The following is a 56,083-nucleotide window of genomic DNA, read 5'->3' on the forward strand; positions in this document are numbered from 1 at the left end:
GCAGTCGACTTCATCTTGCTCAGGATGGCGTTGATTTCGGTTTGGATCTTGCCGCGATCGACGTTCGGCGACATCGCCGCCGTCAGCTTGGCCTGGATCGACTTCATGTCTTCAATGGTGTTGTTCATGCCGTTGAAGGCTGTATCGACAGAAGCTGCGCCGAGGCCGAGCGCGTCCTTCACCGCACCGAGCGAGCCGTTGTCGGCGCGGATCGTCGTGGCGATCGACCAGTAAGCGGCGTTGTCGGCAGCGTTCGACACTTTCAAGCCAGTCGAGATACGGCTGCTGGTCTGATCAAGTTGCCCGGCGATGCTCTTCAGCGTCGTCAAGGCAGTCATCGCGGAGGTATTGGTGAGCAGGCTAGACATGTTTTGCTGTCCCTAGAATGAGTAAATCGGGACATACCGGGCTTCCACCGGTATGGCAGTGCGGCGTCATGCCTTCGAATGGGGCCTCATCGAGCGTGCCATTCAATCTGCCATATGTGTCATACTGACCGCATGAACTTGCGCGAAGCTTTGCTCATGGTCAAGTCAGAAAGACATCGTTCGACGAACTAAGCATCTCATCTCTTACAAGATCGTTAACGGAGATGCCGTCCTCGCCACATGCTACAGCGTTACTTCACGTCTAAGTCTTAGAAATAGGATTTGACCAATCCGCTGATCAAAATATTCCAGCCGTCGATCAGAACGAAGAACAATATTTTGAACGGCAAGGAAATGACCGTTGGCGGCATCATCATCATGCCCATGGACATGACCAATGTCGCGACGATCATGTCTATGACGAGAAACGGGAGTGCAATCAGAAAACCGATTTCGAACCCACGCCGCAATTCCGAAATCATGAAAGCGGGGATGATGATTCGCAGATCGATCTTCGCGTCGTCCTGCGCTTTCGGAAAATTGGTCGCCGCCAGGTCGCTGAAGGTCTGCAAATCTTTCGGCCGCACATGCGTCAGCATGAAGTCGCGAAACGGATCCGTCACCTTCACGAATGCTTCCACCTCGGAAATTCTGTTTTCCGTGAGCGGTTTGACACCCTCTTGCCAAGCGCGGTCGAAGGTCGGCGCCATGACGTAGAATGTCATGAACAGGGATAGGCTGATCAAGAACAGGTTGGCTGGCGTGCTTTGCAAGCCGAGACCTGAGCGGAGGAACGACAAAGCGACGACGAAGCGGGTGAAGCTTGTCGTCATGATGAGAAGTCCCGGTGCGACGGAGAGAACGGTCAACAGCGCAACAAGCTGGATGATTTTTCCGCTGGCGGCTCCGTTTCCTTCGGGGATCAGCGACTCGAGGCCCGGAACCTGGGCACTCGCTGTCGTAGCGACAAAAGAAAAAAGAAGAACGGGGAGGAAACGAAGCATCATGAACCGATGGGGTTATATCGCGGGAAAATCCCGCATCGCGCGCGAATCATTGAATGATTAAGGTTTCGACGATCAACTCACGCACTAGCCCTTTCGACCGCAGGCCCGCACGTTCGCTCAGGTCCTCGCGCAGGTGCTGAAGCCCGCTCGCGCCCTGGATTTGCGATACGGTGAGGGTGCGCAAATAGGCAAGCATGTCCTGCCGAATTTCCGCCGCAACCACGTCCGGATTCTGGACATTGCCATTGTTGAATACGATAGAAGATTCAACGCGAACCCAGGTATCGCCCGAATTGGCGAGATTGGTGACGACGGGAGCGAGCGTCTTCAAGACAACATCACCCGAATAGATCAGAGCATGCGATGTTTTTTCCTGCTCTCCCTTTTTGCGCTCGTCAACGGCTCTCTCGACGGCTGAAACGATATACATGCCGAACGCTCCGCCCATCGCGACGGCGAGAACCGTCAAAACGGCGAGCGTGATGAGCCAGCTCTTGCCGCCTTTTGTTGAGGGGTCTGAAGATGATGGATTTGAAGACCGCTTACGTGCCATGCGTTGAGGCTTCTTCACCACGGCGACAGCAGATCGTAAATCTGCTGTCCTACGGCCGGCTGCTGAACTTCCGTCATACGCCCGCGGCCGCCGTAAGAAATACGCGCCTCCGCAATCTTGTCATATGAAATCGTGTTCCGGCGGGAGATATCCCCTGAACGGGCGATGCCCGCGATATTGAGGACGCGAACTTCAAAATTGACGCGGACTTCTTGCGAACCGCTGATGAGCAAGTTTCCATTCGGCAGGACTTCCGTCACGACCGCGGCAACGGAAAGTCTCAATTTCTCGGAGCGATCGATGGAGCCCTTCCCCTCGCTTGAAGTCCCGGACCGAATATCCCCTTCCGCAGCATAGGAGCCCTTGGTTCCATTGAACCCATAGCCCGCATTGAATCCGAGAAGCGACTTTGAGTTCCGCGAGCGGTCCGATGCGTTGTCGAACTGGGCCTTGTCATCGATTTGAATGTTGATCGTGACCACATCGCCGACTTTCTTGGCGCGTGGATCTTGAAAAAGATCGGCCGCGCTTTGATCCCAGAGTGAATTATAGGAGCTTCTGCTCTTAGCCGGATACGCGGTAGGCATCGGTTCATAGGCGACGTTCAGCCCATGGCCAACGGAGGTCATCCGTGGTTCGCGGCCGATATCGTTGGGATCGGTCGCACACGCGGCGAGGCCCAGGAAAAGGGCTATCGTTGAAAGGCGCTTCATTATCCAGCCTTCCCGTTATCCTGCGACCGCTTCGGCGTGTCGTTGATGGTGTTACTGAGCTGGGCTGCGCGCGCCGGCTCCATTTCGTTCAGGACGGCGCTTGCGCTTCTCGCGCCAAGTTTGGCCAAGATCGCGGCGGCAGTGTCGTCCTGCATATTCGCGAGCTGCAGCGCCGCCGCTTCCGGACGCATCCGCGCATAAATAGCGACGACGGATTCGTCAGCCTTGGCCAGGAACTCGTTGCGCCGACGAAACCACTCCTCGTACTCCGCGCGCTTCTCTTCAAGAACCTTGATACGACCCTCGATCTCTTTTTCGAGATTCGTGAGTGTTTCCTTCTGCCATTCGAACCGCGCGTCGGCGGCGGCATTCGCGATATTGGCGCAATACTGACTATTCTTGGGATCGCTTGCGGCCTCGACCGGCTTAGCCGGGCCGGAGCTACGAGCGTCCGGCGCCTTTTGTTGTGCGAGCCCCACACCGGGTATCAGCACAAGAAAAGAAGCACCAAGGAGGCAGACGAAACGGAACGTTGTTTGAGAATTTCGCGAGATCATGGCTTCGAACCGACTTTCGACGATAGCAAGGTCACGGCGAGAAAAGTCACTGAACCACCAATTCGGCTTGGAGAGCTCCGGCTGTCTTAACAGCCTGGAGAATGGCGATGATATCGGTTGGCTTCAATCCGATCTGATTCAATCCTTTGACGAGAGTCTGAAGATCGGAACCACCGATGATCGCCAAATGCCCATCTTGCTCGTTGGCTTGAATCTGCGTGCGCGGAACGACCACCGTTCTGCCTTGCGAGAACGGCTCGGGCTGAGACACTTGCGGGGCTTCTGTGACGCGAACGGTAAGATTTCCATGTGTCATCGCGACCGTTGAGATCTGCACATTCCTGCCGATCACAACCGTCCCGGTTCGTTGATCGACAACGACGCGGGCGGGAGTATCGGGCTGGACCAGCAGATCACCGATCTCCGCGATAAACCGCGTTGATCCGATATCGCTCGGCTTCTGAAGGACGATGCTGCGATAATTACGCGGCGTCGCGACACGTTTGCCGTAACGCCTCATGGAATAGGCGTTGATCGCATCCGTCATGAGCGTCGCGGTTTTGAAGTCCGGGTTCTTCAACTCGAGCACGAGCGACGGCATTTCACGAAATCCGCCAGCGACTTCGCGTTCGATCAAAGCGCCATTCGGAATGCGGCCCGCCGTTGCTACACCTTGCGTCAGCGTCTCAGCCTGTCCTGTCGCGGAAAAACCAGAGACGGCAATCGGCCCTTGAGCTGCCGCATAGACTTGCCCATCCGCCCCCAAAAGCGCGGTCAGCATCAGCGACCCGCCTTTCAGCGAAGTTGCATCGCCCATGGAGGTGACAGTCACGTCGATACGCGAACCCGCTCCGACGAATGCCGGCAAGTCGGCGGTAACGATGACGGCCGCCACGTTGCGCGTGCGAAGTGTCAGGTCGCGCACATTGACGCCCATGCGGTCCAGCATGGATTGCAGCGAGTGTTCCGTGAACTGGGCATTGCGCAACGTATCGCCCGTGCCCTGAAGGCCCATGACGAGGCCGTAACCAATAAGCTGGTTATCGCGAATACCCTGAACGGTGGCGATATCCTTGATGCGTGTCGCAGCCTCCACAGCATTTGCCGTGAACATCGCAAAAAGGAAAAGCATGATCCGCCCGATCATCGTTCACCTATGCGGATACGCCCGTCCGCCTGCACGATGCCCATGATGATACGCCCCGTATCCATGTTACGGACGCGGATCTGTTCTCCAAGGCCGCCAGATTGCAACGGCGCTCCCATGGCCGTGATCGAAAGGCCACCCTCCTCGAAGACGATCTGCGTCGGCGCACCGCGCGTGACGATCTTGGGGTCGTCTACGGCGTTCGCCGGGATGGCTTCACCGGGGAGAAGCGTGCGGCGCGCGGTTTTTCCGATAACGGCGAGCGGCGTTTCGATGACGGCTCCCCGCGCCTGATATCCGGCAGGAAAATTGCGTTCGCGCAGCATCGGCGCCTTAATCTCATCGCCAGGGTAGATCGTGACGGTCGGAACGGGCAGCCGCAACTCTTGTGCGATTGCGGCCTGCGCGCCAGCCGCCATCATGGCCGCCACGACGAAGAGGCATTTGAGCGGGTTTTCCAGCGCCAATTCCATCACCGATCAGTCGCCGCCTTAGCGAATGCCCTTGGAGACCGTTCCAGCCATGTCGTCCGCCGCTTGGATCACTTTGGAGTTCATCTCGAAGGCGCGTTGGGCGGAGATCAGATTGGTAATCTCTTTCACCGGATCGACGTTCGAAGCTTCGAGATAGCCCTGGTGAATCTTACCGAATCCGGGATCGCCCGCGACACCGGTCACCGGCTGCCCGGAGGCTGGCGTCTCACGGTAGAAATTATTGCCGATGGGTTCCAAGCCGGAATCGTTCGCGAAGTTCGCGATGGCGAGTTGGCCGAGATTTTGCGGCAAGGCCTGGCCGTCGATCTTCGCGAAAACTTCGCCGGATTCGTTGATCGTCACATCCACCGTATTCGGCGGGATGATGATGGCGGGATCCAGAGTATAGCCGTCGATGGTCACAAGCTGCCCGTCGCCATTCTTGTTGAACGAACCCGCGCGCGTATAGATCGTTTCGCCGTTCGGGCTGTTGACCTGGAACCAACCACGGCCGTTCAGGGCAAGATCGAACTGGTTCGATGTGTTGGTGAGTGGGCCCTGGCGATGCAGATTGCGGATGGCAGCGGTGCGAACGCCGAGACCGAGCATCGCGCCTTCGGGGATTGGCCGTTCCCCGGCTTGATTGGGAATGCCTTGCAAGCGTTCGGCTTGATAGAGAAGGTCTGTGAATTCCGCCCGCGCACCTTTGAAGGCCGTGGTGTTCACGTTCGAGATGTTGTTGGCGATAACTTCGACGTTGAGCTGCTGGGCGTTCATGCCGGTTGCAGCGATAGCGAGCGCTCTCATGATCGTCTCCTTAAATCGCCATCCGCGAAATTTCCTGATAGGCCGCGACGACTTTGTCCCGGATCGCGATAGCCGTCTGAAGGGCCTGTTCGGCGGACATGACCGCCTCGACAACCTGCTGCACCGAGGCTTTGCCCTTGATGCCGGAAATGGCCGCCGCTTCGCCGACCTTCAACGTATCGGCCGCGTTTGATGCGACCTGAACCATCATCTCGCCGAAGCCGATCTGATGACTCGGTCCAGCGGACGCCGCCGCTTTCTGAACGGACGAAAGCTGCGATGAGGAAACACCGCCTGATCGTTCGACAAAAGATGAGATCGCCGAAATCGCGTCGAGCATCAGGTTCCCCTCAACAAATCGATCATTCCCGAAATCATGGAGCGCGCCTGCTTGATCATTTGCAGGTTGGCTTCGTAGGAGCGGTTGGCCTCACGCATGTCGGCCATCTCGATCAGCACGTTCACGTTCGGCATCTTGACGAACCCCTTCTCATCCGCAGCCGGATTGCCGGGGTCGTATTCAACCTGAAAGGGAGCCTGATCGACTCCGACATCCTTGACGCGCACCGTCGCCGCGCCAAGCGCGCGATCAAGCTCGCTCTTGAAGGTCAAGGTCTTGCGTGCGTAAGGCTCTGAACCCGCCGTCTTGCCGGTCGATTGGGCGTTCGCGATGTTCTCTGACACGATGCGCAGGCGCATGGACTGCGCCTCGAGACCAGCGCCAGCAAGACGTGAGGAAGCCTGAAGCGGATCGATCATTGCCCACCTTTCGCAGCCGAAAGCACCATGCGATGGAAGGCCTTGACGATTCCGGTGTTGAGCGAGTGCGCCCTGTTCACTTCATCCGCCTTGGCCATCTCCTGCTCAAGGCTGACAGAATTGCCGGAATGCAGGATGTCCCAGCTATCGGCCTTCTTGATCTTCGCGGAGCGGACTTGGGCAGTGTCGTAGCCGATGTGGCCACTCTCCGTCGCCACCATCTTCAACTGCGTCTTGTCGAGCGCATCCGCGAAGGATTCCACCTCAAGGGCCTTGAAGCCCGGCGTATTGGCATTCGCGATGTTGCCCGAGATGGTCGCCTGGCGAACGGAGAGCCATTGCGCCTGTCGCGAGGCAACATCGAAAAGGTAGACCGATCCCACACGGACCTCCAAGGCGGCATCTTCTCCGACGGGTCTACGCCGGCTATCTTGCGTGAAGCTGACCTAAGGCGGCTCCCTTCTTCAGACCTTCTTAAGATTCAAGGTCCACCATGCTTTTCGGTGCGATCTGGTGGGGGCCTGTCGACACCGGTTTCAAATTTCGGTTTGTAAGAGGCGTAGGTTGTGATCGTGCGATGGCGCAGACACGGCAATTGGCCCAGTTGCGCACAAAGCGCAATTGCCAGAGGTCCCGCTGAACATTTACTTTTCTGCGAACGATCGTTCGTGGCTCGAGCCTCCATGTGATGACTAGGATGCTACTCCCGCGTGACGATATCCTCGGCGTGTACGACTCTCCCGGGCGAGAAACGCTTCAGCTTCTGAACGGACCGCCGGGGTCCGATTCCGCCCCTACCTCTACCCGGAACGAGAGGCCAGCGCGCGCGCGCAAGACCGCTGAAAGCAATGGCCAGAGTGGAGAAGAGGCTCGGTCACAGGCGATGTCGAAAGACTCCGCCGCTCGTCGCGCTATCGCCAACCGGCTTTGGGAAGCCACGCATAACGATGCTCTCACCGGCCTGTGCAATCGTCAGCATTTCCAGGATTTATTCCGGAAAGCCCTTACGCAAGCGCATTATGCGGGTAGACGGCTCGCCTTTCTCCTGATGGATCTCGATAATTTCAAGGATGTGAACAGCACACTCGGACATCAAGCCGGGGACGCCATTCTCATCGAAACCGCAGAGAATATTCGAACGCTGTTGAGCGCCAACGACACGATCAGCCGGTTCGGGGGCGATGAGTTTGCTCTGCTCCTCTCGGATCATACCCGCGAAGATGAGATCAAGCTTGTTGCGGACCAATTGCTCAGCGTCGCAGCGGCCTCGGTACCGCGTCTTAGCCCGAAGCTGCGCTCGAGCGCGAGCCTCGGCGTCAGCCTCTTCCCAGATCATGGCTCGGACGTCGGGGAATTGATTCAGAACGCCGAGCTGGCGCTTTATCGCGCCAAAGCCGGTGGGCGGGGTCGTGCCGAAGTTTTCAAACCTCAGATGCGCGCTGCCGTCACAGAGCGGCTCAATCAGATGTCGACTTTCCGAGCCCTTCTGGAAACTGGAAGCATCACACCTTACTACCAACCGCAAGTCCGTTTGACCGACAGACGCTCGCATGGCTTCGAAGCCCTCGCACGCTGGATTCTACCCAATGGCGACGTTCTTTTGCCGGGCGATTTTCGGGCCGCGCTGGAAGATCCCGATGCGGCGATCCTGCTCGGAGAGCATATGTTGCGGTGCGTGACCGATGACCTTCGCCGGTGGCGAGAAACAGGCATGCCCGCCTGTAAGGTGTCGATCAACGCAACCGCTCCGGAACTCAAGCGGGGGGATTATCCTGAAAAAATCGCCAGCGTCCTTTCCCGCAAAGGCGTGCCGCCTCGGCTGCTGACAATCGAGATCACGGAAACGGTACTTCTCGATGAAGACGTTTTGCAGCTCGAGAAAACGCTACGCGATCTGAAGGATCTCGGCGTCTCGATTGCGCTCGACGATTTCGGAACCGGGTTCGCAACATTGACACATTTGCGAAGTCATCCGATCGATCAGATCAAGATCGACCGCTCCTTCATCTCGGAACTCACCTCGAACGACGACGATAACGCCATTGTCCGAGCCATGCTCAGTCTCGCCCGCAGCCTCGGAATCGAGACCGTGGCGGAAGGGCTCGAGAACGAGGCGCAACTCAGGTGTCTGCAGATGCTGGGATGTGAATACGCACAAGGCTTCTATTTCGGTCGCGCAATTCCTGCCGATGAAGCCGAGGCGTATTTCCGTGCTCACCGGGCCTACAGGAAAGCTAATCTCGCGCACTTCCGTATCGGGGCGGCCTAGAGTTTGATCGATCGTGTCTCTTTGAAACACGGTCAAACTCTCGATTCCTTATTGCCGCGTGATCCGGGCGAACAACCGGTTTCCACTTGTTCGATCATGCTCAATTCCTATCGGCGAGTGCCGTTTCAAGAAACCGGTCGATCCCCTGCCGCAGATGGCGAAGCTGATGGTCGAGCGTGTGCTTGGCTTTGATCACATCTTGCGCGGCCTCGGCGGCCGAAGTCGCCGATCCGTTCAGAGTCTCGATGCTGCTCACCACGATCTGCGTATGGCCTGTCGTCTGCTGCACATTCGTCGCGATCTCCGAGGTCACGGCGGATTGCTCCTCGACCGCTGCGGCAATCGCCGTGGCGATCCGGCTCACCTCTTCGATGATGCGAGCGATGTCTTCTATCTCGGTTGCACTCTTGTCAGTTGCCTGTTGAATGGCGCCGATGCGCGAGCCGATCTCGGTCGTCGCCTGCGCCGTCTGTGTGGCGAGCGTCTTGACCTCCTGCGCCACCACCGCGAAGCCCTTACCCGCCTCGCCGGCATGGGCCGCTTCGATGGTTGCGTTCAGTGCCAATAGATTTGTCTGACTCGCGATCTGATCGATCAGATCTACCACATCGCCGATCTGCCGCGCCTGCCGGGCGAGCCCAACGACGAAATCCTTCGTGCGTTGGGCGCTCTCGAAAGCCTGCCGCGCCACGTCCGCCGAACGGGTCGCCTGCTGGCCGATCTCCCTTACGGAGACGGCGAGTTGTTCGGTCGCCGCTGCACCCGACTGCATGTTCGAGGCGGTTCTCTCGGACGTGCTCGCGACTTCACTTGCAAGAGCACGCGCCTCGGCGGTTGCCATGTCGAGCACCGCGGCGCTTTCCTCAAGGGCGTCACTCGCCTGGCGCGAGATCAGCAAAGTCGTCTGCACCTCATCGGAGAAGTGCGCGACCGCGTCGGCGAGTTCCTTCCCCCGTCTTTGGCGCTCTTCGACCAGTGCCTCCTGATAGGTCGAGATGGCATAATCCATATCGAGCATGACGGCCTTGTTCATCGCAACGATCTTGCGTGCAAGCGAGGCGCCGCTGAACCGGTGCTTCGTTGAAAGCGACTGTAGTAACTCGTTCAAGACAAAAGCGTACCCGCCAATATACCAGCGTGGCTCCAGGCCGATCTTGTTATGAACGAGACCAATACGCCGAATGCTGTCGACATACGTCGCGTCGAACTTACCGCTGAAAAGACAAGCCCAGTGTCGGGATTGCGCCTCGATAAGGTGCGGCTGCCTTGAGCCGATCATGGCACTCAGCATCGGCATGCGGTGCACATGCGCGTAAAAGCGCTCAAGTATCTTGGGCAACGCCGGTTCGACGATCGGCCACAAGGATTGCAGTTCCCGGCAGACCTCCTCATCGATGCCGAGAAAGGAGAGCCGCTCCGCAAGCGCCGCTTTATTCTGCATGGTTGTGCCCCACCTTATTTCAAGAACGAGGCATGTATGATGAGAAGATTGGCTCAGGCTTGCACCACCGCGCCGCGGCACTGCCAACAGGTGTCTTCGCGTACTAAATGAAAAAAGAGCCACCCGGTGGGATGGCTCTTTCGAAGCGTCGGATGCGAGAAGAAGTGCCGATCAGCCGGCCATCCCAAGCGCCTGCATATAGAGTTCGAGGATCGCTTCCTCTTCCTGGCGCTCGGCGTAGTCGCGTTTGCGCATGGCGATGATCTTGCGCAGGACCTTGGTGTCGAAGCCGTTGCCCTTGGCTTCGGCGTAGACGTCCTTGATATCGCCCGCGATACCGGCCTTTTCCTCTTCGAGGCGCTCGATGCGCTCGATGAAGGCCTTTAGCTGATCGGCCGCGACGGATTCGGTTTGAAAAGATGCGTCGTCCATGAATGTGTTCCGTGATCTTTGGTTTCAGGTGAAGGGTGGATGCCTCTGATGGAGGCCGTCTTAATGGGAAGGCTTCGACTTCTCAAATCGCGCCAGTTGGTCCGGATCGGCTTCGCTTTGGTAGCGCGCCTTCCAGTCCGCGTATGGCATCCCGTAGACGAGCTCGCGGCTGTCGTCCTTGGACAGTGTCACGCCCCGGCTGTCTGCGGCTTCCTTGAGCCAGTTCGAAAGGCAGTTGCGGCAGAAGCCCGCGAGATTCATGAGATCGATATTCTGCACGTCGTGACGGACGCGCAAATGCTCCACGAGCCGACGGAAGGCCGCGGCTTCGAGTTCGGTCTGGAGCGTTTTATCGATCTCGCTCATGGTTTCCCTTCAATGACGGCGCAGTCGCTCACGCGTCCGCGTCGCATGGAGTTTCGGAATTCGCCGGTCCGCCTGCGCGGCGAGCGGCTTCAGAAGCGTCGCGAAACGCTTGGCCCATTCTTCCGCGCCTTCGTCCGTGGCGATCAGATCCTGCCGGATTTCGACGAGGGCGTTGGCAAGCCCTAGTACGGTCGCGTGACGGTCGATGGTATCGCCCGCCAGCGCCCCGTCATAGGGCTCGTTGTCACCCACCACCAAGCTGTCCTCGGCGGCAAGCCCGTCGAGAAGCGGCCGAGCGAATCGGTCGTCCACGTCCCAGAGGATGCCCACATGCCAGGGGCGCGGCCAACCCCGCCACAGGGGTGTGAAGCTGTGGATTGTGACGATAACCGGCGGATTTCCAGTCCCTATGGCATTCTCGACCGCAGCTTGGATGGCCGCGTCATACGGATCGTAGAAGCGCGCGATCCGGCGCTGGACCTCCGCTTCGTCCACTTTGGCGTTTCCGGGGACAACCGCCCCATCCGAGAGGCGCATGACGAGAGTCGGGTCGTCGCGGCCGCGATTGGGATCGATCACGAGACGGGAGAATCGGGTCAGGATCGCCGGTGCGCCGAGGCGCTTCGCAAGAGAACGGGTCACCGCCGCAGCGCCGATGTCGTAGGCGATGTGCCGCTCGAACTCCGCCAGTGGCAGACCGAGATCCCCATAATCCTCCGGCACGGCGTTGGATGCGTGATCGCACAGGATCAGGACGCCGGACTCGAGCGAGCCCGCGATGGTTTCGACAGGATGAGGAGTGGAAGAGGACACGTCGAGGATGCGCGCGGCGGAGGCTGACATTCGAAAATCTAGCAAAAGTTGATGCCAACTCGCTTAAACTGCCATAGGAGCCTTGGCAACGCGCGCCTTCACACGCACCAACTCCGATGAGTCATGACCTCGACACCTGCCGCAACCCGCCACGACACCGGATTCGTCACCGCTTTTCTGGCCCTTTGCGCCGGAGCCGTGGCCATGGGCGCCTCGCCGATCTTCGTGCGCTTTGCTTCCGCCGATGTGGGGCCATTCGCCAGCGCATTCTGGCGCGTCGCGCTCTCGCTGCCGGTGCTTTACGTCTGGATGCGGATCGAGGAATTGAAAGCGTCCGGCCCTCCGCGCGTCAAATTCAGCAAGGCATCGATCCTCGCAGGGCTTGCGTTTACGGGAGACTTGTTTTTCTGGCATCTGTCGATCCTGAGCACGACCGTCGCCAATGCGACATTCTTCGCGACGACGGCCCCCCTCTTCGTCATCCTGATCGTCTGGCTCGTCCTCAAGCAGAAGATCTCGCGCGGCACCATTATCGGCCTTGTGTGCTGCCTTCTGGGCGGGGCCGCCCTGATCGGCCAGAGCCTGAATGTCGATCCGGCGCGGATACGCGGCGATCTCTACGGCATCGCCACGGCGTTTTTCTTCGGCCTGTATTTCCTGACTATCGAGCGGGCGAGAAAGACGGCGGGCGCTGCTCGGGTCACCTTCGAGGCCGGAATCGTGACCTCGGCCTGTCTTTTCGTCATCGCGCTCACCCTCGATACCCGCGTCGTCCCCCAGACCCTGCAAGGGATCGCAGCATTAACCGCCCTGGCGTTCATCAGCCAGGCGGGCGGCATCGGTCTTCTGGCGGTCGCTCTCGGTCGTTTGCCTTCCGTCTTCTCATCGCTCGTCATCTTCCTCGAAGCGGTAGCAGCGGCGGCTTTCGGCTGGATCATTCTCGGCGAGGCGCTGACGCTGCCTCAAATTCTCGGCGGGGCGCTCATTTTCATCGGGATCTGGGCCGCCCGGCCGAAACCGAAGGCAGTAGCCGGCTAATCTTCCACACGCATTTCCGTGTGATAATTTTGTATTGTGATCATCTTAAGCCGATGGGGTCTTGAAGCTCTGCCTGTTCTGGTCGACAACGATTCGGCATACTTGTTTGAAAATTGGCCGCTCCTTTTTGACGGATCGCACCAAATTCCATGATTGGACTTGAAACCTCATTCGCACGAAACGGGCGGCGAAGCCTTTGGCTTGCGGCGCTCATCGGCGTCGGCTCGCTTTTCGCCGCCGCCCCTGCGCGGGCCGATTTGCGCCTGTGCAACATGACGCCGAGCCGCGTCGGGATCGCGCTGGGGTATCGCGACAATCAGGGATGGATCACCGAAGGGTGGTGGAACTTGAACTCGCGCTCCTGTGAAACCCTGCTCAAAGGGCAACTCGCCGGACGCTTCTATTATGTCTACGCGATCGATTACGACCGCGGCGGCGACTGGAGCGGACGGTCCTTCATGTGCACGCGGGAGCGGGAATTCACCATTCGCGGGACCGAGGATTGCCTCGCCCGCGGCTTTGACCGAAGCGGCTTCTTCGAGGTCGATACAGGCGAGCAACAAAGCTGGACGATCCAGCTCACAGACACGAACCGCCCAGGGGGGCAATAGAATATGCGCCGTGCACGACGCACTAAAATCCTCGCAACACTCGGTCCGGCTTCTGAGAATCCGGAGATGATCGAGCGGCTTTTCAAGGCCGGAGCGGACGTCTTCCGCCTCAATATGAGCCATCTGGCCCGTGAAAAACTGCCTGAGCGCGTGGAGATGATCCGCAGCGTCGAGGCCAAGTGCAAGCGTCCCATCGCGATCCTGGCCGATCTTCAAGGGCCGAAGCTGCGCGTCGGCGTTTTCGAGACCGACAGCGCGATGCTGGTGAAGGGTCAAACCTTCATTCTCGATGCGGACAACACGCCGGGCAACGAAAAGCGCGTTCACCTCCCGCATCCGGAAATCCTGTCCTCGCTGGAGCCGGGACATACGGTTCTGATCGATGACGGTAAGCTCCGGCTGCGCGTGAAATCGGTCAAGAACGGCTCAGCCACCACCGAAGTCGAGATCGCCGGCAAGATTTCGAATCGGAAGGGCGTGAGCCTGCCCGATACGACGATCCCCGTCGCCGCCATGACTGACAAGGATCGTTCCGACCTCGAAGCGGCGCTTGCCGCAGGCGTGGACTGGATCGCCCTGTCCTTCGTGCAGCGCCCTGAAGACGTGGCCGAAGTGAAGAAGGTCGCTCAGGGCCGCGCGCTCGTGATGTCCAAGCTCGAAAAGCCGCAGGCCATCGCCCGTCTCGACGAGATCGTCGAAATCTCGGACGCGGTCATGGTCGCCCGTGGCGATCTGGGCGTGGAAATGCCGCTCGAAAAGGTTCCCGGGATCCAGAAGCTGATCGTGCGCACCGCGCGCAAGCTCGGTAAACCCGTCGTCGTCGCGACGCAGATGCTCGAATCGATGATCACGGCCCCTGTCCCGACCCGTGCGGAAGTGTCGGACGTCGCCACCGCCGTTTATGACGGCGCTGATGCGGTGATGCTCTCGGCGGAGAGCGCCTCCGGCCAGTACCCCATCGAGGCCGTCGCGACCATGAACCGGATCGCGGAAGAGGTGGAGCAGGATCACGCTTATTGGTCGATCCTGCAGGCCCAGCGCACGGAGCCGGAAGCGACCGGTTCGGATGCGATTGCCGCCGGCGCGCACCAAATCGCCGACACTCTTCACCTGAAATCCATCGCTGCCTGGACCTCCTCGGGCTCGACCGCCTTCCGCATCGCCCGTGAACGCCCGAACTCGACCGTTCTGGCCTTGACGCCGAACATCGACACCGCCCGCCGCTTGGCTCTGGTGTGGGGCGTCCACGCCATCCGGACGAAGGATGCGAGCGATATCGATGACATGGCGGCCCGCGCCTGCAAGTTCGCGGTGCGCGAAGGTCTCTCGGACATCAACGACCGCATCATCATCGTCGCGGGCGTGCCGTTCGGAACGCCGGGGGCCACCAACATGGTGCGCATCGCCTTCATTACGCAGGAACACGCGTCGCGGGCCTAAGAGCCCGCCTTGCCTCCTCCGGGAGACGACGGGTCAGAGATCCTGCCCGTCGATTTCCGGGGCGAGATGGTCGACGATTTTTTTGAGCATCGGAAATTGCGGATTGAGCGCCAGCGCCCGGCGATAGGCATTCAACGCCCGCGCTTTGTCATCCGACGACATATAAATATGGCCAAGCCCCGCCCAGGCGTTGAACTGGCGTGGCTCGAGCTTCAGCGTCTGCCGCAGATCGGCCATGGCGCTCACCGGATCGTCCAGGAGATAGAACACCGTCGCGCGCTGGCTCCAGGCCTCGGCCCAGTTCGGCTGGAGCGTAATGACCCGATCGAGTAATTCGATGGCGAGCGGATAGTCCTTTGCCTCCACGGCTGCGGCAGCCCGGGCATAAAGCAGGTCGGTCGTATCGGACCCGGAACGCTCCCAGCGTTTCTCGATCTGCGCGGCGATACCCTTTGCCTCGGCCTCGTCCTGCGCCTTTGAAAGACGCTCGAACAGGCTGTCGAGGGTGATCGGACGACGCGGCTGCGGGCGTGGCTGCTCCTGCGAAGCTGGCGGACGCACATTCTGTTGCGCCTGAACCGGAAGAACCGGCAGGCTTACCGAAATGACAATCATGAACGCAAAAAGCCGCATGCCGGAACCATGTAGGATTCCGGCATGCGGCGTCAATTCAGTTTTGGCGCGGCATCGCCGCACCATTGAAGAGCTTAGCCCTGACGAGCCTTGTAGCGCTTCTGCGTCTTGTTGATGATGTAGACGCGGCCCTTGCGACGAACGAGCTGGTTGTCGCGGTGACGGCCGCGGATCGACTTCAACGAGTTACGGATCTTCATATCCGGATCTCCCGTGGCCTCTCGGGAAGGCCGAATGAAAAGAATGGTGGGCGCGGCTGGGATCGAACCAGCGACCCCTACGATGTCAACGTAGTGCTCTCCCGCTGAGCTACGCGCCCCAGAAGCGGCGGTTCTTGCGAGCCCCGCTTCGTGTGTGGAGGGCGATATACCGGCAAGCAGTCAGGGACGCAAGCCGTGTCGGCGAACCTTTTTGAGCATCATCAGGAAAAAGTGAAATCCGCTTTTTCCCGAGACCCTGCAAACCTTACGCCGCCATCAGTTTGTCGACTTCATTCACCAGATCGCGCAGGTGGAAGGGCTTCGAGAGGACCTTCGCGTCCCGGGGGGCCTGTGAATCCGGGTTCAGGGCGACAGCGGCAAAGCCTGTGATGAACATGACCTTGATCTCAGGGTCGAGCTCGGTCGCCCGACGGGCAAGCTCGATTCCGTCCATCTCCGGCATGACGATATCCGTCAAAAGAAGCTCGAAAGGCTCTTCCCGCAGCCGGTCGTAAGCCGTGAGGCCGTTGTCGAACGAGGCCACCTCGTAGCCCGCGTTTTCCAGCGCCTTCACCAGAAAGCGCCGCATATCGTTGTCGTCTTCGGCCAGAATGATCTTCATTTTCGCCCCAGTCCCCGCGAAGTCTTGGCCTCGTTCATGGGGCGTGGTGGGTAAACAAGCGGTGAAAACGGGGGCCAACCCATCAAGATTTGTGCATGGACAGATCCCGAAGCCGCCGTCAGACTAACCAGAATGTAAATTTTCACCCTTCTCGAGGCAGTTCCGAATCTGATGCGGCCCACTTTCGAAGAGGACTTCGAACCTCCCTTCATCGTCATCGAGCCCTCGCAACAGACGACCGCCTTCGTCTTCAACGTGCCTCACGCAGGGGCCGTCTATCCCGAATCGTTCCTTGCCTCCTCGCGTCTGGATCCTCTGGCCTTGCGGCGCTCGGAGGACGCATTCGTCGACGAATTGTTCCTGAACGTCGTCGAAATGGGCGCTCCGCTCATGACCGCTCGGTTCCCGCGCGCCTTCCTTGACCTGAACCGTGAGCCCTACGAACTCGACTCGCGGATGTTCGACGGACGATTGCCGCCCTACGCCAATACGCGCTCCATGCGGGTCGCGGGCGGGCTCGGCACCATCCCGCGTGTGGTGGCCGACGGACAGGAGATCTACCGCTCCCGCCTCCCCATCGAGGAAGCGCTCCGGCGCATCGACTGGCTCTACAAGCCCTATCACCGAACACTTCGACATCTCATCGGTCGCACCGCGCAGACCTTTGGCCATGCCATTCTAATCGATGGCCATTCCATGCCCTCGAGCTTTGGCGGCCGCGACGAGGCGAAAGCCGACATCGTTCTCGGGGACCGCTACGGGACAAGCTGCACCGGAGCCTTGACGGATATTGTCGAGGCTGTGTTTCGCGAGCTCGGCTACACGGTCATGCGCAACAAGCCCTATGCGGGCGGGTTCATCACCGAGCATTACGGAGAGCCGGCGCTGGATCGCCACGCCCTCCAGATCGAGATCAACCGCGCTCTCTATATGGATGAGCGCACACTTCGAAGGCGGGCGGATTTCGAAATACTCGCCAACGACCTGGCGGAAGCCTTCGGGGCGATTATCCAGGCTATCGATGAGGATTGGTCTCCACGCAGCGTTGCAGCGGAGTAAACGCCAACGCTTCAGGCAAGGAAACGCTTCAGGCAAGGACACGCTTCGGGCGAGAAAAAAGGCCGCTGTCGCCAGCGGCCCGAAGTTTAGGGAGGAAACGCCCAAGAAGGGCAGCGATAGAGCGACGCCAATCGCCATATCGCACTGCAAAATATACACCGCATCGCACAATTCGCAACGGTAAATCGTCCTTGGAGTCATGCGCATGTCGCATAGCGGATCCTATAGTGATTGAAGCCATAGCCCAGCGTCTGCCATCGCCACGGGTGGCCAAATCCCTGCGTCCTGACCGCAGATAGATCGAAGCCCTCTCTTGCCGCCTCGGCAGCGCTTGATAAAAGCTCAGAGCCACTGGCTCTCAGACAGGGCCCGACAGAGGATTCCCAGCGCATGGCGCTCATCGACTTCACGCATTTCGTCAACGACCTCGCGACCTCGTCCGGCCAAGCGATCCTTCCCTTCTTTCGGACCGCCATCGCCGCGGAGGACAAATCGCGCGGCGGCGCGTTCGACCCCGTGACCGAGGCGGATCGGGCGAGCGAAGCGACCATGCGCCAGCTCATCCGCCGCACGTTCCCGACACATGGGATCATCGGCGAGGAATTCGGGCCCGAGAATACGGATGCGGAATATGTCTGGGTCCTCGACCCCATCGACGGGACGCGGGCCTTCATCGCCGGTCTTCCCACCTGGGGAACGCTGATCGGCCTCAACCGCAACGGACGGCCCGCTTTCGGCATGATGCATCAGCCCTTCACCGGCGAGCGGTTTTTCGGCGATTGCGGCAGCGCGACCTATCGCGGCCCCGGTGGCGAGCGCAAGCTGATGACACGGCGCTGCGCGTCGTTGAAAGACGCGATAATTTCAACCACCAGCCCCAAGCTTTTCACAGGCGAAGATTTGCGGGCCTATGACCGGGTCGAAAGCGTGGCCAAACTCGCCCGCTACGGCTGCGATTGCTATGCCTATTGCATGCTGGCCTCCGGCCATATCGATCTCGTCGTCGAATCCGGCTTGAAACCCTACGACATCGTCGCTCTGATCCCGATCATCGAGGGCGCAGGTGGCGTTGTGACGGCGTGGGATGGGGGCTCAGCGGCGAATGGTGGCCGGATTGTCGCCGCCGGCGACCGCCGTCTCCACGCGGCTGCTGTCGAGCTCCTCAGCCGCTGAGACCTTCACCGGTTCCGGATGCGCATCGAACACATCGGGCGATCCTGGAATGAAGGCATCGAAGGCGGCCCAGAACTGTTCGCGGATGACATCCGCCTCCATCATGATCTCGTGCCGCGCCCCTGGAATGACGATGGCGTGGCCGGATTTCAGCCGCGAGGCGAACCGCTCGATAGTGGGCGTGTCGCAAACCGGGTCTTCGCCCGCCGCGATGACGAGCGTCGGTATGCGGATTTTCAGGGCATAGCGCGGATCGTTAAAGCGTCCCATGAAGCGAAACGCGGCATCGAGCCAGGACACCGTCGGCGATCCGATGGCTCCGTCTCCCACCGCCACCGCAGCCTCCGCATTGCGGGCGTAGCGGCGGGGGTCTGATGTCAACCGGTTTCTCTTGAAGGGCTTAGTCGAGATCGAGGTCGCTCCGCCGCCCGGCACAAAGGCCTTGCCGAGGCCAAACCACTTGAGAATGCCAGCGAGAATTCTGACACTGCGCTGATGCTTGATCATGCTGATCCCGACCATCGGGGTCATCGCCACAAGCCGGCGGAACGGGAGCCAGCCTTCATAGGCCGCATTCAAGACAATCGCCGCCCCCATGGAATGGGCGAGCGCGAAATGCGGCTCGGGCATCTGGGACAGCACGTCATCGCAGATAGCCTCGAGGTCGAACCGGTAATCGCCGAAGCGCCGGACGTGGCCTTTGCGGGCGTTCTTCACCTGCCTGCCCGAAAGCCCCTGCCCGCGCCAGTCGAAAGCAACCACCGCGAACCCGCGCGACAGCAATTCGCCGACGACTTCGAAGTACTTTTCGATGAACTCAGCGCGCCCTTGGATGAGACAGACGGTGCCCCTGGTCTTTCCGGTTTCGGGCAACCAGTGGACGGCGCGAAGGCTCAACCCATCCGCCGTCACCACCCTCATGAGTGTCGGAGAAGCGGGAACGGGATTATCGGGGGTGGAGATGAGTTGCACGGCGGTCCCGGAAAGATCGTTCGTTCTCATAGAGGGTATCTCGATTGAATGATGATCTTGTGGAACTTGGAATTAAAGCGCTCCGCGGCTTTCGGGGGAGTGCATCCGTGAGAGGAAAGGGCCTCCTGTCCCTCCACGCGAGGATAACAGGTACCGAGACGAATGGCCGGGAGTGACATCGCCGTCCGTGCTTTCTCTGTTCGCGCACAATCCCTTGAACATATGACACGCCCAGGCTGCCTTGGTCGAGGGCAGCCCCCTTGCAAACACCGTATCTATTCCCACATCGAAGTCGTGCCGGCCATGACGGCGGCACGAACCCTGATCCAGCCTGTCACGGTGGATCGACAGCATGTTGCTCACAGGAGGATATGCCATGCGTCAATTCGATCTTTCGCCCCTTTACCGCAACACGGTCGGTTTCGACCGTCTTTTCTCGATGCTCGACCAGTTCGGCGGCGTCGAAACGGCTTCGGCCTATCCGCCCTACAACATCGAGCGCACGGGCGAGAACGCCTACCGCATCTCGATTGCGGTCGCCGGCTTCACGGACAAGGATCTTTCCATCGAAGTGAAAGAAAACAGCCTCGCCGTCCGAGGCGACAAGCAGGCTTCCGAAGAGCGTAAGTCCGACGTGCTCCATCAAGGCATCGCATCGCGCGCTTTCGAGCGCCGCTTCCAGCTCGCCGATGGTGTCCAGGTCACGGGCGCAGGTCTCGAGAACGGACTGCTTCACATCGATCTCGTGCGGGAGATTCCGGAAGCCAAGAAACCGAAACTGATTCCGATTTCGACAACGGGCGCACAGACGATCGAGGCCAAGAGAGCAGCCTGATCGCGGTGCTGCACAATTCACGAATGAGAGCCTGAATGCAAAGCGCCCCGGAAAAACCGGGGCGCTTTTTATTGTAGTCTTTTTGGAAGTCCTGGTCTCAGCGGAGCCGGGAGGGAGGCTCCGCCCGTAGAGGTCTCTCAAGCTTCAATCGACGGCGAATGCGGCACGGTTAAGGCGAAACTCATTCGGCGGCTCGCTGGGAGATCGCGGATCTCGCAATTTCGACAACCCGGTCGATATGCGCCTCCTCGGTCGAGAACGACACCACAAGGCGCACCAGCGCTTCGTCCGCACCCACGGTCTCGTTGGGTGCCAAGCTCAGTGCGGTCCACGGATGATATTGAACACCGGCCGCGCGCAAGGCCTGATCGACTGCCTGAGGTAAAATCGGAAACACCTCGTTGGCGTCGACCGACCAGGCAAGGCGCACTCCCGGCAACCGACCCAGCCCCTCGGCCAGTTTCCGCGCGAGCCTGTTGGCGTAGCGGGCGTTATCGTACCAGTGATCGTTCGCCAGATAGCCTTCGAACTGCGCAGCAATCAGGCGGCCCTTGGAAATAATCTGACCTGCCCGCTTGCAGCGATAATCCAACCCTTCCGTCAGGGTCTCGTTGAACACGACAATGGCCTCGGCCATCAGGCAGCCGTTTTTGGTTGCGCCGAAGGAGAGGATGTCCACGCCCTGCTTCCAGGTCATCTCTGCCGGCGTGCAACCGAGACTCACGAGGGCATTGGCAAAGCGGGCGCCATCCATGTGGAGGGCCAGACCATGCTCCCGGCAGACGCGGCCGAGCGCCGCAATTTCGTCCTGCTGGTAGATGGTGCCGCACTCGGTTGCCTGCGAAATCGAAAGCGCCTTGGGCGGCATCTGTTTCACGGCTCTCGGCAGCCCTTTCAAATAGGCCGCGAGCGCCTGCGGATCGAGCTTAGCCGCAACGCCCGGCAGGCCCACGAGCTTTGCACCGTGCATGAAAAACTCCGGCGCGCCGCATTCATCATCGATCACGTGCGCCTCACGATGGCAGACACCGAGACCCCAGGGCGGCACGGCGGAGGCGAGTGCAAGCGCGTTGGCTGCTGTTCCCGTGGTTACGAAGAACACTGAGACGTCACGCTCGAAAATCTCGGAGAAACGGGCTTTGACCCGCTTCGTGATATCGTCGCCGCCATAAGCGGCCAGCGCCCCGCCATTGGCCTTGACCAGAGCCTCCAGCACAGGAGCGCTCGCCCCCACGATATTGTCGCTCGCGAAATTCATTGTCGTCTCCTAAGGCGCGCGATCCGCAAAATCTGAAATCGGGTTACACCTCACCGAGCTCTAAACCGTTGAATTCGCGCATGATCTTATCGCCGAGCTGTTACCACCTCGGCGGATCGTGCGCTAGCGGATCCGAGGCCATATTAAGGCGGCCAATCATGTCAAGATCATTGACCCATCGGCTAAGGCTTGCGCCTTTATGCGACTAAAGGTGAGTTTATTACGCCTCGAATGGCGCCCTTGAAATTTTTGTCTAAAATTTTTCCAAAATGCTCTTGTGCGTTGAAACGAACTCTGGCAACTTCGCAAGCATTAGGACAGCCATGCTGTCCCATCGAGCGCGCCAACCGGCGCGTTTTTAGCCCCTGAGGTCGTCTTGATGCTTCGCTCGACGCGAACGAAACGAGATACGACGAAAACCGCCCGCAAAACGTGGGCGGAATGGGCGATCTTCGGCTGAATTCAGCCAGAGAGATGCCCGCGAGGTGCGGGCTCTCGAAACGGACCCAAGCCTCCAAAAAACGCCAGAAGCGGTGGGCATCCGGAAAATTCTTTCATCCGGAGGCCTGAAAACCGCCTCACAGAACAACGATGACGTTCGAAGCGGATGCGAGGATTGCAATGAGCGACGAGGCCAAGACGAAGCTGGGATCCAAGGTTCTGAGCCGTACGTTCGGCAAAACGAACGCGTCTCTCACCGTCCGCGACCCCGCCTTTCCCGCAGCCCAGGGGCTCTATAATCCTGCGAACGAGAAAGATTCCTGCGGGGTCGGCTTCATCGCCGACATGAAGAACCGCAAGTCGCATTCCATCGTCGAGCAGGGTCTCGCCATCCTCAAGAACCTCGACCATCGCGGTGCGGTCGGCGCCGACCCAAAAATGGGCGACGGTTGCGGCATTCTCGTCCAGATCCCGCACAAATTCTTCGCCGCCGAGAGCGCCAAGGATGGAAACTGGCTGCCGGAAGAAGGTGAATACGGCGTCGGCCATCTGTTCATGCCGCGCGACCCGGAGGGCTTCAAGCTCGTCGAGGACATCGTCACGAAGGCGATTGCCGACGAGGGCCTGCAGGTTCTCGGCTGGCGCGATGTGCCGGTCGATTCGAGTGATCTCGGCGAGAGCGTGAAGGCGACCGAACCCCTGCATCGGCAGATTTTCATCGGCAAAGGAAAGAGCGGCGGCGATCAGGAGACTTTCGAGCGCCGCCTGTTCCTGGCGCGCAAAGTCATCTCCAACGCCGTCTACGACATGAAGGATCCGCGCACGGCGGGCTACTATCCCGTGTGCCTGTCCTCGCGCACCATCGTCTATAAAGGCATGGTGCTCGTGGGCCAACTCGGCGGGTATTACAAGGACCTTCAGGACCCGCGGTTCGAGAGCGCCATCGCGCTCGTCCACCAGCGCTTCGCCACGAACACCTTCCCGACCTGGCAGTTGGCGCACCCCTACCGCATGGTCGCCCATAACGGCGAGATCAACACGCTGCGCGGCAACGTCAACTGGATGGCGGCGCGTCAGGCTTCGGTCGATTCAGATCTCTTCGGCAACGACATCTCGAAGCTCTGGCCGATCTCGTACGAGGGCCAGTCCGACACCGCCTGTTTCGACAACGCGCTCGAATTCCTGGTGCGCGGCGGCTACTCGCTGACCCACGCCATGATGATGTTGATCCCCGAAGCCTGGGCGGGCAATCCGCTCATGAGCGAGGACCGCCGCGCGTTCTATGAATATCACGCCGCGCTCATGGAGCCGTGGGACGGCCCTGCCGCCGTGTGCTTCACCGACGGCCGCCAGATCGGCGCGACGCTCGACCGCAACGGACTTCGCCCCGCGCGTTATCTTGTAACCGATGACGGGCTCGTCGTGCTCGCTTCCGAGATGGGCGTGCTGCCGATTCCGGAGGAAAAGATCGTCGAGAAGTGGCGTCTGCAGCCGGGCAAGATGCTGCTCATCGATCTGGAACAGGGCCGCATCGTCGCGGACGACGAGATCAAACAGCAGCTCTTCGAGGCTCACCCCTATCAGGATTGGCTGAAGCGCACGCAGATCGTGCTGGAAGATTTAAAGCCCGTGCAGGCGCGCGAGTCGCGCACCGACGTGTCGCTGCTCGACCGTCAGCAAGCCTTCGGTTACACGCAGGAAGACTTGAAGCTTCTCATGCAGCCCATGGCCATCACCGGCCAGGAAGCGGTCGGCTCCATGGGATCGGACACGCCGATCTCCGCGCTCTCCGACAAGGCGAAGCTGCTCTACACCTATTTCAAGCAGAACTTCGCACAGGTGACGAACCCGCCGATCGATCCGATCCGCGAAGAGCTTGTCATGAGCCTCGTGTCGTTCATCGGCCCGCGCCCGAACATTCTCGATCTCGAAGGCACCTCGCGCCGCAAGCGTCTGGAAGTGCGCCAGCCGATCCTCACCAATGAGGATCTGGAGAAGATCCGCTGCATCGGCCATTTCGAGGATCGTTTCGACACGAAGACGCTCGACATCACCTACCCCGCCGAACTCGGCGCTGCCGCCCTCGACGGCGCGCTCGACCGGCTGTGCGACCGCGCGGAAGCCGCGGTCCATGGCGGCTACAACATCATCATTCTCTCCGACCGCATGGTCGGGCCGGATCGTATTCCGATTCCAGCGCTACTCGCGACCGCCGCGGTTCACAACTACCTGATCCGCAAGGGCTTGCGCACTTCGGTCGGGCTCGTTGTCGAGTCAGGCGAGCCGCGCGAGATCCATCACTTCGCGTGCCTTGCAGGCTACGGCGCGGAGGCAATCAACCCCTATCTCGCTTTCGAGACGCTTCTTGCCATGAAGGATGAGATGCCGCCGGAAGTAGACGAGGAAGAGATCGTCTATCGATACATCAAGGCCATCGACAAAGGTCTGCTCAAGGTCATGTCGAAGATGGGCATCTCGACCTATCAATCCTATTGCGGCGCGCAGATCTTCGACGCTGTCGGCCTGAAGTCCGAATTCGTGAATCGCGACTTCTTCGGCACGGCGACGATGATCGAGGGCATCGGCATGGATGAGGTGGCCGAAGAAAATGTGCGCCGCCATCGCGACGCTTTCGGCGACGCTCCGATCTATCGCAACTCGCTCGATGTGGGCGGTGAATACGCCTATCGTCTGCGCGGCGAGGAGCATGCCTGGACACCGGATACGGTTGCGACCCTCCAACACGCGGTTCGTCTCGACTCGCAGGAGCGTTACCGCGAGTTCGCGAAGCTCGTGAACGAGCAGGACACGAACCTGAAGACGATGCGCGGCATGTTCCGCATCAAGCTGGCGGAAGAAAACGGGCGCGCCCCGGTTCCGCTCGACGAGGTCGAATCCGCAAAGGACATCGTGAAGCGCTTTTCCACAGGCGCCATGTCCTTCGGCTCGATTTCGCGCGAGGCTCATGAGACGCTGGCGCTTGCCATGAACGCCATCGGCGGCAGATCGAACACCGGCGAAGGCGGCGAGGAGCCTGAGCGTTTCAAGCCCCTGCCCGACGGACGTTCCAAGCGTTCCGCCATCAAGCAGGTAGCTTCCGGCCGCTTCGGCGTGACGACGGAATATCTCGTCAATGCGGACATGATGCAGATCAAGGTGGCGCAGGGTGCGAAGCCCGGCGAGGGCGGTCAGCTTCCCGGCCACAAGGTCGATGCGAAGATCGCGCGCGTGCGTCACTCGACGCCCGGTGTCGGCCTGATCTCGCCGCCGCCGCACCACGACATCTATTCCATCGAGGATCTGGCGCAGCTCATCTTCGATCTGAAGAATGTGAACCCGAGTGCGGATGTCTCCGTGAAGCTCGTCTCGGAAGTCGGTGTCGGAACGGTCGCGGCGGGTGTCGCGAAGGCGCGCGCCGATCACATTACGATCTCAGGTTTCGAAGGCGGCACGGGCGCTTCTCCCCTCACCTCGCTCAAGCATGCGGGTTCGCCGTGGGAAATCGGCTTGGCTGAGACGCAACAGACCCTTGTTCTCAACCGCCTGCGCGGCCGCGTCGCCATTCAAGCGGATGGCGGATTGCGCACGGGACGCGATGTGGTGATCGCAGCGCTTCTCGGCGCGGATGAGTACGGGTTCTCGACGGCCCCGTTGATCGCGGCGGGCTGCATCATGATGCGCAAGTGCCATCTCAACACCTGCCCGGTTGGGGTCGCAACGCAGGACCCCGTGTTGCGCAAGCGCTTCAAGGGTCTGCCGGAGCATGTCGTCAACTACTTCTTCTTCGTCGCCGAAGAAGTCCGCGAGCTGATGGCAGCCATGGGCTTCCGCACCATCAATGAGATCATCGGCTGGTCCGATCTGCTCGACAAGAACAACGCCATCGATCACTGGAAAGCGAAAGGTCTCGACTTCACCAAGATCTTCCACAAGCCGATGCCCCGCGCAGGGGTCGCCATTCGCCATCAGGAACGGCAAGTCCATCCCATCGCGGATGTGCTCGATCGCGATCTGATCGAGAAGGCGGGCCGGGCTCTCGAAAAAGGCGAGCCTGTAACGATCAATGCAACGGTTCGCAGCGCAGACCGCACGGTGGGCGCGATGCTCTCCGGCGAAGTTGCGAAGCGCTATGGTCATGAGGGCCTGCCCGACGACACCATCACGGTGAAGTTGAAGGGCACCGCCGGCCAGAGCTTCGGCGGCTGGCTCGCGGCCGGCGTCACTCTTATCCTCGAAGGCGAGGCGAACGACTATGTCGGCAAGGGGCTTTCGGGCGGCAAGCTGATCATCTCGCCGTCACGCGCGTCGCAAGCGGTGCCCGAAAACTCGATCGTCGTCGGCAACACTGTGATGTATGGAGCGATCGCGGGCGAAGCCTATTTCCACGGTGTCGCGGGCGAACGCTTCGCCGTGCGCAATTCCGGCGCCATCGCGGTCGTCGAAGGCACTGGCGATCATGGCTGCGAATACATGACCGGCGGCCTCGTCGTCGTGCTCGGTCAGACCGGGCGCAACTTCGCGGCGGGCATGTCCGGCGGTATCGCCTATGTGCTCGACGAGGACGGTACATTCACCAAGCGCTGCAATCTCTCCATGGTCGATCTCGAACCCGTCGAGGAGGAAGAGGATCTGATGCAGCGCCTTCACCATCACGGCGGCGATCTGGAGACCAAGGGGCGCATCGACATCCTGGCCAATATGTCGGGCTCAGACGAAGAGCGCCTGCTGCAACTCATCTCCAATCATCACACCTATACCGGCTCTGCCCGCGCGAAGGAGATTCTCGACCACTGGCCGACCTACCGCACGAAGTTCGTGAAGGTGATGCCGGTGGAATATCGCCGCGCGCTTCAGGAAATGGACCGGCTGCGCACCCTGCAGGCAGCGGAGTGACGCCATGAAGATTTTTGGCGATCTCAAATCCGGCAATTGCCTGAAAGTGAAGTACACCGCCGACCATCTGGGCATCCCCTATGAATGGATGCCGGTCGACATCACGAAGGGCGAGAGCAGGACGAACGACTTCCTGAGCAAGTCCCCGATGGGACAGGTCCCGCTGGTCGAGCTGGCGGATGGACGTCGTATCGCACAGTCGAACGCGATCATTCGCTTTCTCGCGAACGGAACGTCGCTCTTGCCTGAAGATCGCTACCAACAGGCGAAAGTCGACGAGCTTTTGTTCTGGGAACAGTACAGCCACGAGCCCTACATCGCCGTGTGCCGGTTTCACATGCTTTATCTGGGGCGGGCCGCCGAAGAGCGGGAATCTCAGCGCGTCGAACGCGGCGAGGCGGCGCTCGACCTGATGGAGCGACTCGTTCAGGGACGTGAATGGTTCGTCGGCGACGCTGTGTCGATCGCGGACATCGCGCTCCTGGCCTATACCCGCGTTGCGCATGAAGGCGGATTTGATCTCTCGTCGCGACCGAGCGTCCGGTCCTGGATCAAGCGCTGCGAAACAACCCTCAACCTTTCATCCGTTCACTGAGATCTCACGCAGGGCTACCATGGGCAAGGTCACAGGCTTTCTCGAATATGACCGGCAGGAGCAGAAGTATCAGCTCGCCGGCGACCGCATTCGCCATTTCCGCGAATTCACGCTGCCGCTCGATGACAGCGATCTGAAAAAGCAGGCCGCGCGCTGCATGGATTGCGGCATTCCGTTCTGCCATGGGCCGACGGGCTGTCCGGTACACAACCAGATTCCCGACTGGAACGATCTCGTCTTCCAGGGCGATTGGGAGGATGCGGCGCGTAACCTGCATTCCACCAACAACTTCCCGGAATTCACAGGTCGTATCTGCCCGGCGCCGTGCGAAGAGGCCTGCACGCTCAACCTGGAAAACCAGCCGGTCGCCATCAAGACCATCGAGCAAGCCATTGCCGACAAGGCGTGGGAGATGGGGTGGATCAAGCCAGAACCGGCGGAGGTCACGACCGGCAAGCGCGTCGCCGTCATCGGCGCTGGCCCCGCAGGCCTTGCCGCCGCGCAGCAGCTCGCACGCGCCGGTCATGACGTGCATGTGTTCGAACGCCAAGTGAAGCCCGGCGGATTGCTGCGTTACGGCATTCCCGATTTCAAGATGGAGAAGTATCACATCGACCGCCGCGTGAAGCAGATGGAAGCCGAAGGCGTGGTGTTCCATTGCGGCGTCAATATCGGCGTGACCCGCTCCTTCGCGTCGCTGCACAACGAGTTCGATGCGGTGCTGTTCGCCGGCGGCGCGGAGGATCCGCGCGACCCGAAGCTTCCGGGGCAGGATCTCGCAGGCGTCCACTACGCCATGCCGTACCTCACTCAGTCGAACCAGCGCGTCGGTGCGGAGGACGTGACCGGAGAGCCCCTTCTTGCAAACGGCAAGCACGTGGTCGTCATCGGTGGCGGCGACACGGCGTCGGATTGTGTCGGCACCGCGTTCCGCCAGGGCGCACTCTCCGTCACGCAGCTCGACATCCGTCAGCGTCCGCCGGAGCGTGAGGACAAGTTGACCGTGTGGCCCTATTGGCCGACGAAGATGCGGACCTCTTCCAGTCAAGCGGAAGGCGCGGAGCGCGAATTCCAGGCCGCGACACTCGGCGTCGAAGGAAAGAACGGACGCGCCATCGGCGTGAAATGTGCCCGCGTCGACGAGAAGCGCCAGCCCATCGCAGGCTCGGAATTCATCCTGAAAGCCGATCTCGTCTTCCTCGCCATCGGCTTTGCCGGTTCGGTGAAGGAGGGGCTTCTCGATGAATCCGGCGTCGCGCTCGACCGTCGCGGGAACGTGGTCGCGAACGATGCGGATTACCGCACGTCGAGTGACAAGGTGTTCGTGGCGGGCGATATGCGTCGCGGACAATCGCTCGTCGTGTGGGCGATCCGTGAAGGCCGTCAGGCGGCGCGCGCCATCGACGAGTTTCTGATGGGATCGAGCCTATTGCCGCGCTGAGTTAGAACGTTGTCCGTCCCTAGAGCTTGATCATGTCTTTTTAAAACACGATCAAGCTCTCATTCCTTATTGCCGCATGATCCGGGCGAACAACCGGTTTCCACTTGTTCTGATCATGCTCTAGGAGGGCGGCCAGCGGAAATCGTCGGCCCGCCCTGGCGGCGGATTGGACGGTGCGCCGTCGCGCAAGGACCGCTGGATCGGATAGGCGCGATCTCCCTGCATGCGCGGCGGGCTCGATACAAGCGTCCCGCCCTGGGACAGATCCGGCCGCGTCAAAGGCAGCACCGGTCCGACCAAGGGCTTTACCGGCAGGACGGGAAGATCCGCTTTTTCCGGGAGTGCCGGAAGTGCGGATTCAATCGACGGCGCAGAGCCATCGGGATGCGACGCCTCAAGGATATTTTTGATCTCCACATCCGCGAAGTGGGCGAGCTTGCGCGCGCCGGCGCTGGTGAAGAACACGCCATCGTTGGTGCGCAGTTTCGCGGGCTGACCGTCCACGTCGGGGCCGGTCATCGTGAAGCGATTGTCTTCATCGACAAAGCCTTGCCAGATGTCGACATAATCGCCTCCGAAACGCTCGGCACCCGCGCGATAGATCTCGTTCATGGCGATGAGATCCTCGGACAACTTGTCGTTCCGCATCGGCGGAAGTCCAATCCAGATAAACGGAATGTTGCGCTCCTTGAAGACGCTCGCAACCGTCTCGACTCGCTGGCGATAGATGTCGCGCCAGCGCTCGGTGAGCGGCTCGTATGTCTCGCTACCGTCCTTGATCGGCGCAAGGTCGTGGGCACCCACCATCACGACACCCAGCGTGATCTTCTGGCCACCATCGAGGGTGTCCTTGATGAACTTCGGCCATTCGTCGGGATTTGAACGGGCGAGCCCGCTTTCCCCTCGGGCCTTGCGAATGACCGCGACATCTTCGGATTCCGCATAGACAGCATCGATGCCCTGACTCGCGAACTCCGCGAGGCCGTCGCCGAAGACGACGATATCGGTCGCTGCATTGGGCTTCACCTTTTCCAGATGAACCACAGGCTTCGGCGTAGGTTTCGGACGGGCAGGACGCACGATCTGCGGCTGCATCGGCAGCGGTTCATCGGGAATGCCGAAGAACCTCCGCAAGCTGAAGCCTTGCTGCGGCGCGGGCTGTATGAGCTTGCCGGGGTAATAGCCGGGCGGGTAGGCACGCAGATCACGGCCACCCGCAGGCGGGGGAGCACCGTAGCGTTGTTGTTGCGGATATTGGTAATAAGACTGCGCGTCGGCCATCCCTATTCCGGCGGCCGTCACGACCAGAACAACCAGGGCAAACAGCAAGCGCGGCAAAAGGTGCGTGAGCGAGAGATGCATGGGCGGTCCAACTCCCGTCGGGCCTCCCTTTTATAGGGCTTCGAGATATCTTCGTCAGCGGGCCGCGCGCAATTCGCGCAGCAACGCGCTGTCGGCGTAACCATCCGGAATCAGGTTGGCGGCAAGCTGGAAATTCCGCACGGCTTCGCGGGTCTTGGAGCCCAGCATGCCATCCGCCTCGCCCTCATAGAAGCCGAGTGTTGCAAGGCGCTTCTGCAGTTCCTGCCGCTGGTCCTTGCTCAGCATCGGCTCATCTTTCGGCCAAATGCCCTTGATCGGCAACCCACCCGTCAAGCGGTCGCCGAGATGGGCGACGCCCATGGCGTAGGCATCGGACGAATTGTAAGCCTTGATGACGGTGAAATTGTCCGTGATCAGGAAGGCAGGGCCGCTTGCGCCGCCCGGCAGGAACAGGCTCGCCTCACCGGCGCGCGGCATGGTCTTACCGTCGACTCGGCGCACACCGAGACCCGACCAACTCGCAAAGCCCTGTCGCAGATTGCGGAAATCGAAGCCTTTCGGCAGTTGAACCTCGACCCCCCAGGGTAGCCCTGGCTGCCAACCCTTCTGGCGCAAATAATGCGCCGTCGAGGCAAGCGCATCAGGAACCGAAGCCCATATGTCCCGCGTCCCGTCCCCATCGCCGTCGACTGCATATTCCATGAAGCTCGACGGCATGAACTGGGTCTGCCCCATGGCGCCGGCCCAGGATCCGAGCATCTTGGCCCGGTCTATATGATCCTGTTCGAGGATTTCGAGAGCAGTCAGCAACTCGTTCTTGAAGAAGTCGCCGCGATAGCCGGTATAGGCGAGGGTCGCCAGAGCCCGCACCACGTAGATCGAGCCGGTAAAGCTGCCGAAATTGGTCTCCATGCCCCAAACGCCGAGCACCACGGCACGCGGCACACCATAGCGGCGTTCGACATGATCGAGGGTCTTCGACCATTGATTTGCAAGCTGACGGCCGCGCTCGATCTTCTGCGCCGAGACCGAACCCTCGACGTAATCCCAGATCGGCCGAACGAATTCCGATTGCTTCTTGGTAAGCGCGATGATCTTCGGATCGGGCGCGACCCCACGAAAGGCGCCGTCGAATGTCGCCCGGGACACACCGCGCGCCTTGGCCGCAGGCCAAAGGCCCGCAATGAAGCGGTCGAACCCGGCCTCGGAGACCTCTTGTTGCGCCTGCACCGGCGAAACGGTCGATGCGAGACCGGCAGCCATCGTCAGGCCCAAAAACAGAGCTCCGCTCAAAATGCGGTGCAGAGACAAGGCTTTGCGCATGCAGGCGTTCACTCGCGGGAAAGGTTCATCAGCCCCATTGCGCCATCATTGCGATTAACGAACCGTTGATCAACGCCCCGTTCAGGCAGCTTTGCGGGCCGCGAGCGCCTTTTCCCACCGCAAGGCCTGCTCGACGATGACGGCGAGGTCGTCATAGAGCGGCTTCCAACCAAGGCTGCGAACACGCGCCACCCCAGCGACGAGATTGGCCGGATCGCCGGCCCGGCGCGGGCTGAACCGGACTTCGAAATCGACGCCGGAGACTTTCTTGACGACCTCGATCACTTCGAGAACCGAGGCGCCGTGCCCATAGCCGCAGTTGAGAACGAGGTTATCCCCACCGCCACGCAGATGGTTGAGAGCCACCAGATGCGCCCGCGCCACATCGTTGACCTGAACATAATCGCGGATGCAGGTGCCGTCCGGCGTCGGATAGTCGGTGCCGAACACTTCGAGATAGGGTCGCTGACCGAGCGCCGCTTGGGAGGCGATTTTCAGGAGATGCGTCGCCTGCGGCGACGACTGGCCCGAACGCCCCTTGGGATCAGCGCCCGCCACGTTGAAATAGCGCAGGACGCCATAGCGTAGGCCGTGAGCCTTCGCGACATCCTCGAGAATCCACTCGGTCACCACTTTGGAGCGGCCGTAGGGGTTGATCGGGGAGATCGGCGTATCCTCGGTGAGCGGGCTCGCATCGGTGTTGCCATAGACCGATGCGGTCGAGGAGAAGATGAAATTCTTGACGCCTTTCTCGACCGCCGTTTCGATGAGGGTGCGCGCCTTGACCGAGTTGTTGAGGTAATAGCCCAGCGGATCGACCACCGATTCCGGCACGACGATCTTCGCGGCGAAATGCAGGATGCTGTCGATGCCGTGCTCGTCGATGAGCCGAGAGACGAGATCCTTGTCGGCGACATCGCCGGTAACGAGGGTCACCTCGGGCGCGACCGCCCAGGGGAATCCTGTGGACAGGTTGTCGAGCACCACGACCTGCTCACCCGCATCCACCAGTTCGAGCACCATATGGCTGCCGATATACCCGGCACCGCCCGTTACAAGAACAGCCATTTATCCTCCGAGAATCCGCTTTTCTAACGCCGATTAACCAAAACGCTTCAGCTTCAATTCATGTCCTTTATGGCAAACAGAAAATTAGGCTTGATGCAACAAGTCCCCAACCTTAGCTTTCAGGGATAAGGCTCTGCTCTCCGGGCGAGTGTCTGTCCTTCCCCCTCAGGATCTGATCTTTCCGCAATGGCGCATTCCATGAAGCGTATCCGCAAAGCCGTCCTTCCCGTTGCCGGTCTCGGCACGCGTTTCCTCCCGGCCACGAAAGCCGTGCCGAAGGAAATGCTGTGCGTGGTCGACCGCCCGGTCGTCCAGCATGTGGTCGATGAGGCGCGGGCAGCCGGAATCGAACATTTCATCTTCGTTACCGGTCGCAACAAGGGCGTGATCGAGGACCATTTCGACCTCTCTTACGAGTTGAACCATACGCTCAAGAGTCGTGGAAAGACCAAGGAACTTGACGCTCTGGCGCAGGATCAGCCGGAAGCCGGCCAGACCAGCTTCACTCGTCAGCAGGAGCCGCTGGGCCTCGGCCACGCGGTCTGGTGCGCGCGCGATCTCGTGGGCGACGAGCCGTTTGCCGTAATCCTGCCGGATATGCTGAGCCGCGGCTCCATGGAGCAGATGGTATCGGCCTACGACAAGCACGGCGGCAACATCATCGCCGTTGAAGAGGTCCCCTCCGACCAGACGCACCAATACGGCATCGTCTCCATGGGCGAGACCTTCGGCCAGACCTTCGAGGTCACCGGCATGGTGGAAAAGCCCGCCAAGGGCACCGCGCCGTCAAACTTCATGATTTCCGGCCGCTACATTCTGCAGCCCGAGATTTTCGATCTGCTCGGCACCCAGGAGCGTGGCGCGGGCAATGAAATCCAGCTCACCGACGCGATGATCCGCCTGATGAAGAACCAGAAGTTCTTCGGCATGAACTATCAGGGCCGGACCTACGATACCGGCTCCAAGATCGGCTTCCTCATGGCGAATGTCGCCTATGCGCTCGAGCGAGACGATCTGGGCCCCGATTTCCGTCGCGAACTCGAGGCTTTCCTGCGTCAAAAGTAACCAGGATCTCAAGCGGGGAGGGGTTCGCTTGCCCCCCTCCCCGTGCTAGAGGGCGCGCATGGCTTCCTTGACCGCAACAAAGACTTCTTCCGAGCCGGCCGTCGCATCGGCCCTGCGCACCCTTGAGACCGAGCGGGACGGCCTGACCGTCCTGATGGCGGCCATCGGAGACGGGCTCGGGGAGGTTTTCACGCAAGCCGTCGACCTCATCGCTTCGGCGCAAGGCCGTGTGATCATCAGCGGCATGGGCAAATCCGGCCATGTCGCCCGCAAGATCGCGGCGACCCTCGCCTCCACAGGAACGCCGGCCTATTACGTCCACCCGGCGGAAGCGAGCCATGGCGATCTCGGCATGGTGCGCAAGGAGGACGTGATCGTCGCCCTCTCCTGGTCTGGAGAGACGACCGAATTGGCCGATCTCATCGGTTACGCGAAACGCTTCCGGGTGCCGCTGATCGCCCTCACCTCCGGGGCCAACTCGACCCTGGGCGATGCCGCCGATCTGTGCCTCGCTCTGCCCAGGGCGAAGGAAGCCTGCCCGAACGGGCTTGCCCCGACCACCTCGACCACGATGCAATTGGCGATGGGCGATGCTCTGGCCGTCGCTCTTTTGGAAAAGCGCGGCTTCACGGCCGAGCATTTCCGCGTCTATCACCCCGGCGGAAAGCTGGGCGCGCAGCTGAAACTGGTTCGTGACGTGATGCACCGGGGCGAGCGTTTGCCCATCGTCGGCATCGATGCACGAATGGACGAGGCGATTGCCGAAATCGGAGCTAAAGGCTTCGGATCCGTCATCGTGACCAATGCCGACGGTACGCTCGCAGGCATCGTCACCGATGGGGATTTGCGGCGCAATCTCAGGCCCGATCTCACAACCTTGCCCGTCACCGCCATCATGACGCGGACCCCGCGCACCATCGCACCCGGCGAGCTTCTCGTGACCGCACTCGAAGTTCAGGAGACGGCGAAGATTACCGCCCTCGTCGTCATCGAGAACCACCGGCCCGTCGGCCTCGTGCACTATCTCGATCTGTTGCGCGAAGGCGTGGCGTAGCTTTTTCCATAGGGATTGTCGTTCTTCCAGATGGCGAATCTCGTCGGAAGATCAGCGCCATTTCAAGCGCAACCTAGAGCCAGCCCTGTAGCTCCCTCTCGACGATGTGGCGGATTACGCGCATCCCGTCCTCACTGTCGTTGAGACACGGCAGGTAAGCGAATTGCTCACCACCGTGATGCATGAAGATCTCGCGATTTTCCACATCGAGCTCTTCCAGGGTTTCGAGACAATCGGCCGAGAAGCCCGGCGCGACGATCGCCAAGCGCTTCACGCCTCTCTCGGCAAGAGCCTCCACCGTCTTGTCGGTATAAGGCTGAAGCCATTCGTCGGGCCCGAAGCGCGATTGGAAGCTCATGAGAAAGCGATCCGCCGACCAACCGAAGGCTTCGCGCATGAGACGCCACGTCTTCACGCAGTGGCAATAATAAGGGTCACCCTTCAGGAGGTATTCCTTCGGCACCCCGTGAAACGAGACGAGGATGATTTCGGGCTCGAACGACAGCTTCGCCAGATTGCGTTTCATGGAGGAGACCACGGAGTCGATATAGACCGGATCATCGTGATAGGGCGGCGACACGCGCACACTCGGCTGCCAGCGCATATCCATGAGAGCGCGGAAGGCGTGATCGCAGACCGTGGCAGAGGTCGCGGCCGCATATTGCGGGTAGAGCGGCACGAGCAGAATGCGGTCGCAACCCTGGTCGAGAAGGGCCCGGATACGCAGGCGAATTTCGGGCTTGCCGTAGCGCATGGCCCAATCGACGACGACGCGGTCTCCGGCGATCTTGCCGAGATGACGGGTCAGATCTTCAGCCTGGGCGCGAGTGATGGTCTTCAGCGGCCCCTCGTTGCGCTCCTTGTTCCAGATCGTCTCATAATCCTTGCCTTTCCGTCCCGGACGGGTGGTGAGAATAATGAGATTGAGGATCGGCCACCACAGAAGCCGGGGCGTTTCGATGACGCGCCTGTCGGAGAGAAATTCCTTGAGATAGCGCCGCATCGACCAGTAATCGGTGGCCTCGGGCGTCCCGAGATTAAGGAGCAGAACCCCGATTCGCCCGACCTTCATCGAAGGATGATCGGTCGGCTTGGCATCCGGCGCGTTCATCTGAACTGGATCGATCCGCTCATTCATTCAAGAAAGCTCCCCGCACCACGCGGCCGAAAGTGCGGTCGCGCAGCGTTGCTATAACAAGTCTTTGTTTTGAAACGCTCTTTATGGAACGGTTTCCCACGTTCGAGCACTAGAGTTTGATCGTTTCAGATTGAAACAGGATCAAACTCTCGATTCTTTTAAGCTCGCATGATCCGGGCGAACAGCCGGTTTCCACTTGTTCTGATCATGCTCTAGATAGGCGTTTCTGCGGAAAGCGCCAACAGGCCGAAAGGTCACTGCCGAGGAAATTTCTCTCAGTGGACGGAACCGAGCGGCTCGCTCTTCTTCAAAAGAGCATCGATGGTGACATGCAGGCCACCTGGGTCGTAATTCGTTTCCACATGGGCATTCAATTGCGTCGTCAGGACCCTGTGCAACAGGCGTGAGCCGAAACCCTGCCGTTTGGGACGCGAGACCTTGGGGCCGCCCGTTTCGCGCCATTCGAGCCGAAGACGCTCACCCTCGATATCGGGATCAGTCGTCCAGTTGACCGCAACACGGCCCGTGCTCACCGAAAGTGCCCCATATTTAGCGGCATTGGTGGTCAACTCATGGATCGCCATGCCAATCGGGACAGCGGCATCCGACGGCAATTCGACGGGTGTCCCCTCAATCAGAACGCGCGCGCCCGTGTCGTCGTTGTAGGGGCTCAACTCCTTTTCCATCAGCTCGCGCAAAGAGGCCGTCTGCCAGAGCGCTTCGGTAAGAAGCGAATGCGTATTGGCAAGCGAGATGATACGCCCGACGAACGCTTGATAGAACTCGTCCACATTGGACGTCGCGCGAGCAGTTGCTCCGACAACCGCCTGCACCGTCGCGAGGGTGTTCTTGACGCGATGATGCAGTTCGCGAATGAGCAGCGATTGCTGCGCCTGAGCGTGCTTGCGTTCATTGATTTCGTGCTGAGCGGCCCGATAGAGATGACCGTTGTCGAGAGCGATTGCTGCCTGACCCGCGAGACCGACCATCAAACGCTCCGTGCGCTCGGTGAATACACCGGCTTTTCCGTGCCCGAACAAAAGCGCACCGTGAACTTCTCCCGTGCGGGAAACAACCGGAACCGCAAGATAACTACGCACCGGCCGCCCCCAATCGGGCGTCCCCGTGTAGGGTGCGTTGGGTCCAAAGCGTGAATCGAAGGTGATGTCGTCGGAGCGCACCACTTTTTCACGCGAAAAGCGTGGTTCGAAAACCTTGGCGCTATAACCCGCAGACGCGGCGTTGAAGGCCCCTCGCGATGCCCCTGCGAGGGCATAGAGCGTAAAGCATTCCGGCGGATCGTTCTCACCCCGGTAGAAAAACGAGCCGAACTGTGCGCCGGTCAATTCGACGCCGGCATCGATCACCTTCTGGACGATGCGCTCGATGTCGAGTTCGGCGGCAAGAGACGAAACTGTCCGATTGAGGATTTCGAGAGCTGTTGTTTCCGCCTGCAATTCACTCGTTCGCAATGCCACGTCCTGCTCCAGGAGGGCCGCGTTCTGCGCTTGCTCGCGGAATTGCTGCGAGGCAAAGGCGGTAAGGGCAATGAGCGCGAGCAGCGCGACCAGGGCAAACACCCCATACAAGCGTGTCTGCGCGACCCACGGCGCCCAATATGCTTGGCGTGGCGCGCTCACCTGAACATACAGGGGAAAGACGCCAACCTTATGGTAGGACCCGATACGTTCTTCGCCGGCGGCCTTATAGACAAAGGTGCCGAAGCGCGGATTCCGCGCTGCGGCATTCGCAAATCCGTCCTTCTCGAGCGGCATGAAGGAAATGCCGTCAGCGGGCGGTGGAAACTGTGCGAGAACGGCGGTATCGGAGGCGCGAAACAAGGTGACCTGGCCACCTTTCGGCAATCGAAGCTCGCTCCAATGCGTGTTGAAATAGGCGAGCGACGCCGTCACCGACATGATGCCGCGAAACGAACCGTCGGGAAACTCGAGCCGACGACTTGCGAGGAATGTCGGACGTCGCGTGACACTGCCGATGATGGGCGCACCGACGAAAAGACCGGTCGAGGGATTTTTCTGGGCAATGAAGATGTCGCGCTCGACGGCACTGGAAAACGGCGCTGGGAACTCCGCCGTCGTCATGCGAAGGAGGCCATCGGAATCGTTGAGCCAGATATCCTCGATATAGGGCAACGTGCCCTTGATCGCGCGCACCTCGTCCCACAAAGCATGAGAGGATCCGATCGTATTCCAGTTCTGTTCTTCGATCAGGGTCGCGGTTTTTTGTAACGCGAGATCCGACACCTCGAAGAGGCGGGATGCGTGGTCCGCGAGGAAGAAGGCATTGCTTCGTGTGTTGTCCTCAATCTGCTGCAGCAGACGATCCCGTTGTTCCCACGCGATATAGCCGAAAGTGATGGCAATAAAGGCGACGCCGAACAGGCCCATGATCAAAGCGATCCGGCCTCGCGTCAGCGAGCGTCTCCGCTGCTTTTGCGAGAGGGTGGATTTGAACGCGCGCGTGGAGGGCTGGAATTGCAATGTCGCTCTGGTTCTCCGGATTGCGGGTCACTGGCACACAGTAATGGTTCAGACCAGAACCACAAGGCGGCCAAACAGCACCCTAACGTGGCCGTTGACGAGCGGTTCCGTCAATTCGTGCCCCTTTTGTTCGATCGGATCCAGGGCAAAATCCCCTATCAAACTAAAAGCCCCCCGCCTTTCGACAAGACGGGGGGCCGGAGTGGAACTTGGATGAGCTCGGAATAGACGACCCGCGCAGAACGCCGCGGTCTTCGACCTTGGGCACATACTCGATCACCTGGTGCACCAAGAGCTGGCTCGCCGCAGCATCGCCTATCTGCTGTGCAAGCTGCCGGGAGACCTGATACGGGTGGGGTCCAAGGCACTTTTTACAAAGAAAGAGAATCGATGAGAGGACCCATCGAGCAGGCTCTTGCCGACTTTCGGGGCAAGCCCCAGGCGCTTGGATGGCAAGAACTGCCCTTTTTCTCAGGACATGCCGCCGATGCCGTGGCGCGACGGGTCGACGAGCGTATGGCGGCGGGCGCTCAAGTCCTTCCGCCCGCCGGCGATATCTTCAATGCGCTCGTCACGACGCCGCTCGATCAGGTGAAGGTCATCATTCTCGGCCAGGACCCCTACCCGACGCCGGGAGACGCTCACGGGCTCGCCTTCTCCTATCATGGTAAACGCCGCCTGCCCGCCTCGCTGAAAACCATTCTTGCCGAAATGGCTGAAGAGACCGGCGCTCCCATGCCACGATCCGGGGATCTGACGCCCTGGGCGAGACAAGGCGTTCTTCTCCTCAACACCGCTCTGACGGTGGAGGCAGGCAAGGCAGGAGCGCATCTCAAATTCGGCTGGTCGGCGCTCACTGACGACGCTGTCGGCACCATTTCCCGCGAGCGCCCCGCCGTCGTGTTCCTGCTCTGGGGCGGCCCGGCGCGAAAACGCGCCGAACTCATCGACAGGACGAAGCATCTCGTCATCGAATGTGGCCACCCCTCCCCGCTCAATAGGCTGCGCGACTTCCGGGGTTCAAAACCTTTCAGTCGAGCGAATGATTGGCTGGCGGAAAAGGGAATGACGCCCATCGATTGGCGATTGGACTAGGAGCCCTCCACCGTCATTCCGGGGCCGCGGCAGCGGAACCCGGAATGACAGATTTCGCTACTCCGCGGCAATCGCCATCGGCGGCTCGTTGGAGCGCCATTTTGCCAGAAGCGCCGCCTCCTCCGCCTTCGCGTTTTTCAGGTTCCGCTCCTTGATGTGACCATAGCCCCGTATTTTCTGCGGGATGTTGGCGATTTCAATGGCGAGGGCATGCTTCTCGGGGGTGAGGTGCGCGACCAAATCATCGATCAAAGCTTCGAAATCGCCGATCAACTGCCGCTCGGTCCTACGCTCGTGAGTGTAACCGAAGACATCGAGCGGCGTTCCGCGTAGAATTTTGAACCGCGCCAGGATCTTGAACGCCGTCATCATGCGCGGTCCGAAGCTCATCTTGCGCGGCACCCCGGTCACCGGGTCCTTACGGGTGAAGACCGGCGGCGCGAGATGGAATTCGTAACGCAGATTGTCACCTTCGAAGGTCGAGGACACGAGGCGTTCGAAATGCCCATCGGTATAGAGGCGCGCCACCTCATATTCATCCTTGTAGGCCATGAGCTTGAAGAGCGAGCGCGCCACCGCATCGGTGAGCGCGGTCGAGGACACAAGCATCGCGGTTTCCGCCGCGCGCACGCGCTCCACGGCTTTGCGATAGCGCCTTCCATAGGAACGGCTCTGATAGCTTTCGAGGAAACTCACGCGACGTTCAATAGCCTCGTCGAGCGTGCTCGAGACCGTGAGTTCGTCTGTCGGCGCTTTCAGATCGGTCATGATCTGCGCCACGATCTCCGGCTCCGCCGCAGCGCGGCGGCCCCAATTGAAGGCGGCCAGATTCATTTTCACCGCTTCGCCATTGAGTTCGATAGCCTTCTCGATGGAAGCTGCCGTCAGCGGCACGTGTCCGGTCTGATAGGCGTAGCCCAGCATGAACATGTTGGCCGCAATCGCATTACCGAGGATCTTGGTGGCAATGGCGGTCGCGTCGACGAAAGCCACGTCATCAGGCCCCGCCGACGTCGCGATAGCGCGTTTGAGGCGCTCGGCAGGCAGCGAGAAGTCGGCATTGCGCGTGAACTCGCCCGGCATCACTTCCGCGGTATTGACCACAAGAGCCGTCTGGCCCTTCTGCACGGACGCCAGCACCTTCTTGGTGCCGGTCACGACGAGATCGCAGCCGAGCACCAGATGCGCCGCACCGGCAGCGACCCGAATGGCGTGGATGTCGTCTTGATGATTGGCGAGGCGCACGTGGCTGTAGACCGCGCCGCCCTTCTGCGCGAGACCCGCCATGTCGATCATCCCGAGGCCCTTGCCTTCGAGATGCGCCGCCATGCCGAGGATCGCACCGATGGTGACGACGCCCGTACCACCGATACCTGTCACGATGACGTTGAAGGTGAGATCGATGGGCGGAAGAACCGGATCGGGCAAGGGCCTCAGGTTGATGCCGTCGGTCACTCCCGTTGCCGGCAACGCCTTCTTCATCTTGGCGCCGTGCACCGTGACGAAGGACGGACAGAAGCCATTGACGCAGGAGAAATCCTTATTGCAGTTCGATTGATCGATCTGACGCTTGCGACCGAACTCCGTTTCGACCGGCTGCACGGCAACGCAGTTCGATTGCACGGAGCAATCGCCACACGCCTCGCAGACGAGATCGTTGATGATCACGCGTTTGTCGGGATCGGGATAAGCACCGCGCTTGCGGCGGCGGCGCTTTTCGGCGGCGCAGGTCTGATCGTAGATCATCACCGTCACGCCGGGGATCGTGGCGAGTTCGCGCTGCACCGCGTCGAGATCGTCGCGATGATGAATCGTCATGCCGGACGGCCATTGAATGGTCTTGGGATATTTGTCCGGCTCGTCGGTGACGAGGGCGATGCGCTCGACGCCTTCGTCGCGCACCTGTCGCGCGATCATGTCGACCGTCAATCCGCCCTCATGCGGCTGACCGCCGGTCATGGCGACTGCGTCGTTGAACAGGATCTTGTAGGTCATGTTGGTCTTGGTATCGACAGCCCATCGCAGCGCCAGCACGCCCGAATGATTGTAGGTACCGTCACCGAGATTCTGGAAGACGTGATCGCGCTTGGAGAACGGCGCTTCGCCGACCCAGTTCGCGCCCTCGCCGCCCATCTGCGTGAAGCCTTCCGTCGCGCGGTCCATCCACTGCACCATGTAGTGGCAGCCTATGCCCGCATAGGCGCGCATGCCTTCAGGCACTTTCGTCGATGTGTTGTGCGGACAGCCCGAGCAGAAATGCGGCGTGCGCGTCGCGATGTCGGTGGTCGCGGCGAGAACGGCCTGCGCTTCCTTCAGGCGCGCGACACGACCGGCGAGATCGTCGTTGCGGTGATACTTCAACAATCGTTCGCCGATGACGATGGCGATGTCGTTCGGATCGAGCGCCCCTTTGACCGGGAACAGCCAATTGCCGCTCTCATCCTTCTTTCCGATGCAGACCGGCTGGTTCGCGGAGCCGTAAAGCTCCTCGCGCACCTGCACTTCGATGAGCGAGCGCTTTTCCTCGACGACGATGATCATGTCGAGGCCTTCCGCGAAGGCGAGCAATTCGCGCTGCGAGATCGGCCAGGGACAGGCGACCTTGTACAGCCGCAGGCCCATGTCGTTGGCCTTCACCTCGTCTAGGCCGAGTTCGTCCATGGCCTGCCGCACATCGAGATAAGATTTTCCGACGGTAATCACGCCGATCTTCGGCGTGCGTCCGCCCGAGAGAATGATGCGGTTGAGATTGTTGGCGCGCACGAACGCCATCATCGCATCGCGCTTGTAATCCTGAAGCCGGGCCTCCTGCTCCAGCACGCCGTCATGATTGCGGATGTTGAGGCCGCCCGGCGGCATGATGAAGTCATCAGGCATGATGATCTTCACGCGATCCAACGAGCCGTCGACTGAGGCCGTCGATTCAATGTTTTCCTTCACGCATTTGAACGCGACCCACGTGCCGCAGAAGCGGCTCATGGCATAACCGTAGAGCCCGTAATCGAGAATCTCTTGAACGCCCGCGGGGTTCAGGATCGGGATCATCACATCGAGGAAGTGGAATTCGGATTGGTGGGCGACGGTGGAAGATTCCGCCGTGTGATCATCGCCCATGAGGGCCAATACGCCACCGTGTTGGGATGTTCCGGCCATGTTGGCGTGGCGGAAGACATCGCCCGAGCGGTCGACGCCAGGGCCCTTGCCGTACCACATGCCGAACACGCCATCGTATTTGCCGTCGCCGTGGAGTTCGGCCTGCTGCGTGCCCCAGACAGCGGTCGCCGCCAGTTCCTCGTTGAGACCGGGCTGGAAGACGATCTGTTCATCTTTCAACCAATGTTTCGCTCGCCAGAGGTTGAGATCGAGTCCGGCGATGGGGGAGCCGCGATATCCGGAAACGAAGCCGGCAGTATTGAGCCCGGCGAGCCTGTCCCGCTCCCGCTGCATCAACAACAATCGAACGATGGCCTGCGTGCCGGTGACAAAAACGCGATCCTTCGTGAGGTCGTATTTATCGTCGAGCGATACGTCCCGGAGAGCGATATGACCTGCGGCCATTGCCCGTTTCCTCCTGTGATCCCCTCAGAAACAGCCGGTGTTCCGGTCTTTTTTGTTCTGTTCTATTTAAGTCAGTAATGCTGACATATAGAGACAGGCCCGTCAATCAAGTGCCTCCCTTTCGCCGCGTTTCGCTTGCAAGCCTCGCTGAGTTGAGGTCCAAGCCTGACTGGCAACGCTCTCTCGGCAAGCCTCACCATTGGGGACAAACGCATGAACCGTCGCAATGGTCTCAAAGCCGTCCTGATCGCGGCCTTGAGTGTTTTCTCCCTTCCAGCCGTCGCGCATCCCCATGTCTGGATCACAGCCAGAGCGGAAGTGGTGTTCGTGGACGGCAAGGCGACCGGCATCCGCCATTCCTGGGCTTTCGATGAAGCCTACTCAGCCTATGTTACGCAGGGCCTCGACAAGAACAACGACGGTAAAATCACGCCCGACGAGTTGCAGGACCTCGCCAAGGAAAACACCGAATCGCTGGTGGATTTCGATTATTTCACGGTGATGAAGGCGAACGGGAGGAAGCAGGCTTTCGATGCTCCGCGTGACCCTGCGATGGTTTTTGAAGGCGGCAAAGTCCTCCTGACGTTTTTCTTGCCGCTGAAGACCCCCATTCCGGGAGGAGGCGCAGTCGCGCTCGATATCAACGATCCGTCCTTTTTCGTCACCTTCGAGCTCGCCAATACACGCGATGCCATCAAGATGGTGGGCGCCCCTCAGGGTTGCTCGATCACCGTGACGCGGGCCAAGGGGTTCGACATGGCCGACCAGCAGGCCATGTCGGAGGACATGTTCACCAATCCGGCGAACGCCAATTTCGGCGCGCAATATTCCAACAAGGCGATCCTCGCATGTCCGTAACAGCTGAACCGCTTGGCGTTGTTCAAACTGTGAGAGGCCGCTTCTGGCAGCGCGTCGTCCTCGCAGTCGCCGCGACAGCCTTCATCGCTGGTATCGTCGCGCTTTTCGTATGGTGGCTCGCCCCGGCAGCGCCACCTCCGGTCAAGAACCCGTTCGGAGTCGGCGTGCGCGAGGCTGCTCCGTCAGGTGCCCTCGGCAGCTATATTTTGTCCATCCAGGCTGGTTTCTACAAAAGCCTTCAGGCCTCCGTGCGCGAGTTGAAGGAGAACGGCGCTGCGCTCTGGTCGCTCCTTTTGGTCGGCTTCGCCTATGGCGTATTTCACGCGGCAGGCCCCGGCCACGGCAAGGCGGTGATTTCCGCCTATCTGATCGCCGATCAGAAAGCGCTGCGCAAAGGCTTCACCTTGAGCCTCGCCGCCGCGCTGATCCAGGCGCTTGTCGCCATTCTGATCGTTTCCATCGTGGCGCTCATCCTGAAGGCAACCGCCGCAACGATGAACGCCCTCACGGCGCAGGTCGAAATGGCGAGCTTTGCTGTCGTCGCCCTGATGGGCGGGCTGATCACATGGCGGAAGGCAGGCAAGGTGCTTGGCGTCGTGGCACTCGCCCGCAATCCCCTTGCCACGGCCCAGGAGGAGTCTTGCGACCACGTCCACCTGCCCCCACCGGAATCCTTCGACCGTTTGACGAAATGGCGGGAAATGGCCGGGGTCTCCTTGGCAGCGGGCATACGCCCCTGCGCGGGGGCACTCATCGTCCTCGTCTTCGCATTGTCGCAGGGGGTTTTTGCCGCCGGTATCGCTTCAACCTTCGCCATGGCCCTCGGCACCGCTTTGACGACGGGCGCCATCGCGGCTCTCGCAGTTTTTGCGAAATCCCTTGCACTGAAAGTGGCCGGCGGACGCGGCGTCACCGGGGCACTTACGATGGCCGGGATCGAGCTTCTGGCTGCCGCCTTTGTGCTGGTTCTGGGCCTGAGCCTTCTGTTCGGATTCATGAGTTCCGCTATCGCAAGCTGAGCGTCTTAACCTCGGAACTTGCGTGGAAGGCAGGGTTTGGGGTAGTTCCTCACCTCACGAAAAGGGAGTCTCGACCTTGTCCAAGCCGACCCGCACCAACTGGCGCAATGTGTTGACCGTCGTGAGCATCATGATCCTGATCGGCACGGAGGTCTTCGGCGTCGCCCTCTCCGGCGGCTGGGCGCTCGCGGGCCTGTTCGATCTCGGGCCTATCGTCGGCTACGTCCTGATGGGCCTTTTCAGCCTGGTCGCGCTCTATGCTCTCGTGGCCCTGTGGCGCCACTGCGTCACCATCGAGCCCCTGACCGAGCGCGCCTAGAGTTTGATCGGTTCAGATTGAAACAGGATCAAACTCTCGATTCTTTCGATACGCATGATCCGGGCGAACAACCGGGTTCCACTTGTTCTGATCATGCTCTAAGGCGCGTCGCAAGCTTTCATGACAACCGGATCGGCATCGGCCGGAACATAGTCGGACATGGGATGGCATTGCCCGGCAATGCACACACGCCAATCCGCCGTCGCGCCCGAGCGCCGTAGGACGACCTCCCGCTGAGGCGGCACTTTAGGTTGCCAGGACCAGACCCCTCTTTTGAACCGCGCCTCCGGGGGCGGCTCCATTCCTGCTCCGGAACCGCGCACGCGCGCCTCGACGAGTTCAAGGCCGGCCGGGCCTTGCCTCCAATCCTCCTCCCAGAGAACTTTCTCGACGGAATGCGTCCAGGCGAGAGTCATGGCGCCCGCCATCAGCGGCATGAGTTTGGAGCCTGCCAAAAGGCAGATCATCGGCTCTCCGCGACCGGCGAAGCCTGCCGTGTGCGCCACAGGTGAAAGCCGATGAAACCCACCGATAGGACGAAACCGATTTCGTCGGTAACCGGCAGTGCCAGGACGAGCAGGGCCGCCGCACCCGCTGCCCAAAGGCGCTCCCACCACGCAAGCGCCGCGCGGAAATAACCGACGGCCGCAACGCCCCACAACCCGAGCGCAAGGCAGGCCTTGATCACGATATAGGCGACGGCGAACCAATAAGCCCCGCCCTGAAGACCGGGAACCGGTTGCAGCATCAGGGCCGGATCGTACACCGCCATGTAAGGCACGATGAATCCCGGTAGCGCTATCTTGACCGCCTGAACGCCGATCTTGAGTCCCGATTCCTTCGCCATCGGCGCGGCTGCAAAAGCGGCGAGCGCCACCGGCGGCGTCAGGTCCGCCATGATGCCGAAATAGAACACGAACATGTGCGAGACGATAAGCGGGACATCGAGTTTGAGCAGGATAGGCGCCGCCAGCGACGAGGTGATGATGTAGTTCGGGATGGTCGGGATGCCCATGCCGAGGATTAGGCTGAATACCATGGTCAGGACGAGGGCGAGGAAAAGATTGTCCTTGCCGATGGAGATCATCCAGTTCCCGACGATAGTGCCGAGCCCGGTCAGCGTCATGGTCCCGATCACGATGCCGACCACCGCGCAGGCAAGGCCGACTGGCAGTGCCTGACGCGCGCCATCGGCCAGTGCGTCGACGCAATCCTTCAACGTCGTGCGCCCACGCCCCGAGAAAACGTTCCACACCGAGAGGATGGCGACGACGACGATGACGAGCGTCACGCTCGCCGCGAGCGACGCCGCCGAAATCAAGGCAAGTCCGATCCAGAAGGCGACCCGCAAAGCCGGCATGGCGAGACCCGCGACAATGGCGGTGCCGAGGATCAGGGCAACGGTGAGAGAGAGACCGACCGCACCGGCGAAAAGCGGCGTGTAGCCCGCGAACAACAGACAGACCAGAACCGCGAGCGGCGTGATCAGGAACCAGTTCTTCTTCAGCTCCGTCCAGGCCTTCGGCAATTGATCTTTCGACAAGCCATGTAGATTGAGTTTCCCCGCCTCGAGGTGCACGGCGAGATAGCACGCGACGAAATAGAGAATAGCCGGGATGATCGCCGCCTCGACGATTTTCGCATAAGGCACGTCGATGGTCTCCGCCATGATGAAGGCAACTGCGCCCATGACCGGAGGCATGATCTGTCCGCCCATGGACGACGTTGCTTCGACACCTCCGGCGAACGCGGAGGAAAATCCGAAGCGCTTCATCAATGGAATCGTGAACTGGCCCGATGCGACGACATTGGCGACGCCCGAACCGGAGACGGTGCCCATCAACGCGGAGGACGCCACACAGACTTTGCCGGGGCCGCCCTGCTTGTCGCCGAACACCGCCATCGAGATGTCGTTGAAGAAATCGATGACGCCAGCCTTTTCCATGAAGGCGCCGAACAGGATGAACAGAAAGATGTAGGTCGCCGAAACCAACGTCGGCACCGCGTAGATGCCCTCCGTGCCGAACGACATATGTTCGATGACCTGATCGAGCGAATAGCCGCGATGATCGAGCGGGGCGGGCAACAGATGCCCGAGAAGGCAATAGGCCAGAAACAGCCCGGCGACGATGGGAAGCGCCGCGCCCATGACCCGGAAGACGAGATAAATCAGAATGACGAGAGCGGCGATGCCGGTCACGAGATCGGACGATGTCAATTCGCCCGCACGACTTACGAGATCATTATAGAGCGCCCATTGATAAAGCCCGACGGCAAAGCCCGCGAGACCTATTCCCCAACCCAGAAACCGCGTCACCGATGTCGTTGCGCGGTGGTTCCCGATCATCGCTCCGGCGACGAGACAGAGGAAACCCACATGCAGCGCGCGCACCACCTGGCTCGGCAGGCTACCGCCGAATTTAACGATCAGGCCAAAGGCGACAACGACCGCGACCCACGCCATGACGCCGTTCATGATCGCAGCACCGCGCACACGCTGCAGAATGAGCCATCCGGCCCACGTGACGAGTGCAACCGCGAGAATGTGGATCGTGGTCACAATGCCAAGCAAAGGGCTATCCAAAGGGATACCGAAGGACGTCACGACCTGGAAGATCGAGAACGAAACCGCGATCCAGAACAGCACCCGACCAAGCAGACCTTCGCCGAAATTCTCCGGCAATCCATGCTCAGGATTTTCCGCGGGCGGCGCTTCCATTTCAGCGACTTCCGACGTTTTCACATTCCCGCTCATGGCTCACTCCCGGTGAATTGTTTTTCTTCGTCACAGAAAAGCCGGGGCCGATTGGGCGCCCGGCTTGCTTTGTCGATGGCGTCAGGAGATCACGAGCCGGATTTCTTCACGCCCTTTTCCTTGAAATAGCGCTCCGCACCTGGATGCATCGGGATCGGCATGCCTTCGAGCGCGCTCTCCAGCTTGATGTCCCGTGCCGCCGAATGCGCCGCGACGAGATCGGGAAGGCTTTCATAGATCGCCTTCGTCATCTGATAGACCGCCTCGTCTTTCATCCCCGAATGGGTGACGAGATAGTTGACGACGGCCGCCGTCTGCACAGGCGCTGTCTGGCCTTCATAAGTATTGGCCGGAATCGTAGCCTTCACATAAGGCGTGCCGACTTTCTCCAGGACCGCGCTCGGAATTTCGACGACCACGATCGGGGCCGATGTCGCGAGATCGCGGATGGACGAAACGCCGAGGCCCGCCGATTGCAGGGTCGCGTCGAGCTGGCGGTTCTTCATCAGCTCGACCGACTCGCCGAAGGGCAGATACTCGACCTTGCCGAGATCCTTGTAAGAAAGCCCCGCCCCTTGCAGGATCGCGCGGGCATTCAGCTCGGTGCCGGATTTCGGAGCGCCGACGGAAAGGCGCTTTCCTTTCAGATCGGCCAGCGTCTTGATGCCGGAATCCTTCGAGGCCACAATCTGGATGTAGTTGGGGTAGATCGCGGTCACACCGCGCAGCTTGTCGAGCTTGCCGCGAAAGCCCGCTTCCTCATCTCCGGCCCAGCCAAGCGCGAGGCTATCGCCAAGTGTGAAGCCGATCTCGCCTTTGCCCTGCTGGAGCAGGTTCAGGTTCTCGACCGAGGCCTTGGTGGCTTGAACCGAGGGGCGGCTGCCCGGCACTTTCTCGGTAAAGACCTTGGAGAGAGCAACGCCCAGTGGATAATAGACGCCCGACGTGCCGCCCGTGAGGATATTGATGAAGTCCTGAGCCTGAGCCGGCAGGCTCACGCCGACAAGAGCAATGGCGACTGCGCCCCCCAAAAGGCGGCGTGTAAAGGTTCGAAACATGGCGTTACTCCCTCCAACGGCGCATCGCGCCTGTGATTGATTGCAGTTTGACGGCTGACGGGGATTTCTCAAGAGGTTATGAGGATCGCAATCCTGCCACCTTGGTAGGATTAGTCCTCTTGAGTCTCACCGAGGGTCCCAAAAGACCGTTTGTCTGACTTAAGGTCTTGATAACGCGCATGATTTTTCGGAAACAGCATTCGCTTCACCGGATCGTGCTTCAGGGGCTCAAGTATAATTTATGTTCGATCGTCGTCAGTTTCTTCAGTTCGCAACGGCCACGGCCAGCCTCGCCGCCGCAGGCTTTCCGGTCCCGGCTATGGCGCAGCAGGGTCTGAAGCTCGCCGCTTCATCGGCGTTCTCCTTCGACGCCTTGAAGAAGCGCGCCCAGGAGATGGCCGGAAGCGCTTATGTCGCGCCCGTCAGCCCCTCCCCGGAGATCCTGAACCAGATCGACTACGATGCCCACGGCAAGATCAAGTTCAAGACGGACCTTGCGCTCTGGGCCAAGGGGCCGAGCGAATTCCCGGTCACCTTCTTCCATATGGGCCGCTATTTCCAGAAGCCGGTGCGCATGCACGTGGTGGAGAAGGGGCAGGCCCGCGAGATCCTCTATGAAGCCGGCTATTTCGACATGCCGACGGACTCGCCTGCCCGCAAGCTTCCTGAAAATTCCGGCTTTGCCGGTTTCCGCTTCCAGGAGCCCCGGGACGGCAAGCTCGATTGGCGCAAGAACGATTGGGTCGCCTTCCTCGGTGCATCCTATTTCCGCGCTATCGGCCAACTCTATCAATACGGCCTCTCGGCCCGCGGCCTAGCGGTCGATGTGGCGGTCTTCGGGAAGAACGAGGAATTCCCGGATTTCACGAATATCTATTTCGACACACCACAGGCGGGCTCGGACAAGGTGACTGTCTACGCGCTGCTCGACGGCCCGAGCGTCACAGGCGCCTATCGTTTCGTGATGCAGCGCGCCGCGGCGGTAATCATGGATATCGAGTGCGCGGTTTTCCTGCGCAAGGACGTCAACCGCCTCGGCATCGCGCCGCTGACCTCCATGTACTGGTTCTCGGAAACCGCCAAGCCTACCGCCATCGACTGGCGTCCGGAGATTCACGATTCCGATGGTCTTGCCATGTGGACCGGCTCCGGCGAGCGGATCTGGCGGCCTCTCAACAACCCTCCGCGCATCATCACTTCGGCTTTCGGCGACCAGAACCCGAAGGGTTTCGGCCTTCTCCAGCGCGACCGGATCTTCGATCACTATCTCGACGGCGTCTATTACGACCGCCGTCCGTCCCTCTGGATCGAACCGCAGGGCGGCTGGGGCAAGGGCTCGATCCAGCTCGTCGAAATTCCCACCGACGACGAGATCCACGACAACATCGTCGCCATGTGGGTTCCCACCGAATCGGCACGGGCCGGACAGAACTTCGAGTTCCGCTATCGCATGCACTGGTCGGCGGAGGAGCCTTATCCCACCCCGTTGGCGCGCTGCGTCGCCACCCGCTTCGGCAATGGCGGACAGGCCGGGACATCCCGCCCCAAGGGTATCCGTAAGTTCATGGTGGAGTTCCTGGGCGAGCCCCTGATGCGGCTTCCAGCAGGCGTCATCCCACGTCCGGTTCTCACCTCCTCGCGCGGCGAGTTCTCGAACATCCTCACCGAAGCCGTACCGGACGACGTGCCCGGCCACTGGCGGACTCAGTTCGACTTGACCGCGATAGGTTCGGAGCCGGTGGAATTGCGCTGCTTCCTGCGCAATGGCGAGGAAGTGTTGAGCGAGACCTGGCTCTACCAATACCATTCGACAGCCTGACGTTGAAAAGCCAACCTTAAAAATACAATCATGAGGTGCGTATAAAATACTGTACGCCCCTCCGGTTTCGTAATATTGAAGGTGCCATGTCACATGACGGGCACCACCATCACTTCCACGCTCACGCCCACCCGCCCCGCGCGGTGGCGATGGCGCCGACCTTTTCGCTGCTGCGGCTCTCAGTCGGGCAACGGCTGATCGGGGTCGCCTTGGCCTTGGGTGTTTTATGGGCGCTCGTCTTTACGGTTCTCGGTTGAGGACACCATGAGCAAGACAGCGATCCGCTTCGACGGACTGACCCTTGGCTATGACCGTCGCCCCGCCGTTCATCATTTGAGCGGTGAGATCGCCTCCGGCAGTCTCATGGCCATTGTCGGCCCGAACGGGGCCGGCAAATCGACCCTGTTGAAAGGCATTGTGGGAACACTTCGCCCCTTGGGTGGCCGCATCGACGTGTCGATGGATGCGCGCAGCCGCATCGCCTATCTGCCGCAGGCCGCCGATATCGACCGCACCTTCCCGGTTTCCGTCTACGACATCGTCGCCATGGGTCTGTGGTTCCGCACCGGCCTCTTCGGCGGGATCGGCGCGAAAAACAGGACGAAGATCGAGGAAGCTCTTTCCGCCGTCGGCCTCATCGGTTTCGAGCGCCGTCCGATCTCCACCCTCTCGGGCGGCCAGATGCAGCGTGCCCTGTTCGCGCGCCTTCTGATTCAGGACGCGCCCGTTATTCTCCTCGACGAACCTTTCACCGCCATCGACGAGAAGACGACTTCCGACCTGCTCGGCCTCGTTCGGCGCTGGCACCACGAGAAGCGCACTGTCGTCGCCGTGCTGCACGATCTCGATGTGGTTCGACGCGTCTTTCCCGAGACGCTTCTCATCGCGCGCGAACCTGTCGCCTGGGGCGAGACGAAGGGCGTGTTGAGCGCCGAGAACCTCTTGAGAGCGCGCAGCATGGTCGAGGCCTATGACCCGCACGCGGAAGCCTGCAACCGCAACGCCGCCTGATTTTTTCGCAAAGCCGCTCTGAAGGCAAAAGCCGCGATCATGTTCGATCTTTTCATCGCTCCGTTTTCCGAATTCGAGTTCATGCAACGCGCGCTCATTGGCTCCATTGCCATTGCGCTTGGCGGCGGGCCAGTCGGCGTCTTTCTGATGTTGCGGCGCATGAGCCTGACCGGCGATGCGATGGCGCATGCCATCCTGCCGGGTGCAGCTTTCGGATATCTGATCGCAGGCCTGTCGCTTCCAGCCATGACGATCGGCGGATTGATCGCGGGCGTTGTCGTCGCCATGGCGGCGGGCCTCGTCTCGCGGCTCACTTCATTGAAGGAAGATGCGTCGCTCGCAGCGTTCTATCTTCTCTCGCTTGCGCTCGGCGTGACCATCGTGTCGCTGCGCGGTTCGAACGTCGATCTGCTGCACGTGCTCTTCGGTACCGTGCTCGCGCTCGACGACAACACGCTTCTGCTGCTCGCCTCGATTTCATCGATCACGTTGGTCGCATTGGCAGTGCTCTATCGCCCGCTCGTGCTCGAATGCGTCGATCCGACTTTCCTGCGCTCGGTGAGCCGTGCCGGCACACCGACCCATCTCATTTTCCTCGGTCTCGTCGTAATGAATCTCGTCGGCGGATTTCACGCACTCGGCACGCTTCTCGCCGTCGGCATGATGATGCTACCCGCCGCCGCCGCGCGCTTCTGGAGCGAGGACATCACTCTCATGATGATCTCATCCGTCGTCGTCGGCATGGTGTCGGGGGTCGGTGGATTATTGTTGTCCTTCCACGCCGAGTTGCCCGCCGGGCCCGCCATCATTCTCGTGGCCGGCGGACTCTACGTCTTCTCCCTCGTCTTCGGGCGTGAGGGCGGTTTGTTGTGGCTGATCATGCCCGGCAAGCATCTCGAAGCCTGATTCCTCTCAAGTCAAAAAGGAACCGCGATGTCGTTCAAACGCATCATCACAGCCTCCCTTTTGGGATTCTCCATCCTCACCGGTTCCTGCCTCAATGCAACGGCCCAGAGCACCGACAAGCTCAAGGTCGTCGTGACCTTCTCGATTCTCGGCGATCTCGTGCGCAACGTGGGCGGCGAGCGCACCGAAGTGACGAACCTCGTCGGCCCCAATGGCGATGCGCACGTCTATGCCCCGACGCCCGCCGACGGACGTCGCCTGAACGAGGCAAAAGTCGTCTTCGCCAACGGCCTGAAATTCGAGGGCTGGATCAACCGCCTGATCAAATCGTCCGGCACCAAGGCCGCCGTGATCGAAGCTGCGAAAGGCGTGAAGCCCCTCGCCGGCGAAGATGAGCACGGCCACGACGCCAAGAAGGGTCATAGTCACGACCACAGCGCCTTCGATCCCCACGCTTGGCAGAACGTCGCCAATGCCGAAATCTATGTGGCGAACATCCGCGACGCCCTCGTTGCCGCCGATCCCGCAGGAAAGGCGACTTATGAGGCAAACGCTGCCGATTATCTGAAAAAGCTTCAGACTCTGGACGGCGAGATCAAGGCGCTCGTGGATAAAATCCCAACTGAGCGGCGCAGGATCATCACCTCGCACGACGCCTTCCGCTATTTCGAGGCCGCTTACCGCATCGATTTCATCGCACCGCAGGGCGTCTCGACCGATGCGGAGGCGTCCGCGAAGGACGTCGCCAAGATCATCAAGCAGATCAAGGCCGACAAGATCACCGCGATCTTCGTGGAGAACATATCAGACCCGCGCCTGATGGACCGCATCGCCAAGGAAACCGGGGCTAAGATCGGCGAGCCGGTCTTCTCCGACGCATTGTCCGACGCGAGCGGCCCGGCAGGGACTTACATTGATATGATGCGACACAATATAAGGGCCTTCAGCACGGCCCTTTCGAGCTGAGCTATACCACCCTCCCCTTGAGGGGGAGGGTCGCGAGCATCGCGAGCGGGGTGGGGTGGCAACGCGACCTCATCCAGCCGGGTGTTTCCACCCCACCCCGGCCTTTTGGCCGACCCTCCCCCTCAAGGGGAGGGTATAAGTTGCGGAATGTTTTTCATGTCCGACAAGATCCCTGTCACGGTTCTCACTGGCTATCTCGGCGCGGGCAAGACCACGCTGCTCAACCGCATTCTCACCGAGCCGCACGGCAAGCGCTATGCGGTGATCGTGAATGAATTCGGCGAAATCGGCATCGACAACGAGCTCATCGTCGGCGCGGACGAGGAAGTGTTCGAGATGAACAACGGGTGCATCTGCTGCACCGTGCGCGGCGATCTGATCCGCATTCTCGACGGTCTGATGAAGCGCAAAGGCAAGTTTGACGCCATCATCGTCGAGACCACTGGCCTCGCCGATCCGGCACCGGTCGCGCAGACCTTCTTCATGGATCAGGATGTATCGGACGCGGCTCGCCTCGATGCGGTCGTGACGGTCGCCGACGCCAAGTGGCTCTCCGAGCGCTTGAAGGATGCGCCGGAAGCCAAAAGCCAGATCGCCTTCGCCGACGTCATCATTCTCAACAAGATCGATCTCGTGTCGGAGAAGGAGTTGGATGAGGTCGAGGCACACATTCGCGCCATCAATCCCTACGCCAAGCTTCATCGCACGAAAAACTGCTCTCTGCCGATCTCGGAAGTGCTGGAGCGCAACGCCTTCGATCTGGAGCGCATCATCGAACTCGAGCCCGACTTTCTCGAGGAGGGCCATCACCATCATCATGACGAGGAGATGCAATCTCTCTCCGTGAAGCTCGATGGCGAAGTCGACCCGGAAAAGTTCATGCCATGGATTTCGAATCTCACCCAGGTGGAGGGGCCGAACATCCTGCGCTGCAAGGGCATCGTCGCGTTCCCGAACGAGCCGAAGCGCTTCGTGTTCCAGGGTGTCCACATGATCCTCGACGGCGACGTTCAGGACGATTGGAAGCCCGGACAGAAGCGGGATTCGAAAGTCGTCTTCATCGGGCGGGATCTGAACGAAAAAGCCATCCGCGAAGGGTTTTTGGCCTGCGCGGCGTAATCCGCCACGTCATCCCGGGGCCGCGTAGCGGAACCCGGGATCGTTTGCCGCGTGAGGCGCTCTTCTCGTCACCCGATCCCGGATCGCCCTTGGCGTCCGGGATGCCGAGAAGGAAGCCTTGTTCCTCTCCTTAGAACCTGTGCTATTGGCTCCCCATTCAAAGGGATCGCCTGAATGACCGCTGGAACTGCTCCGTCGCTCACCGAGAACGTCACTATCATCAATGCGGGCGCGCATGTCACCGGCCTCGGCTGGCTGAAAGGCACGGCTGCTTTCGCCTTGGCAGATGGCGGCGTGCTGTTGGCGAAGGATGGCGAGACGCACCGGATCGAAGCCCACCACGACAGCGGCATTCTCGTCGCTGTCACGGATGGCGAGCGCCTTCTCACGGGCGGCGATGATGGCCGTGTCGCCGTCACCGGCCCGGACGGTTCGTCCAAGACCTTGGCGGAGACCAAAGGCGCCTGGATCGATTCGCTTTGCGTGCATCCGGGCGGCGCTTTCGCCTATGCCGCCGGCAAGCGCGTCATCGCCCGCGACGACAAGGGCAAGGAGAAGCTTCTCGAAGTCCCCTCGACCGCGCGCGGCATCGCTTTCGCGCCGAAGGGCTACCGGCTCGCGATCTCGCACTACAACGGCGCGACCTTGTGGTTCCCCAACATCGAGGCGAAGCCGGAATCCCTTGAATGGAAGGGCTCCCATCTCGACATCACCTGGTCGCCGGACGCGCGCTTCATCGTCACCTCCATGCAGGAGAACGCCCTGCATGGCTGGCGTCTGGTGCCCGACAAAGGCCATATGCGGATGAGCGGCTATCCGTCGAAGACGCGCTCGCTCTCCTGGTCCGCTGACGGCAAATGGCTCGCCACCTCGGGTGCGGAAGCGGCCATCGTCTGGCCCTTCGAATCGAAGGAAGGCCCGATGGGCAAAGCGCCGCGCGAATGCGGCGTGCGCGCCGCCAAGGTCAGCCGGGTTGCGTTTCATCCCAATGTTTACGTGCTCGCCGTCGGCTATGAGGATGGCTGCATTCTCCTGATCCGCATGAACGACGCGTCCGAGTTGCTGGTTCGCCCAGCGGTCAAGGGGAGCGGCATCACGGCGCTTGTCTGGGACAAGCCCGGCAAACGCCTCGCCTTCGGCTGCGAAGACGGGCAGGCCGGCATTCTGACGCTTCCGACCTGAGGGGACGCATGGCGCGGTTCGGAGCATTCC

General features: G+C 60.6%; 53 protein-coding genes and 1 tRNA gene (1 of these 54 cut by a window edge). 24 read left to right on the forward strand and 30 right to left on the reverse strand.

The window, feature by feature from the left end:
- The 11 genes from AB4072_RS16440 to flgB all read right to left on the reverse strand — a co-directional run.
- On the reverse strand, window positions 1–368 hold a 368-nt coding region (locus AB4072_RS16440; protein ID WP_441969704.1), incomplete at its 3' end, for a flagellin N-terminal helical domain-containing protein.
- Window positions 369–637: 269 nt separating this feature from the next.
- Window positions 638–1,372 carry a flagellar type III secretion system pore protein FliP gene (fliP, locus tag AB4072_RS16445; RefSeq protein WP_441969822.1) on the reverse strand — a complete coding sequence of 245 codons (735 nt, stop codon included), beginning with the start codon at window positions 1,370–1,372 and terminating at the stop codon, window positions 638–640.
- A 49-nt stretch (window positions 1,373–1,421) separates the two neighbouring features.
- Window positions 1,422–1,928 (reverse strand): flagellar basal body-associated FliL family protein, encoded by a 507-nt coding sequence (locus tag AB4072_RS16450; protein ID WP_441969705.1) that lies wholly within the window; start codon window positions 1,926–1,928, stop codon window positions 1,422–1,424.
- 14 nt (window positions 1,929–1,942) lie between these two features.
- The gene (gene flgH / locus AB4072_RS16455) at window positions 1,943–2,641 is read right to left on the reverse strand and encodes a flagellar basal body L-ring protein FlgH (protein WP_441969707.1); all 699 of its coding nucleotides are present in this window, start codon (window positions 2,639–2,641) and stop codon (window positions 1,943–1,945) included.
- Window positions 2,641–3,135 (reverse strand): MotE family protein, encoded by a 495-nt coding sequence (locus tag AB4072_RS16460; RefSeq protein WP_441969709.1) that lies wholly within the window; start codon window positions 3,133–3,135, stop codon window positions 2,641–2,643. The genes flgH and AB4072_RS16460 overlap by 1 nt, the downstream gene beginning before the upstream one ends.
- A gap of 109 nt (window positions 3,136–3,244) precedes the next feature.
- Window positions 3,245–4,345, reverse strand: coding sequence for a flagellar basal body P-ring protein FlgI (gene flgI / locus AB4072_RS16465; protein WP_441969711.1), 1,101 nt, complete (start codon window positions 4,343–4,345; stop codon window positions 3,245–3,247).
- Entirely contained in the window at window positions 4,342–4,818 is a 477-nt protein-coding gene (gene flgA, locus AB4072_RS16470) for a flagellar basal body P-ring formation chaperone FlgA (RefSeq protein WP_441969713.1), read from the reverse strand. Before flgA ends, flgI begins: the two co-directional genes overlap by 4 nt.
- 18 nt (window positions 4,819–4,836) lie before the next feature.
- Window positions 4,837–5,625 (reverse strand): flagellar basal-body rod protein FlgG, encoded by a 789-nt coding sequence (gene flgG, locus AB4072_RS16475; RefSeq protein ID WP_441969715.1) that lies wholly within the window; start codon window positions 5,623–5,625, stop codon window positions 4,837–4,839.
- Window positions 5,626–5,635: 10 nt separating this feature from the next.
- Window positions 5,636–5,965, reverse strand: coding sequence for a flagellar hook-basal body complex protein FliE (locus tag AB4072_RS16480; protein ID WP_441969717.1), 330 nt, complete (start codon window positions 5,963–5,965; stop codon window positions 5,636–5,638).
- Complete coding sequence (flgC, locus tag AB4072_RS16485; RefSeq protein ID WP_441969718.1) at window positions 5,965–6,384, reverse strand: flagellar basal body rod protein FlgC; 420 nt, start codon at window positions 6,382–6,384, stop codon at window positions 5,965–5,967. The genes AB4072_RS16480 and flgC overlap by 1 nt, the downstream gene beginning before the upstream one ends.
- Window positions 6,381–6,767: a flagellar basal body rod protein FlgB gene (gene flgB / locus AB4072_RS16490; protein WP_441969824.1), complete on the reverse strand. Its 387-nt coding sequence runs from the start codon at window positions 6,765–6,767 to the stop codon at window positions 6,381–6,383. The genes flgC and flgB overlap by 4 nt, the downstream gene beginning before the upstream one ends.
- 500 nt (window positions 6,768–7,267) lie before the next feature.
- Here flgB and AB4072_RS16495 point away from each other — a divergent pair, with 500 nt between their 5' ends.
- The gene (locus tag AB4072_RS16495) at window positions 7,268–8,653 is read left to right on the forward strand and encodes a putative bifunctional diguanylate cyclase/phosphodiesterase (RefSeq protein WP_441969720.1); all 1,386 of its coding nucleotides are present in this window, start codon (window positions 7,268–7,270) and stop codon (window positions 8,651–8,653) included.
- Between the two features lie 100 nt (window positions 8,654–8,753).
- On the opposite strand, the gene AB4072_RS16500 is transcribed toward AB4072_RS16495, so the two are convergent.
- From AB4072_RS16500 to AB4072_RS16515, 4 genes are all read right to left on the reverse strand, one after another.
- Complete coding sequence (locus AB4072_RS16500) at window positions 8,754–10,094, reverse strand: protoglobin domain-containing protein (protein ID WP_441969722.1); 1,341 nt, start codon at window positions 10,092–10,094, stop codon at window positions 8,754–8,756.
- Window positions 10,095–10,265: 171 nt separating this feature from the next.
- The gene (locus AB4072_RS16505) at window positions 10,266–10,526 is read right to left on the reverse strand and encodes a DUF2312 domain-containing protein (protein ID WP_441969724.1); all 261 of its coding nucleotides are present in this window, start codon (window positions 10,524–10,526) and stop codon (window positions 10,266–10,268) included.
- 60 nt (window positions 10,527–10,586) lie between these two features.
- Window positions 10,587–10,892: a DUF1244 domain-containing protein gene (locus AB4072_RS16510; protein ID WP_441969726.1), complete on the reverse strand. Its 306-nt coding sequence runs from the start codon at window positions 10,890–10,892 to the stop codon at window positions 10,587–10,589.
- A 9-nt stretch (window positions 10,893–10,901) separates the two neighbouring features.
- Entirely contained in the window at window positions 10,902–11,735 is an 834-nt protein-coding gene (locus tag AB4072_RS16515) for an N-formylglutamate amidohydrolase (RefSeq protein ID WP_441969728.1), read from the reverse strand.
- Between the two features lie 93 nt (window positions 11,736–11,828).
- Between AB4072_RS16515 and AB4072_RS16520 the strand changes: the two genes are divergently transcribed.
- From AB4072_RS16520 to pyk, 3 genes are all read left to right on the forward strand, one after another.
- Window positions 11,829–12,743 (forward strand): DMT family transporter, encoded by a 915-nt coding sequence (locus tag AB4072_RS16520; protein ID WP_441969730.1) that lies wholly within the window; start codon window positions 11,829–11,831, stop codon window positions 12,741–12,743.
- A gap of 149 nt (window positions 12,744–12,892) precedes the next feature.
- The gene (locus AB4072_RS16525; RefSeq protein ID WP_441969731.1) at window positions 12,893–13,354 is read left to right on the forward strand and encodes a DUF1036 domain-containing protein; all 462 of its coding nucleotides are present in this window, start codon (window positions 12,893–12,895) and stop codon (window positions 13,352–13,354) included.
- A gap of 3 nt (window positions 13,355–13,357) precedes the next feature.
- Window positions 13,358–14,794 carry a pyruvate kinase gene (gene pyk, locus AB4072_RS16530; RefSeq protein ID WP_441969733.1) on the forward strand — a complete coding sequence of 479 codons (1,437 nt, stop codon included), beginning with the start codon at window positions 13,358–13,360 and terminating at the stop codon, window positions 14,792–14,794.
- Window positions 14,795–14,827: 33 nt separating this feature from the next.
- On the opposite strand, the gene AB4072_RS16535 is transcribed toward pyk, so the two are convergent.
- The 4 genes from AB4072_RS16535 to cpdR form a co-directional block, all read right to left on the reverse strand.
- Entirely contained in the window at window positions 14,828–15,427 is a 600-nt protein-coding gene (locus AB4072_RS16535) for a tetratricopeptide repeat protein (RefSeq protein ID WP_441969734.1), read from the reverse strand.
- Window positions 15,428–15,501: 74 nt separating this feature from the next.
- Window positions 15,502–15,627, reverse strand: a complete 126-nt coding sequence (ykgO, locus tag AB4072_RS16540) for a type B 50S ribosomal protein L36 (protein WP_009763379.1) — start codon at window positions 15,625–15,627, stop codon at window positions 15,502–15,504.
- Window positions 15,628–15,671: 44 nt separating this feature from the next.
- A tRNA-Val gene (locus AB4072_RS16545) sits at window positions 15,672–15,746 on the reverse strand.
- Window positions 15,747–15,892: 146 nt separating this feature from the next.
- The gene (cpdR, locus tag AB4072_RS16550) at window positions 15,893–16,249 is read right to left on the reverse strand and encodes a cell cycle two-component system response regulator CpdR (RefSeq protein ID WP_441969737.1); all 357 of its coding nucleotides are present in this window, start codon (window positions 16,247–16,249) and stop codon (window positions 15,893–15,895) included.
- Between the two features lie 171 nt (window positions 16,250–16,420).
- On the opposite strand from cpdR, the gene AB4072_RS16555 reads away from it, so the two are divergent.
- Complete coding sequence (locus tag AB4072_RS16555) at window positions 16,421–17,308, forward strand: N-formylglutamate amidohydrolase (RefSeq protein WP_441969739.1); 888 nt, start codon at window positions 16,421–16,423, stop codon at window positions 17,306–17,308.
- Between the two features lie 390 nt (window positions 17,309–17,698).
- On the forward strand, window positions 17,699–18,481 hold the full coding sequence (hisN, locus tag AB4072_RS16560) for a histidinol-phosphatase (protein ID WP_441969740.1): 783 nt from the start codon (window positions 17,699–17,701) through the stop codon (window positions 18,479–18,481).
- On the opposite strand, the gene AB4072_RS16565 is transcribed toward hisN, so the two are convergent.
- Window positions 18,401–19,483 carry an alpha/beta hydrolase gene (locus tag AB4072_RS16565; protein ID WP_441969742.1) on the reverse strand — a complete coding sequence of 361 codons (1,083 nt, stop codon included), beginning with the start codon at window positions 19,481–19,483 and terminating at the stop codon, window positions 18,401–18,403. The two genes, hisN and AB4072_RS16565, sit on opposite strands and share 81 nt — an antisense overlap.
- Window positions 19,484–19,829: 346 nt before the next feature.
- Here AB4072_RS16565 and AB4072_RS16570 point away from each other — a divergent pair, with 346 nt between their 5' ends.
- Window positions 19,830–20,288: an Hsp20 family protein gene (locus AB4072_RS16570; protein WP_441969744.1), complete on the forward strand. Its 459-nt coding sequence runs from the start codon at window positions 19,830–19,832 to the stop codon at window positions 20,286–20,288.
- A 181-nt stretch (window positions 20,289–20,469) separates the two neighbouring features.
- On the opposite strand, the gene AB4072_RS16575 is transcribed toward AB4072_RS16570, so the two are convergent.
- Window positions 20,470–21,546: a threonine aldolase family protein gene (locus AB4072_RS16575; RefSeq protein ID WP_441969746.1), complete on the reverse strand. Its 1,077-nt coding sequence runs from the start codon at window positions 21,544–21,546 to the stop codon at window positions 20,470–20,472.
- A 591-nt stretch (window positions 21,547–22,137) separates the two neighbouring features.
- Here AB4072_RS16575 and gltB point away from each other — a divergent pair.
- From gltB to AB4072_RS16590, 3 genes are read left to right on the forward strand one after another with little or no spacing between them, the layout of a single operon-like run.
- Complete coding sequence (gene gltB, locus AB4072_RS16580; protein WP_441969748.1) at window positions 22,138–26,880, forward strand: glutamate synthase large subunit; 4,743 nt, start codon at window positions 22,138–22,140, stop codon at window positions 26,878–26,880.
- A gap of 4 nt (window positions 26,881–26,884) precedes the next feature.
- Window positions 26,885–27,475: a glutathione S-transferase family protein gene (locus AB4072_RS16585; protein WP_441969750.1), complete on the forward strand. Its 591-nt coding sequence runs from the start codon at window positions 26,885–26,887 to the stop codon at window positions 27,473–27,475.
- 19 nt (window positions 27,476–27,494) lie between these two features.
- Entirely contained in the window at window positions 27,495–28,916 is a 1,422-nt protein-coding gene (locus AB4072_RS16590) for a glutamate synthase subunit beta (RefSeq protein WP_441969752.1), read from the forward strand.
- Between the two features lie 120 nt (window positions 28,917–29,036).
- Here the strand turns inward: AB4072_RS16590 and AB4072_RS16595 are convergent, their stop codons facing one another.
- From AB4072_RS16595 to galE, 3 genes are all read right to left on the reverse strand, one after another.
- Window positions 29,037–30,278: an SGNH/GDSL hydrolase family protein gene (locus AB4072_RS16595; RefSeq protein WP_441969754.1), complete on the reverse strand. Its 1,242-nt coding sequence runs from the start codon at window positions 30,276–30,278 to the stop codon at window positions 29,037–29,039.
- 54 nt (window positions 30,279–30,332) lie between these two features.
- The gene (locus tag AB4072_RS16600; RefSeq protein ID WP_441969756.1) at window positions 30,333–31,562 is read right to left on the reverse strand and encodes a lytic murein transglycosylase; all 1,230 of its coding nucleotides are present in this window, start codon (window positions 31,560–31,562) and stop codon (window positions 30,333–30,335) included.
- Window positions 31,563–31,643: 81 nt separating this feature from the next.
- The gene (gene galE / locus AB4072_RS16605; RefSeq protein WP_441969757.1) at window positions 31,644–32,630 is read right to left on the reverse strand and encodes a UDP-glucose 4-epimerase GalE; all 987 of its coding nucleotides are present in this window, start codon (window positions 32,628–32,630) and stop codon (window positions 31,644–31,646) included.
- A 198-nt stretch (window positions 32,631–32,828) separates the two neighbouring features.
- Between galE and galU the strand changes: the two genes are divergently transcribed.
- Both galU and AB4072_RS16615 read left to right on the forward strand, forming a co-directional pair.
- On the forward strand, window positions 32,829–33,695 hold the full coding sequence (gene galU / locus AB4072_RS16610; RefSeq protein WP_441969758.1) for a UTP--glucose-1-phosphate uridylyltransferase GalU: 867 nt from the start codon (window positions 32,829–32,831) through the stop codon (window positions 33,693–33,695).
- A 58-nt stretch (window positions 33,696–33,753) separates the two neighbouring features.
- On the forward strand, window positions 33,754–34,749 hold the full coding sequence (locus AB4072_RS16615; protein ID WP_441969760.1) for a KpsF/GutQ family sugar-phosphate isomerase: 996 nt from the start codon (window positions 33,754–33,756) through the stop codon (window positions 34,747–34,749).
- A gap of 73 nt (window positions 34,750–34,822) precedes the next feature.
- Here the strand turns inward: AB4072_RS16615 and hemH are convergent, their stop codons facing one another.
- Entirely contained in the window at window positions 34,823–35,887 is a 1,065-nt protein-coding gene (hemH, locus tag AB4072_RS16620; RefSeq protein WP_441969762.1) for a ferrochelatase, read from the reverse strand.
- 275 nt (window positions 35,888–36,162) lie between these two features.
- Window positions 36,163–38,388 (reverse strand): HWE histidine kinase domain-containing protein, encoded by a 2,226-nt coding sequence (locus AB4072_RS16625; protein ID WP_441969764.1) that lies wholly within the window; start codon window positions 38,386–38,388, stop codon window positions 36,163–36,165.
- A 390-nt stretch (window positions 38,389–38,778) separates the two neighbouring features.
- On the opposite strand from AB4072_RS16625, the gene ung reads away from it, so the two are divergent.
- Window positions 38,779–39,483, forward strand: coding sequence for a uracil-DNA glycosylase (ung, locus tag AB4072_RS16630; RefSeq protein WP_441969766.1), 705 nt, complete (start codon window positions 38,779–38,781; stop codon window positions 39,481–39,483).
- Between the two features lie 57 nt (window positions 39,484–39,540).
- Here the strand turns inward: ung and AB4072_RS16635 are convergent, their stop codons facing one another.
- Window positions 39,541–43,041 (reverse strand): indolepyruvate ferredoxin oxidoreductase family protein, encoded by a 3,501-nt coding sequence (locus AB4072_RS16635; protein WP_441969768.1) that lies wholly within the window; start codon window positions 43,039–43,041, stop codon window positions 39,541–39,543.
- Between the two features lie 213 nt (window positions 43,042–43,254).
- On the opposite strand from AB4072_RS16635, the gene AB4072_RS16640 reads away from it, so the two are divergent.
- The 3 genes from AB4072_RS16640 (at window position 43,255) to AB4072_RS16650 (ending at window position 45,237) form a co-directional block, all read left to right on the forward strand.
- Window positions 43,255–43,899 (forward strand): DUF1007 family protein, encoded by a 645-nt coding sequence (locus AB4072_RS16640; protein WP_441969770.1) that lies wholly within the window; start codon window positions 43,255–43,257, stop codon window positions 43,897–43,899.
- Window positions 43,890–44,918: a nickel/cobalt transporter gene (locus AB4072_RS16645; protein WP_441969771.1), complete on the forward strand. Its 1,029-nt coding sequence runs from the start codon at window positions 43,890–43,892 to the stop codon at window positions 44,916–44,918. Before AB4072_RS16640 ends, AB4072_RS16645 begins: the two co-directional genes overlap by 10 nt.
- Before the next feature lie 130 nt (window positions 44,919–45,048).
- Complete coding sequence (locus AB4072_RS16650; RefSeq protein ID WP_441969826.1) at window positions 45,049–45,237, forward strand: hypothetical protein; 189 nt, start codon at window positions 45,049–45,051, stop codon at window positions 45,235–45,237.
- A 98-nt stretch (window positions 45,238–45,335) separates the two neighbouring features.
- Here AB4072_RS16650 and AB4072_RS16655 read toward each other — a convergent pair whose 3' ends face one another.
- The 3 genes from AB4072_RS16655 to AB4072_RS16665 all read right to left on the reverse strand — a co-directional run bounded on the left by AB4072_RS16655 (window position 45,336) and on the right by AB4072_RS16665 (window position 49,050).
- The gene (locus tag AB4072_RS16655; RefSeq protein WP_441969773.1) at window positions 45,336–45,704 is read right to left on the reverse strand and encodes a DUF1850 domain-containing protein; all 369 of its coding nucleotides are present in this window, start codon (window positions 45,702–45,704) and stop codon (window positions 45,336–45,338) included.
- Window positions 45,701–47,992 (reverse strand): TRAP transporter permease, encoded by a 2,292-nt coding sequence (locus AB4072_RS16660; protein ID WP_441969775.1) that lies wholly within the window; start codon window positions 47,990–47,992, stop codon window positions 45,701–45,703. Before AB4072_RS16660 ends, AB4072_RS16655 begins: the two co-directional genes overlap by 4 nt.
- An 89-nt stretch (window positions 47,993–48,081) precedes the next feature.
- Window positions 48,082–49,050, reverse strand: coding sequence for a TAXI family TRAP transporter solute-binding subunit (locus AB4072_RS16665; RefSeq protein ID WP_441969777.1), 969 nt, complete (start codon window positions 49,048–49,050; stop codon window positions 48,082–48,084).
- Window positions 49,051–49,291: 241 nt separating this feature from the next.
- Between AB4072_RS16665 and AB4072_RS16670 the strand changes: the two genes are divergently transcribed.
- The 8 genes from AB4072_RS16670 to AB4072_RS16705 all read left to right on the forward strand — a co-directional run.
- The gene (locus AB4072_RS16670; protein WP_441969779.1) at window positions 49,292–50,869 is read left to right on the forward strand and encodes a glucan biosynthesis protein; all 1,578 of its coding nucleotides are present in this window, start codon (window positions 49,292–49,294) and stop codon (window positions 50,867–50,869) included.
- An 86-nt stretch (window positions 50,870–50,955) separates the two neighbouring features.
- Complete coding sequence (locus AB4072_RS16675; protein ID WP_441969781.1) at window positions 50,956–51,126, forward strand: hypothetical protein; 171 nt, start codon at window positions 50,956–50,958, stop codon at window positions 51,124–51,126.
- 7 nt (window positions 51,127–51,133) lie between these two features.
- Entirely contained in the window at window positions 51,134–51,880 is a 747-nt protein-coding gene (gene aztA, locus AB4072_RS16680) for a zinc ABC transporter ATP-binding protein AztA (RefSeq protein ID WP_441969783.1), read from the forward strand.
- A 39-nt stretch (window positions 51,881–51,919) separates the two neighbouring features.
- Window positions 51,920–52,786 carry a zinc ABC transporter permease AztB gene (gene aztB / locus AB4072_RS16685; RefSeq protein WP_441969785.1) on the forward strand — a complete coding sequence of 289 codons (867 nt, stop codon included), beginning with the start codon at window positions 51,920–51,922 and terminating at the stop codon, window positions 52,784–52,786.
- Window positions 52,787–52,813: 27 nt separating this feature from the next.
- On the forward strand, window positions 52,814–53,752 hold the full coding sequence (locus AB4072_RS16690; protein ID WP_441969786.1) for a metal ABC transporter substrate-binding protein: 939 nt from the start codon (window positions 52,814–52,816) through the stop codon (window positions 53,750–53,752).
- 156 nt (window positions 53,753–53,908) lie between these two features.
- A complete protein-coding gene (locus AB4072_RS16695) occupies window positions 53,909–54,871 on the forward strand; it encodes a CobW family GTP-binding protein (protein ID WP_441969788.1) in 963 nt (320 codons plus the stop codon).
- A gap of 174 nt (window positions 54,872–55,045) precedes the next feature.
- Window positions 55,046–56,053, forward strand: a complete 1,008-nt coding sequence (locus tag AB4072_RS16700; protein WP_441969790.1) for a WD40 repeat domain-containing protein — start codon at window positions 55,046–55,048, stop codon at window positions 56,051–56,053.
- A gap of 8 nt (window positions 56,054–56,061) precedes the next feature.
- Window positions 56,062–56,083: the start of a hypothetical protein gene (locus tag AB4072_RS16705; RefSeq protein ID WP_441969792.1), read on the forward strand. Its footprint extends 257 nt past the window's final position; the window shows 22 of its 279 coding nt (coding positions 1–22); its start codon is at window positions 56,062–56,064; its stop codon lies beyond the right edge, outside the window.

It is taken from the genome of Microvirga sp. 2MCAF38 (assembly GCF_052115485.1).
Lineage (GTDB): Bacteria > Pseudomonadota > Alphaproteobacteria > Rhizobiales > Beijerinckiaceae > Microvirga.

What these genes read in the sequence shown, in the direction of transcription:
- fliP (WP_441969822.1), bottom strand. Translation starts at nt 1,372, where the DNA reads ATGCTTCGTTTCCTCCCCGTTCTTCTTTTTTCTTTTGTCGCTACGACA.
- AB4072_RS16450 (WP_441969705.1), bottom strand. Translation starts at nt 1,928, where the DNA reads ATGGCACGTAAGCGGTCTTCAAATCCATCATCTTCAGACCCCTCAACA.
- flgH (WP_441969707.1), bottom strand. Translation starts at nt 2,641, where the DNA reads ATGAAGCGCCTTTCAACGATAGCCCTTTTCCTGGGCCTCGCCGCGTGT.
- flgI (WP_441969711.1), bottom strand. Translation starts at nt 4,345, where the DNA reads ATGATCGGGCGGATCATGCTTTTCCTTTTTGCGATGTTCACGGCAAAT.
- flgA (WP_441969713.1), bottom strand. Translation starts at nt 4,818, where the DNA reads ATGGAATTGGCGCTGGAAAACCCGCTCAAATGCCTCTTCGTCGTGGCG.
- flgG (WP_441969715.1), bottom strand. Translation starts at nt 5,625, where the DNA reads ATGAGAGCGCTCGCTATCGCTGCAACCGGCATGAACGCCCAGCAGCTC.
- AB4072_RS16480 (WP_441969717.1), bottom strand. Translation starts at nt 5,965, where the DNA reads ATGCTCGACGCGATTTCGGCGATCTCATCTTTTGTCGAACGATCAGGC.
- flgC (WP_441969718.1), bottom strand. Translation starts at nt 6,384, where the DNA reads ATGATCGATCCGCTTCAGGCTTCCTCACGTCTTGCTGGCGCTGGTCTC.
- AB4072_RS16495 (WP_441969720.1), top strand. Translation starts at nt 7,268, where the DNA reads ATGTCGAAAGACTCCGCCGCTCGTCGCGCTATCGCCAACCGGCTTTGG.
- AB4072_RS16500 (WP_441969722.1), bottom strand. Translation starts at nt 10,094, where the DNA reads ATGCAGAATAAAGCGGCGCTTGCGGAGCGGCTCTCCTTTCTCGGCATC.
- AB4072_RS16505 (WP_441969724.1), bottom strand. Translation starts at nt 10,526, where the DNA reads ATGGACGACGCATCTTTTCAAACCGAATCCGTCGCGGCCGATCAGCTA.
- AB4072_RS16510 (WP_441969726.1), bottom strand. Translation starts at nt 10,892, where the DNA reads ATGAGCGAGATCGATAAAACGCTCCAGACCGAACTCGAAGCCGCGGCC.
- AB4072_RS16515 (WP_441969728.1), bottom strand. Translation starts at nt 11,735, where the DNA reads ATGTCAGCCTCCGCCGCGCGCATCCTCGACGTGTCCTCTTCCACTCCT.
- AB4072_RS16520 (WP_441969730.1), top strand. Translation starts at nt 11,829, where the DNA reads ATGACCTCGACACCTGCCGCAACCCGCCACGACACCGGATTCGTCACC.
- AB4072_RS16525 (WP_441969731.1), top strand. Translation starts at nt 12,893, where the DNA reads ATGATTGGACTTGAAACCTCATTCGCACGAAACGGGCGGCGAAGCCTT.
- pyk (WP_441969733.1), top strand. Translation starts at nt 13,358, where the DNA reads ATGCGCCGTGCACGACGCACTAAAATCCTCGCAACACTCGGTCCGGCT.
- AB4072_RS16535 (WP_441969734.1), bottom strand. Translation starts at nt 15,427, where the DNA reads ATGCGGCTTTTTGCGTTCATGATTGTCATTTCGGTAAGCCTGCCGGTT.
- ykgO (WP_009763379.1), bottom strand. Translation starts at nt 15,627, where the DNA reads ATGAAGATCCGTAACTCGTTGAAGTCGATCCGCGGCCGTCACCGCGAC.
- cpdR (WP_441969737.1), bottom strand. Translation starts at nt 16,249, where the DNA reads ATGAAGATCATTCTGGCCGAAGACGACAACGATATGCGGCGCTTTCTG.
- AB4072_RS16555 (WP_441969739.1), top strand. Translation starts at nt 16,421, where the DNA reads ATGCGGCCCACTTTCGAAGAGGACTTCGAACCTCCCTTCATCGTCATC.
- hisN (WP_441969740.1), top strand. Translation starts at nt 17,699, where the DNA reads ATGGCGCTCATCGACTTCACGCATTTCGTCAACGACCTCGCGACCTCG.
- AB4072_RS16565 (WP_441969742.1), bottom strand. Translation starts at nt 19,483, where the DNA reads ATGAGAACGAACGATCTTTCCGGGACCGCCGTGCAACTCATCTCCACC.
- AB4072_RS16570 (WP_441969744.1), top strand. Translation starts at nt 19,830, where the DNA reads ATGCGTCAATTCGATCTTTCGCCCCTTTACCGCAACACGGTCGGTTTC.
- AB4072_RS16575 (WP_441969746.1), bottom strand. Translation starts at nt 21,546, where the DNA reads ATGAATTTCGCGAGCGACAATATCGTGGGGGCGAGCGCTCCTGTGCTG.
- gltB (WP_441969748.1), top strand. Translation starts at nt 22,138, where the DNA reads ATGACGTTCGAAGCGGATGCGAGGATTGCAATGAGCGACGAGGCCAAG.
- AB4072_RS16585 (WP_441969750.1), top strand. Translation starts at nt 26,885, where the DNA reads ATGAAGATTTTTGGCGATCTCAAATCCGGCAATTGCCTGAAAGTGAAG.
- AB4072_RS16590 (WP_441969752.1), top strand. Translation starts at nt 27,495, where the DNA reads ATGGGCAAGGTCACAGGCTTTCTCGAATATGACCGGCAGGAGCAGAAG.
- AB4072_RS16595 (WP_441969754.1), bottom strand. Translation starts at nt 30,278, where the DNA reads ATGCATCTCTCGCTCACGCACCTTTTGCCGCGCTTGCTGTTTGCCCTG.
- AB4072_RS16600 (WP_441969756.1), bottom strand. Translation starts at nt 31,562, where the DNA reads ATGCGCAAAGCCTTGTCTCTGCACCGCATTTTGAGCGGAGCTCTGTTT.
- galE (WP_441969757.1), bottom strand. Translation starts at nt 32,630, where the DNA reads ATGGCTGTTCTTGTAACGGGCGGTGCCGGGTATATCGGCAGCCATATG.
- galU (WP_441969758.1), top strand. Translation starts at nt 32,829, where the DNA reads ATGAAGCGTATCCGCAAAGCCGTCCTTCCCGTTGCCGGTCTCGGCACG.
- AB4072_RS16615 (WP_441969760.1), top strand. Translation starts at nt 33,754, where the DNA reads ATGGCTTCCTTGACCGCAACAAAGACTTCTTCCGAGCCGGCCGTCGCA.
- hemH (WP_441969762.1), bottom strand. Translation starts at nt 35,887, where the DNA reads ATGAATGAGCGGATCGATCCAGTTCAGATGAACGCGCCGGATGCCAAG.
- ung (WP_441969766.1), top strand. Translation starts at nt 38,779, where the DNA reads ATGAGAGGACCCATCGAGCAGGCTCTTGCCGACTTTCGGGGCAAGCCC.
- AB4072_RS16635 (WP_441969768.1), bottom strand. Translation starts at nt 43,041, where the DNA reads ATGGCCGCAGGTCATATCGCTCTCCGGGACGTATCGCTCGACGATAAA.
- AB4072_RS16640 (WP_441969770.1), top strand. Translation starts at nt 43,255, where the DNA reads ATGAACCGTCGCAATGGTCTCAAAGCCGTCCTGATCGCGGCCTTGAGT.
- AB4072_RS16645 (WP_441969771.1), top strand. Translation starts at nt 43,890, where the DNA reads ATGTCCGTAACAGCTGAACCGCTTGGCGTTGTTCAAACTGTGAGAGGC.
- AB4072_RS16650 (WP_441969826.1), top strand. Translation starts at nt 45,049, where the DNA reads ATGATCCTGATCGGCACGGAGGTCTTCGGCGTCGCCCTCTCCGGCGGC.
- AB4072_RS16655 (WP_441969773.1), bottom strand. Translation starts at nt 45,704, where the DNA reads ATGATCTGCCTTTTGGCAGGCTCCAAACTCATGCCGCTGATGGCGGGC.
- AB4072_RS16660 (WP_441969775.1), bottom strand. Translation starts at nt 47,992, where the DNA reads ATGAGCGGGAATGTGAAAACGTCGGAAGTCGCTGAAATGGAAGCGCCG.
- AB4072_RS16665 (WP_441969777.1), bottom strand. Translation starts at nt 49,050, where the DNA reads ATGTTTCGAACCTTTACACGCCGCCTTTTGGGGGGCGCAGTCGCCATT.
- AB4072_RS16670 (WP_441969779.1), top strand. Translation starts at nt 49,292, where the DNA reads ATGTTCGATCGTCGTCAGTTTCTTCAGTTCGCAACGGCCACGGCCAGC.
- AB4072_RS16675 (WP_441969781.1), top strand. Translation starts at nt 50,956, where the DNA reads ATGTCACATGACGGGCACCACCATCACTTCCACGCTCACGCCCACCCG.
- aztA (WP_441969783.1), top strand. Translation starts at nt 51,134, where the DNA reads ATGAGCAAGACAGCGATCCGCTTCGACGGACTGACCCTTGGCTATGAC.
- aztB (WP_441969785.1), top strand. Translation starts at nt 51,920, where the DNA reads ATGTTCGATCTTTTCATCGCTCCGTTTTCCGAATTCGAGTTCATGCAA.
- AB4072_RS16690 (WP_441969786.1), top strand. Translation starts at nt 52,814, where the DNA reads ATGTCGTTCAAACGCATCATCACAGCCTCCCTTTTGGGATTCTCCATC.
- AB4072_RS16695 (WP_441969788.1), top strand. Translation starts at nt 53,909, where the DNA reads ATGTCCGACAAGATCCCTGTCACGGTTCTCACTGGCTATCTCGGCGCG.
- AB4072_RS16700 (WP_441969790.1), top strand. Translation starts at nt 55,046, where the DNA reads ATGACCGCTGGAACTGCTCCGTCGCTCACCGAGAACGTCACTATCATC.